The organism is Bordetella sp. (assembly GCF_057362025.1).
In genome coordinates this window covers 1-56350 of record NZ_JBMQQZ010000100.1, presented here as the reverse complement: position 1 = coordinate 56350, position 56350 = coordinate 1, and the positions used below count along the sequence as shown (strand labels likewise).

At 65.5% G+C, this 56350-nt stretch carries 54 protein-coding genes, 1 tRNA gene and 1 riboswitch (1 of these 56 cut by a window edge); of the genes, 33 read left to right on the top strand and 22 right to left on the bottom strand.

Annotation, left to right across the window (positions count from 1 at the left end; all coding sequences use genetic code 11):
• A protein-coding gene (locus tag ACO1P8_RS22545; protein ID WP_486298076.1) for an aminopeptidase P N-terminal domain-containing protein crosses the window boundary here: on the bottom strand, positions 1–191 show its start. It extends 1153 nt beyond the left edge of the window; only the first 191 of its 1344 coding nucleotides appear in the window; its start codon is at positions 189–191; the stop codon falls past the left edge of the window.
• Positions 192–279: 88 nt separating this feature from the next.
• A riboswitch (yybP-ykoY riboswitch) is annotated at positions 280–420 on the top strand.
• Positions 421–496: 76 nt separating this feature from the next.
• Between ACO1P8_RS22545 and ACO1P8_RS22540 the strand changes: the two genes are divergently transcribed.
• From ACO1P8_RS22540 to ACO1P8_RS22525, 4 genes are all read left to right on the top strand, one after another.
• A complete protein-coding gene (locus ACO1P8_RS22540) occupies positions 497–1507 on the top strand; it encodes a sodium:calcium antiporter (RefSeq protein ID WP_486298075.1) in 1011 nt (336 codons plus the stop codon).
• 533 nt (positions 1508–2040) lie between these two features.
• Positions 2041–2376, top strand: a complete 336-nt coding sequence (locus ACO1P8_RS22535; protein ID WP_486298074.1) for a hypothetical protein — start codon at positions 2041–2043, stop codon at positions 2374–2376.
• 43 nt (positions 2377–2419) lie between these two features.
• The gene (locus tag ACO1P8_RS22530) at positions 2420–3541 is read left to right on the top strand and encodes a porin (RefSeq protein WP_486298073.1); all 1122 of its coding nucleotides are present in this window, start codon (positions 2420–2422) and stop codon (positions 3539–3541) included.
• A 101-nt stretch (positions 3542–3642) separates the two neighbouring features.
• Positions 3643–4503 (top strand): cytochrome c oxidase assembly protein, encoded by an 861-nt coding sequence (locus ACO1P8_RS22525; RefSeq protein ID WP_486298072.1) that lies wholly within the window; start codon positions 3643–3645, stop codon positions 4501–4503.
• 31 nt (positions 4504–4534) lie between these two features.
• On the opposite strand, the gene galU is transcribed toward ACO1P8_RS22525, so the two are convergent.
• Positions 4535–5380, bottom strand: coding sequence for a UTP--glucose-1-phosphate uridylyltransferase GalU (gene galU, locus ACO1P8_RS22520; RefSeq protein WP_094840394.1), 846 nt, complete (start codon positions 5378–5380; stop codon positions 4535–4537).
• Positions 5381–5451: 71 nt separating this feature from the next.
• Here galU and ACO1P8_RS22515 point away from each other — a divergent pair, with 71 nt between their 5' ends.
• Positions 5452–6966 carry a M48 family metalloprotease gene (locus ACO1P8_RS22515; RefSeq protein WP_486298071.1) on the top strand — a complete coding sequence of 505 codons (1515 nt, stop codon included), beginning with the start codon at positions 5452–5454 and terminating at the stop codon, positions 6964–6966.
• Positions 6967–7015: 49 nt separating this feature from the next.
• Here ACO1P8_RS22515 and ACO1P8_RS22510 read toward each other — a convergent pair whose 3' ends face one another.
• From ACO1P8_RS22510 to ACO1P8_RS22495, 4 genes are all read right to left on the bottom strand, one after another.
• Entirely contained in the window at positions 7016–8113 is a 1098-nt protein-coding gene (locus ACO1P8_RS22510; RefSeq protein ID WP_486298070.1) for a YheT family hydrolase, read from the bottom strand.
• Between the two features lie 14 nt (positions 8114–8127).
• The gene (locus ACO1P8_RS22505; RefSeq protein ID WP_486298069.1) at positions 8128–8550 is read right to left on the bottom strand and encodes a nuclear transport factor 2 family protein; all 423 of its coding nucleotides are present in this window, start codon (positions 8548–8550) and stop codon (positions 8128–8130) included.
• A 56-nt stretch (positions 8551–8606) separates the two neighbouring features.
• Positions 8607–8819, bottom strand: coding sequence for a zinc-finger domain-containing protein (locus ACO1P8_RS22500; RefSeq protein ID WP_486298068.1), 213 nt, complete (start codon positions 8817–8819; stop codon positions 8607–8609).
• 122 nt (positions 8820–8941) lie between these two features.
• A complete protein-coding gene (locus ACO1P8_RS22495; protein WP_486298067.1) occupies positions 8942–9862 on the bottom strand; it encodes a branched-chain amino acid transaminase in 921 nt (306 codons plus the stop codon).
• A 137-nt stretch (positions 9863–9999) separates the two neighbouring features.
• On the opposite strand from ACO1P8_RS22495, the gene ACO1P8_RS22490 reads away from it, so the two are divergent.
• The 3 genes from ACO1P8_RS22490 to ACO1P8_RS22480 all read left to right on the top strand — a co-directional run bounded on the left by ACO1P8_RS22490 (position 10000) and on the right by ACO1P8_RS22480 (position 12774).
• Positions 10000–10746 (top strand): AzlC family ABC transporter permease, encoded by a 747-nt coding sequence (locus ACO1P8_RS22490; RefSeq protein WP_486298066.1) that lies wholly within the window; start codon positions 10000–10002, stop codon positions 10744–10746.
• Positions 10747–10754: 8 nt separating this feature from the next.
• Positions 10755–11084 carry an AzlD domain-containing protein gene (locus ACO1P8_RS22485; RefSeq protein WP_486298153.1) on the top strand — a complete coding sequence of 110 codons (330 nt, stop codon included), beginning with the start codon at positions 10755–10757 and terminating at the stop codon, positions 11082–11084.
• Between the two features lie 232 nt (positions 11085–11316).
• Positions 11317–12774: a DEAD/DEAH box helicase gene (locus ACO1P8_RS22480; RefSeq protein WP_486298065.1), complete on the top strand. Its 1458-nt coding sequence runs from the start codon at positions 11317–11319 to the stop codon at positions 12772–12774.
• A gap of 22 nt (positions 12775–12796) precedes the next feature.
• Here ACO1P8_RS22480 and ACO1P8_RS22475 read toward each other — a convergent pair whose 3' ends face one another.
• Positions 12797–13177, bottom strand: coding sequence for a thioredoxin family protein (locus ACO1P8_RS22475; protein ID WP_486298064.1), 381 nt, complete (start codon positions 13175–13177; stop codon positions 12797–12799).
• Positions 13178–13236: 59 nt separating this feature from the next.
• On the opposite strand from ACO1P8_RS22475, the gene ACO1P8_RS22470 reads away from it, so the two are divergent.
• The 3 genes from ACO1P8_RS22470 (at position 13237) to ACO1P8_RS22460 (ending at position 15989) form a co-directional block, all read left to right on the top strand.
• Positions 13237–14037: an EI24 domain-containing protein gene (locus ACO1P8_RS22470; protein WP_486298063.1), complete on the top strand. Its 801-nt coding sequence runs from the start codon at positions 13237–13239 to the stop codon at positions 14035–14037.
• A 21-nt stretch (positions 14038–14058) separates the two neighbouring features.
• Positions 14059–14868, top strand: coding sequence for a competence/damage-inducible protein A (locus ACO1P8_RS22465; RefSeq protein ID WP_486298062.1), 810 nt, complete (start codon positions 14059–14061; stop codon positions 14866–14868).
• Positions 14869–15107: 239 nt separating this feature from the next.
• The gene (locus tag ACO1P8_RS22460) at positions 15108–15989 is read left to right on the top strand and encodes an IclR family transcriptional regulator (RefSeq protein WP_486298061.1); all 882 of its coding nucleotides are present in this window, start codon (positions 15108–15110) and stop codon (positions 15987–15989) included.
• 149 nt (positions 15990–16138) lie between these two features.
• Here the strand turns inward: ACO1P8_RS22460 and ACO1P8_RS22455 are convergent, their stop codons facing one another.
• Positions 16139–17116: a tripartite tricarboxylate transporter substrate binding protein BugD gene (locus tag ACO1P8_RS22455; protein WP_486298060.1), complete on the bottom strand. Its 978-nt coding sequence runs from the start codon at positions 17114–17116 to the stop codon at positions 16139–16141.
• Positions 17117–17580: 464 nt separating this feature from the next.
• Between ACO1P8_RS22455 and phaP the strand changes: the two genes are divergently transcribed.
• Positions 17581–18165, top strand: coding sequence for a TIGR01841 family phasin (phaP, locus tag ACO1P8_RS22450; protein ID WP_094840405.1), 585 nt, complete (start codon positions 17581–17583; stop codon positions 18163–18165).
• Positions 18166–18285: 120 nt separating this feature from the next.
• Here the strand turns inward: phaP and ACO1P8_RS22445 are convergent, their stop codons facing one another.
• From ACO1P8_RS22445 to ACO1P8_RS22420, 6 genes are all read right to left on the bottom strand, one after another.
• A complete protein-coding gene (locus ACO1P8_RS22445; RefSeq protein ID WP_486298059.1) occupies positions 18286–19335 on the bottom strand; it encodes a quinone-dependent dihydroorotate dehydrogenase in 1050 nt (349 codons plus the stop codon).
• 116 nt (positions 19336–19451) lie between these two features.
• Entirely contained in the window at positions 19452–20195 is a 744-nt protein-coding gene (locus ACO1P8_RS22440; RefSeq protein ID WP_486298058.1) for an arginyltransferase, read from the bottom strand.
• Between the two features lie 60 nt (positions 20196–20255).
• Positions 20256–21011, bottom strand: a complete 756-nt coding sequence (aat, locus tag ACO1P8_RS22435) for a leucyl/phenylalanyl-tRNA--protein transferase (RefSeq protein ID WP_486298057.1) — start codon at positions 21009–21011, stop codon at positions 20256–20258.
• Entirely contained in the window at positions 21008–21583 is a 576-nt protein-coding gene (locus ACO1P8_RS22430) for an NUDIX hydrolase (RefSeq protein ID WP_486298056.1), read from the bottom strand. Before ACO1P8_RS22430 ends, aat begins: the two co-directional genes overlap by 4 nt.
• Positions 21584–21593: 10 nt before the next feature.
• Positions 21594–22208, bottom strand: a complete 615-nt coding sequence (locus ACO1P8_RS22425) for a DUF2946 family protein (RefSeq protein ID WP_486298055.1) — start codon at positions 22206–22208, stop codon at positions 21594–21596.
• A gap of 86 nt (positions 22209–22294) precedes the next feature.
• Complete coding sequence (locus ACO1P8_RS22420) at positions 22295–23230, bottom strand: aldose 1-epimerase (RefSeq protein ID WP_486298054.1); 936 nt, start codon at positions 23228–23230, stop codon at positions 22295–22297.
• A 149-nt stretch (positions 23231–23379) separates the two neighbouring features.
• Between ACO1P8_RS22420 and ACO1P8_RS22415 the strand changes: the two genes are divergently transcribed.
• The gene (locus ACO1P8_RS22415; RefSeq protein WP_486298053.1) at positions 23380–23790 is read left to right on the top strand and encodes a hypothetical protein; all 411 of its coding nucleotides are present in this window, start codon (positions 23380–23382) and stop codon (positions 23788–23790) included.
• Here ACO1P8_RS22415 and ACO1P8_RS22410 read toward each other — a convergent pair.
• The gene (locus ACO1P8_RS22410; protein ID WP_486298152.1) at positions 23778–24692 is read right to left on the bottom strand and encodes a 2OG-Fe(II) oxygenase; all 915 of its coding nucleotides are present in this window, start codon (positions 24690–24692) and stop codon (positions 23778–23780) included. The genes ACO1P8_RS22415 and ACO1P8_RS22410 overlap by 13 nt on opposite strands.
• Positions 24693–24989: 297 nt before the next feature.
• On the opposite strand from ACO1P8_RS22410, the gene ACO1P8_RS22405 reads away from it, so the two are divergent.
• From ACO1P8_RS22405 to ACO1P8_RS22365, 9 genes are all read left to right on the top strand, one after another.
• On the top strand, positions 24990–27008 hold the full coding sequence (locus ACO1P8_RS22405) for an alkaline phosphatase D family protein (protein ID WP_486298052.1): 2019 nt from the start codon (positions 24990–24992) through the stop codon (positions 27006–27008).
• Between the two features lie 43 nt (positions 27009–27051).
• Positions 27052–29331, top strand: coding sequence for an alkaline phosphatase family protein (locus tag ACO1P8_RS22400; protein WP_486298051.1), 2280 nt, complete (start codon positions 27052–27054; stop codon positions 29329–29331).
• A 26-nt stretch (positions 29332–29357) separates the two neighbouring features.
• Positions 29358–30800, top strand: coding sequence for a cytochrome-c peroxidase (locus ACO1P8_RS22395; RefSeq protein ID WP_486298050.1), 1443 nt, complete (start codon positions 29358–29360; stop codon positions 30798–30800).
• Between the two features lie 226 nt (positions 30801–31026).
• Positions 31027–31761 (top strand): gluconate 2-dehydrogenase subunit 3 family protein, encoded by a 735-nt coding sequence (locus ACO1P8_RS22390; protein WP_486298049.1) that lies wholly within the window; start codon positions 31027–31029, stop codon positions 31759–31761.
• Between the two features lie 3 nt (positions 31762–31764).
• Entirely contained in the window at positions 31765–33540 is a 1776-nt protein-coding gene (locus ACO1P8_RS22385) for a GMC family oxidoreductase (protein WP_486298048.1), read from the top strand.
• Positions 33541–33552: 12 nt separating this feature from the next.
• A complete protein-coding gene (locus ACO1P8_RS22380; protein WP_486298047.1) occupies positions 33553–34875 on the top strand; it encodes a c-type cytochrome in 1323 nt (440 codons plus the stop codon).
• Positions 34876–34938: 63 nt separating this feature from the next.
• Positions 34939–35208, top strand: a complete 270-nt coding sequence (locus ACO1P8_RS22375; protein WP_486298046.1) for a hypothetical protein — start codon at positions 34939–34941, stop codon at positions 35206–35208.
• Between the two features lie 113 nt (positions 35209–35321).
• Positions 35322–35705 carry a type II toxin-antitoxin system RelE/ParE family toxin gene (locus ACO1P8_RS22370; protein WP_486298045.1) on the top strand — a complete coding sequence of 128 codons (384 nt, stop codon included), beginning with the start codon at positions 35322–35324 and terminating at the stop codon, positions 35703–35705.
• On the top strand, positions 35695–36018 hold the full coding sequence (locus ACO1P8_RS22365) for a helix-turn-helix domain-containing protein (protein ID WP_486298044.1): 324 nt from the start codon (positions 35695–35697) through the stop codon (positions 36016–36018). Before ACO1P8_RS22370 ends, ACO1P8_RS22365 begins: the two co-directional genes overlap by 11 nt.
• A 258-nt stretch (positions 36019–36276) precedes the next feature.
• Here ACO1P8_RS22365 and ACO1P8_RS22360 read toward each other — a convergent pair.
• Positions 36277–36350: transfer RNA gene (locus ACO1P8_RS22360), tRNA-Cys, on the bottom strand.
• A 258-nt stretch (positions 36351–36608) separates the two neighbouring features.
• On the opposite strand from ACO1P8_RS22360, the gene ACO1P8_RS22355 reads away from it, so the two are divergent.
• Positions 36609–38009: an amidase gene (locus ACO1P8_RS22355; RefSeq protein ID WP_486298043.1), complete on the top strand. Its 1401-nt coding sequence runs from the start codon at positions 36609–36611 to the stop codon at positions 38007–38009.
• Positions 38010–38103: 94 nt separating this feature from the next.
• On the top strand, positions 38104–39069 hold the full coding sequence (locus ACO1P8_RS22350; protein WP_486298042.1) for a LysR family transcriptional regulator: 966 nt from the start codon (positions 38104–38106) through the stop codon (positions 39067–39069).
• Between the two features lie 16 nt (positions 39070–39085).
• On the opposite strand, the gene ACO1P8_RS22345 is transcribed toward ACO1P8_RS22350, so the two are convergent.
• Positions 39086–39943, bottom strand: a complete 858-nt coding sequence (locus tag ACO1P8_RS22345; RefSeq protein ID WP_486298041.1) for an oxidoreductase — start codon at positions 39941–39943, stop codon at positions 39086–39088.
• A 301-nt stretch (positions 39944–40244) separates the two neighbouring features.
• Here ACO1P8_RS22345 and ACO1P8_RS22340 point away from each other — a divergent pair, with 301 nt between their 5' ends.
• From ACO1P8_RS22340 to ACO1P8_RS22320, 5 genes are all read left to right on the top strand, one after another.
• Positions 40245–40916, top strand: coding sequence for an RraA family protein (locus ACO1P8_RS22340; RefSeq protein WP_486298040.1), 672 nt, complete (start codon positions 40245–40247; stop codon positions 40914–40916).
• Positions 40917–41573: 657 nt separating this feature from the next.
• Positions 41574–43022: an aldehyde dehydrogenase family protein gene (locus ACO1P8_RS22335; RefSeq protein ID WP_486298039.1), complete on the top strand. Its 1449-nt coding sequence runs from the start codon at positions 41574–41576 to the stop codon at positions 43020–43022.
• A 123-nt stretch (positions 43023–43145) separates the two neighbouring features.
• On the top strand, positions 43146–44900 hold the full coding sequence (locus tag ACO1P8_RS22330; protein WP_486298038.1) for a thiamine pyrophosphate-requiring protein: 1755 nt from the start codon (positions 43146–43148) through the stop codon (positions 44898–44900).
• Between the two features lie 10 nt (positions 44901–44910).
• Entirely contained in the window at positions 44911–45870 is a 960-nt protein-coding gene (locus ACO1P8_RS22325; RefSeq protein WP_486298037.1) for a ketopantoate reductase family protein, read from the top strand.
• A 67-nt stretch (positions 45871–45937) separates the two neighbouring features.
• Positions 45938–46921 carry a Bug family tripartite tricarboxylate transporter substrate binding protein gene (locus ACO1P8_RS22320; protein ID WP_486298036.1) on the top strand — a complete coding sequence of 328 codons (984 nt, stop codon included), beginning with the start codon at positions 45938–45940 and terminating at the stop codon, positions 46919–46921.
• Positions 46922–46951: 30 nt separating this feature from the next.
• On the opposite strand, the gene ACO1P8_RS22315 is transcribed toward ACO1P8_RS22320, so the two are convergent.
• Positions 46952–48040, bottom strand: coding sequence for a calcium:cation antiporter (locus ACO1P8_RS22315; protein ID WP_486298151.1), 1089 nt, complete (start codon positions 48038–48040; stop codon positions 46952–46954).
• 329 nt (positions 48041–48369) lie between these two features.
• Here ACO1P8_RS22315 and ACO1P8_RS22310 point away from each other — a divergent pair, with 329 nt between their 5' ends.
• Positions 48370–49434: an alpha/beta fold hydrolase gene (locus tag ACO1P8_RS22310; protein ID WP_486298035.1), complete on the top strand. Its 1065-nt coding sequence runs from the start codon at positions 48370–48372 to the stop codon at positions 49432–49434.
• Positions 49435–49456: 22 nt separating this feature from the next.
• On the opposite strand, the gene ACO1P8_RS22305 is transcribed toward ACO1P8_RS22310, so the two are convergent.
• Positions 49457–50806: an MFS transporter gene (locus tag ACO1P8_RS22305; protein WP_486298150.1), complete on the bottom strand. Its 1350-nt coding sequence runs from the start codon at positions 50804–50806 to the stop codon at positions 49457–49459.
• A gap of 327 nt (positions 50807–51133) precedes the next feature.
• Between ACO1P8_RS22305 and ACO1P8_RS22300 the strand changes: the two genes are divergently transcribed.
• Positions 51134–51895: a YdcF family protein gene (locus ACO1P8_RS22300; protein ID WP_486298034.1), complete on the top strand. Its 762-nt coding sequence runs from the start codon at positions 51134–51136 to the stop codon at positions 51893–51895.
• Between the two features lies 1 nt (position 51896).
• On the opposite strand, the gene ACO1P8_RS22295 is transcribed toward ACO1P8_RS22300, so the two are convergent.
• Positions 51897–52739: a DUF899 domain-containing protein gene (locus ACO1P8_RS22295; RefSeq protein ID WP_486298033.1), complete on the bottom strand. Its 843-nt coding sequence runs from the start codon at positions 52737–52739 to the stop codon at positions 51897–51899.
• Between the two features lie 159 nt (positions 52740–52898).
• Positions 52899–53180 (bottom strand): cupin domain-containing protein, encoded by a 282-nt coding sequence (locus ACO1P8_RS22290; RefSeq protein WP_486298032.1) that lies wholly within the window; start codon positions 53178–53180, stop codon positions 52899–52901.
• A gap of 145 nt (positions 53181–53325) precedes the next feature.
• On the opposite strand from ACO1P8_RS22290, the gene ACO1P8_RS22285 reads away from it, so the two are divergent.
• On the top strand, positions 53326–54498 hold the full coding sequence (locus ACO1P8_RS22285; protein WP_486298031.1) for a GGDEF domain-containing protein: 1173 nt from the start codon (positions 53326–53328) through the stop codon (positions 54496–54498).
• A gap of 51 nt (positions 54499–54549) precedes the next feature.
• On the opposite strand, the gene ACO1P8_RS22280 is transcribed toward ACO1P8_RS22285, so the two are convergent.
• Positions 54550–56007: a short-chain fatty acyl-CoA regulator family protein gene (locus ACO1P8_RS22280; RefSeq protein WP_486298030.1), complete on the bottom strand. Its 1458-nt coding sequence runs from the start codon at positions 56005–56007 to the stop codon at positions 54550–54552.
• A 178-nt stretch (positions 56008–56185) separates the two neighbouring features.
• Here ACO1P8_RS22280 and ACO1P8_RS22275 point away from each other — a divergent pair.
• A partial coding sequence (locus tag ACO1P8_RS22275; protein ID WP_486298149.1) for a citrate/2-methylcitrate synthase occupies positions 56186–56350 on the top strand: 165 nt, incomplete at its 3' end.

Below are 56350 nucleotides of genomic sequence, written 5' to 3'. Positions count from 1 at the left end.
TCCGGTTCCGGGAAGCCGGTCAGGTACAGGAAGTCGCTGTCCTGCCGATAGGGGTATTCCGCGTCGCGGTTGCGCACCGCGGTCCGCGCGGCGGGCAGCAGGGCAATGCCGCCTCCGGCCGCTCGCATCAGCGCCTGTAGGTGGCGACGGCGGGCCATCTGGGGAGCGAGGTCGTCGGGAGGCAGGCTCATGGCATATCCGGCTGTGTCCGAGCGGCTACTTTACCGCGCGCCACGCGAATTTCGCGATACAGGCGCGTTAACGTGCTGCTACAATCCGCCCGTTGTCATTGGGGAGTAGCCATCCTTGCCCCAAGGAGTTTGCGTCAACACACTTGGCGGCCCCTGGCCCCATGGCGCAAACGGCTTTTGCCACGTGCGCGCACGCCGCGCACCGCGCAAACCCGCCAGGCGAGACCTTTGGCCACGACACGCTAACCCAGCCGGGCGAGCCGTGTCGTCGCGCCATCGGTATCCGCTCGTCCGGCTGTGTCATCATGATTTCCACGTTCGTTTTGTTTTTCGCCTCGGCAGTCGCGATCTATCTCGCCTGCGAATACTTCGTCAATGGCGTCGAATGGGTGGGGCACCGGCTCGAGCTGGGTGCGACGGCGGTAGGCACCGTGCTGGCCGCGTTCGGCACCGCTTTGCCGGAAAGCGCCGTTACATTCATGGCCGTGGTGTTCGGCACCACGCCGGACCAGAAAGATATCGGGGTGGGGGCCGCCATGGGCGGGCCGCTGGTCTTGTCCACGCTTGCCTACGCGGTGGTGGGTCTGGCGTTGATGCGCCTGCGCAAGCGGCAGCCCGCGAGCGTCGGCGATCCCTGTATCAAGGCGGACCAGCAGCGGCTGGCACGCGACCAGGCGTGGTTCATGGGCATCTTTGTCTTCAAAGTGGCCCTGGGGCTGCTGGCCTTCGCCTGGAAGCCGTGGCTGGGCATACTCTTTCTGCTCGCCTATGCGCTGTACGTCAAGCGGGCGCTGGCCGCGGAGGATACCTGTATCGAGGCCGACGTGCTGGAACCCTTGAAGTTCAGGCCGCGCGATGCGGAGCCGACCATGGGCTGGGCCTGTCTGCAGACCGTACTGGCGCTGGCCGTCATCGCTGTCGCCTCGCGCATCTTCGTGGTGCAGATCGAAGCCCTGGGCGAGTTCATGGGCGCCAGCCCGCATGTGGCGGCCCTGCTGCTGGCGCCCGTCGCCACCGAACTGCCGGAAATCATGAACGCCATCATCTGGGTCAGGCAGGGCAAGGAGCGCCTCGCGCTGGCCAATATTTCCGGCGCCATGATGATCCAGGCCACCATCCCCAGTGCCCTGGGCATCTTCCTTACCCCCTGGTTGCTGGACGGCACCCTGATCGCCGCCGGCCTGTTCACCATGCTCTCCATCGGCGTGCTCTGGCTGCGTTTTCGCCAGGAAGCCATGAGCCTGCGCACGCTCTCCGCGGTGGGCGGGCTGTATGCGTTGTTCGCCGGTTACATCGGCTGGCATTTCTATGCCTGAAAAGCAGGCCAAGCCATTGAGCATGGGGGTAAACCCGATTACAATAGCGGCTTCGAATCCCCAGGAGTTGCTACGTGAATACAGATTCCGGCGACAGTAATAGTCGACCTAGTGTCGGCGTCGCTGCCTGATAGGGTTCACGCAGATCAACTCTGCCGCGCCCTGTCCCGCAGGGTGCGGTTGTCCAGCAAGCTCTATCGTTCCGTCCGCGTTGCGGCCGGAACGCCCGAAGAAGACCCAGGCCCGATGCCTTCGTGCCGATCGCTTTCTTCGGATCCCGCATAGCGCTTGCCACCGTACTTCCCCGTCTCGCTTTCCTGGCATGCCCGTCGGTATGCCGATCCAGGCTGGTGCGCCGTCGAGCGCCTTCCCGGCCAGGATGCAGCGCGAGCACGGGCTGCCGTTACGCAGCGAAGTCGTTCGAATCGTCAGCCGTCATCGTCCGCAATCGTTCCGTGCCATGCCTGGCATGGGCATTGCAGGCGGTGGCGCGACGCGTATCCACGCGGCACCCGCTTCGCAAGGAGGCCACTATGCGTGTTTTCGACTTGTTCCTGCGCCGTGCCGGCGTGGACCGTGCCGCCATGCCCGATCGCCGCGATGCCAGTTCGCGGCTGACCGTCGTTTGTCCGCGCGATGCGTTGAGCGCGGTGCGCAAGCACATCTTCTCCGACTTCAAGGCCGCGGGCCTGACGGTATCGAGGATGCAGGTCGACCAGGGTGGCGACAGGCAGCTCGCTTCGGCGTGCATCACCGTTAAATGTCCGGCTGAAATGAGATCGATACTTATGTCGCAAGCGCGCCAATTGCAGGCGCATCCGAACATCGCGCACGTACACTTCGGCGACCGCCGCGGTGTCGCAATTTGAAGGGTAGACTTGCACGCGGCGTTGATCTCTGGGGCTGCATGCAATGAAGCGATTTGTTCTATTCGCCGCGCTTACCAGCGCGGCGTTGTTTTATCCCACTATCGCCAGCGCGGATGATGGCGATCCTCCGGGCACCCACGTCACGCTGTACGGATTGATCGATCTTGCCGTTGCCAGCCAGCACACTTCCGGCCAAGGTACGAGCAACGGGCTGCTCACTGGCGGGCAGACGGATTCGCTATGGGGCATGCGCGGCAAAGAAGATCTGGGTGCCGGCTGGCATGCTTCCTTCCAGCTGGAAACCGGTTTCAATGCCGCGGACGGGCTGGTGGAAGACGATAGCGGGCGCCTGTTCAACTACAACGCCTGGGTGGGATTGGGAAGGGACACCTTGGGCGAAGTCCGCCTGGGACGACAGTCCACCATCGGCCGCCAGTTCGGCGGCGAGCTCGAACAGGCCGGCTGGAAGGACATGGGCCTGGGCTCGACATTCAAGGCATCGGACAACTTCCAGTTCGATAATACGGTCAACTATTTTTCTCCCACGGTCGGCGGACTGAAGGTCGGCTTCGGCTATTCCTTCAATGCGGACGACGGCAGTGCATCCGGATTCCGCACGGCCAACAACAACCGGGCGTACAGCATCGGACTGCACTACGAGCAGGGTCCCCTGCTGGCAATCGCTACCTGGGACGAGATGCGCCTGGGAGCGCCCGTCGCAATGGGCGCCCGTCCGCGTGCCTTGCAGTTGGGCGTGGCCTACGATTTCGATGTCGTCAAGATCGCGGTGGCCTGGTCGCGCCAGCAAGACGGCTATGTCGGGCTGGACGGCGGCGATCCGGATGGGCTGGGCCTGGGCCTGGGACCCAGCGCCTTCGTCCATGGCGGACGGGTGGACGCCTGGTATATCGGCGCGACGGTGCCGCTGGGCCCGGGCAGCCTGGTGGCGCAGTGGTCTCCTGCCAAACCCTCCTGGTCCTGGCAGGACGGCAAGGCGGCGCGCACCGCCCAGGTGGCGACGCTGGGTTATATCTATCCGCTTTCACCGCGCACGAGCCTGTATACCTTCGCCGGTTATGCGCGCAATTACACCCTGGACAATCAGTTCGATCCCGCCAATTCGCACACGACGCGGGTGGCGGTGGGCATCACCCACCAGTTCTAGCATCCGCGGCCGGGGTGCCGGCGCCGCCGTCCCGGCCGGCGACTACAATGGACTATCCCGCGCATCGCCCTCCCGGTGGTGCGCGCTTCAGGATCGTCTCCGTGCTCCTGCTCGATTGGCTTACCCCCTGGGAGTTTTCGCCGACGCTGGTGGCCCTGTTCGCCGCCGGTGGAATCCTGTTCGTCCGTGGCGGACGCGTGCATCGCGTCTCGGGCGCGCGCAAGGCGCTGTTCTGGAGCGGGATGGTGCTGCTCTACCTGTCGCTGCATACGCGCCTGGACTACTACGCGGAACGGATGTTCTTCATTCACCGCATTCAGCATCTGGTCCTGCATCATCTTGGGCCGCTGGTCATCATGGCGGCCTACCCGGGGTCGGTCATGCGCGCCGGCCTGCCACCCGTCGCCCGGCAGTGGCTGCATCACATGCGCGCCACGGCCGCGGGACGCTGCGTGGAAGCCGTCCTGACCCACCGCATCCTGGTGCCGGTTCTCTTTGTTTTCCTGGTCGTCGTGTGGCTACTGCCGACGATACAGTTCTATTCCATGCTGGACTGGCGCCTGTACCGCCTGATGAACTGGTCCGTCGTGATCACGGGCTTCCTGTACTGGAACCTGATCCTGGACCGGCGCCCCAGTCCGCCAGCCGCCATGTCGCCGGGCGGGCGGGTTCTGTCGCCGATCTTCACCATGGCACCGCAAATGGTGGCCGGCGCCTATATCGCGCTGACGCAGCGCGATCTCTATCCCTTGTTCGAGCTATGCGGCCGGGCGATTGCCATGCCGGCGCTGATGGACCAGAGCATAGGCGGCTTGACGATGTGGATTCCCGCCGCGCTGGTGGAACTGATCGGCCTGCTGGTTGCGCTGGGAACCCTGATGCGCTTGTCCGGCAAAGGGCGGCTGCCCACGCGCAAGCGGCGCGGGCGTGTCGGGATGACGGCGCCGCCCGCTATCCGCTAGCGCGTCAACCCGACTGCCGGTTGGTCCGGCCTTATTCCTGATCCGGCTCCAGGCCGTGGTACTTGCGTCCCAGCGCGACGGTAGCCTGGAACATCCCGTGCTTGTTGCCGCAGTCGTAGCGCGTGCCTTCATAGCGGTGCGCGAAGACTGCGCGTTCGCGCATCAGCGATGCGATACCGTCGGTCAGCTGGATTTCGTTGCCGGCACCCATCTTGGTGGCGCGCAGGTGTTCGAAGATTTCCGGCTCCAGCACGTACCGGCCGACGACGGCCAGCGTGGAGGGCGCATCGTCCGGCTCGGGCTTTTCCACGATATGCGTGACGCGCTCCGTGCGCTCGTCAACCTTGCGCGCGGCCACGATCCCGTACTTCTTCGTTTCGGAGCGCGGTACATCCTGTACGCCGAGTACGCTGCCGTCATACTTGATGGCGGTATTCACCAATTGCTTGAGCACAGGCGTGTCGGCATCGATAAGGTCGTCGGCCAGCACGACGACGAAGGGCTCGTTGCCGACGGCGGGCTCGGCCGTCAATACCGCATGGCCCAGCCCCAGGGGCGCCGACTGCCGGATATAAATGCAGTTGACGCCGGCCGGCAGAATGCCCCGCACCATGTTAAGCAGTTCGAACTTGCCTTTCTTTTCGAGGTCAGACTCCAATTCCGGCGCGGAGTCGAAGTGATCTTCAATGGCGCGCTTGTTGCGGCCGGTGACAAATACGAGGTCTGTGATGCCCGCGGCCACGGCCTCTTCCACGGCGTACTGGATGAGGGGCTTGTCCACGACTGGAAGCATTTCCTTGGGCATGGCCTTGGTGGCCGGCAGAAAGCGGGTGCCCATGCCCGCAACGGGAAATACAGCTTTTCTTATGGGTCGCATCGGAGCCTCAATATGATGAAATATCGCTATAGCTAGGGAAAGAATACTTTGTGCCTGGGTATGATACTCGCATGAAACACGGGACTTCGCGGCAGTCGGCCTACGTAAATAAGCCGCTCATGCTGTTGCTTTGTGCTTCATTATTAAGTGGAGCGCCATCGTCCGCATGGACTCAGCCGGTGGGCCTACCCTCGATGGGTGCCGCGTCGGCGGACCAGTTGTCGCCCTACGCGGAACGGCAGCTGGGCGACGTCATCATGGCCGAAGGCCGCCGTGACCCGACGTATATCGCTGACCCGGAAATCAACCAATACCTGACTGCGATGGGACGCAAGCTGGCGTCGTTTTCTCCCGGGGCCGTGCCCACGGTGGACATGTTCGGTGTGCGGGATCCCGAGATCAACGCGTTCGCCTTGCCGGGGGGATATATCGGCGTGAATAGCGGCCTGGTCGTGGCGACGAAGAGCGAGTCCGAGCTGGCCGCGGTGCTGGCGCACGAAATCGGCCACGTGGTGCAGCGGCACATCGCGCGCGGGATGACGCAGGGCAACCAGACCAATGCCATCATGCTGGCCTCCGTCGCGGGCGCTCTGCTCGCCGCGCTGGCCGGTGGCGGCGGCAACCTGGCGGCTGGCGTGGCCGCCTTCGGCCAGGCAGCCGCGATCGATCGGCAGCTCGGTTTTTCGCGCGATGCCGAACGCGAAGCCGATCGGGCCGGCTTCCAGATGCTGACGAGCGCGGGGTACAACCCCAGCGGCATGTCGCATATGTTCGAGCGCTTGATGAGCGCATCGCGCCTGAACGAGGGGACCGGTGGAGGTGCCTGGGCGTCCACCCACCCCTTGTCCATCGACCGTATGTCCGATATCGAGAACCGCGTGCGCAACCTGCCGCCGGGGCATCACGTGGACAGCACCGACTACTGGTACGTGCGCGCCAAGATGCGCGTGATCCAGGGGCAGGATACGGCGGGACTGCGCACCACCACCCAGCTGTTCCAGGACGAGACGCGGACGCTGACGGGTGTGCGGCAATCGGCCGCATATTATGGCCTTGCGCTGAGTGCCATGCGGCGCGAGGATCTGCCCGCGGCGGATAACTTCCTGAAACTGGCCACCGCCGATGGCCGGTCCGCGCCGGAGCTGGACAGATTGGCCATCGATCTGGCCAATGCGCAGAAGGACCATGTCCGCGCCTTATCGCTGGCCGAGACCGCGTGGAAAGCCTGGCCCGGCCGTTACGCCATTGCCATCGCCTATGTGCAGGCCCTGCAGCAGTCCGGGCGGGATGCCCAGGCCCAGGCCTTCCTGCGCGACCGCGTCAAGCAATGGGGCGAGGACGAGCCCGTGTTCTACCAGTTGCTCGCGCAAAGCGAAGAAAGGACCGGCGACCGCGTGCAGGCCCGGCGCGACATGGCGACCTACTACACGGCGATCGGTGCCTTGCCGGCGGCGGAAGCGCAACTGCGGCAGGCGCGCGACATATCGCGCGACTTCTATGTGTCGTCGCAGATCGACGTGCAGATCAAGGAAGTCAGGGACAAGCTGGACGAGCAGCGTCAGCTGTTGCAACGCTTCAAAAGCTGATCGGGTCTCGCTGAAAATGCAAACCGGGCAGGCCCGCGCGGGCCGGACCTCAGCTGCCGGTTTCGAAGAACCGGCCCAGGCGTTGCGGCAGCCATCCCAGATGGGCCGGAAAGGCGCCGGTGGGAAAGCCCGCGTGGCCGCCATTCGCGGGCTGATGCAGGAGTACCTTGGCGGAGCAGTCCGCCGGGCCGGGCAGCGCGGGCTCCGGGAAGAACGGGTCGTTGCGTGCGTTGAGCACCAGCGTGGGGACCGCGATGGCGGCCAGCCACGGCTTGCTGGACGCGCGTGTCCAGTAATCCAGCGCGTTGCGGAATCCATGCATCGGTGCCGTATAGGCGTCGTCGAAGTCGCGCAGATTGCGCGCGTGGGCGATGCGCATGACATCGATGGCGCCGGGAAAGCGGCGCGCCTTTTCCAGCACTTTATGCTTCATGGTGCGCAGGAAATAGGCGGTGTAGACATGGCGATTGATGAACCCGCGGCACAGGCTGTTGCCCCCCGCGACGAGGTCCAGCGGGACTGAAATGCCGGCGCAGGCCGCCAGCCAGTCCACCGTCTGTTGCTGTTCGCCGATGTACTTCAGCAGCGCGTTCCCGCCCAGCGAGACGCCGACCGCATGCCAGCGCGCATGGGGCACACGCGCGCGAACGCTGTCGAGCATGAAGCCCACTTCGTCAGAATCGCCGGAATAGTAGGCGCGCGCCAGGCGGTTGGGCGTGCCGGAGCACCCGCGGAAATGCGCGATGGCAACGATCCACCCGCGGGCACGGAAATGCTGGGCGATGGCTTGCGCATAGCGGCTCAGGCTGCCGCCTTCCAGCCCGTGAAAAAGCACCAGTGCCGGCGTGCCCGGCAACTGGGGCAGCGATGCCCAATCGGCTTCCGTGATCCAACGTGCCGCCGCGGACTTGGCCGTCACTACCGGAGGTGCCGTCGCCGGCTGGCCATCTGCGGATTTATGCGGGAACAAGCCCGGGCCGGTCCAGTCGATGTCGATGAAATCGCCGTCCGGCGTATCGACGCGTTCGCGCACGAAGGCGATGCGGTGATAGCGGGCCAGGGTGGCGGCGTACAAAGTCTGGCTATGCCCATCGGGCAACCAGCGCGGTACGGGGCAGGGAGTGGTATCCAGGCGAGCGGTGGCCAAAAGCTGTTACCCGCCTAATGCAGCATGCCGGGAACGTCGCTCAGGTCCAGCAGTCCGGCTTCCGCCGGCGCCGCCGATGCGTGGTGCATGACCAGGCGCCAACCCGTCGCTCCCTTGTGATAGATGTTCGTGGCGTAGCAACTGACATAGCCGTCATGCGGGCCGCGTGCGGTTTCGACGTGCTCGACCAGAATGTGCACCGCGCTGGCGATGCTTTGCATCACCACGGGTTGCATCGGCCGGATGTGCAGTGGACCGGCGGCAAGGATCGCCTGCCAGGATTCTTCTACCGCCTTGAGGCCGACCACGCGCAGTCCGCCCGGGTGGATGCATACGACTTCCTCATCATCCGCCCAGACCTGCATCAGGCGGGTCAGGTCGGCATGTTCCAGTGCCTCGTAGAAGGCGTCTTCGGTTTCTTGCGGCGTGGCGAACATGGGCGGCTTGGCGAGCGGAAAACGAAGTGGACGAAAGGGGGGGCAGGCGTGGGCTTTCAGTGCCCGTGGCTGCCGACAGCGGTGCCGGGCTTCAGCCGGTATTCGGCACCGCAATAGGGACAGCGCGCGGAACCCGTGTGAGCCACATCCAGAAAGACGCGGGGGTGCATGCTCCAGAGCGGTGCCTTGGGGCCGGGGCAGTAAACGGGCAGGTCTTCGGCGCCGACCTCGATGGTTTCGTGCTTGGAGGCGGTGGCGGCAGAGGTCATGGTGTTTCCTGAAAACGGTGGGTGCGGTGAATAGCGCAACGATAGCGGAGGAATCGATATCCGGGTAAGTAGGTGCGTCCCGCAGTCCTTGACCGACGGGGGCGCGGCCCATCCCGCCCGGGTCAAACCTTGGTCAGCCAGTGCTGGTATTTGGCATTGCGGCCTTGGACAAGATCGAAGAACGCTTGCTGAAGGCGCTGCGTGACGGGGCCGCGCCGGCCGGTACCGATGCGGCGGTTGTCCACTTCGCGGATCGGGGTGACTTCGGCCGCCGTGCCGGTGAAGAAGGCTTCGTCGGCAATATAGACGTCGTCGCGGGTCAGGCGGCGGGTAAGAACGGGGATTCCGAGGTCCGCCGCCAGGGCATGGATGGTGGAGCGGGTAATGCCGGTCAGCGCCGAGGCGATTTCGGGTTCCACGACCACGCCGTCCTTGACGATGAAGATGTTTTCGCCGGCGCCTTCGGCGACGAAGCCTTCCGTATCCAGCAGCAGCGCTTCGTCATAGCCGTCCTGCAGCGCTTCCGCGTTGGCGATGATGGAATTGGCATAGGTGGTGGCCACCTTGGCGCGCGGCATGGTCACGTTTACGTGCTGGCGCGCAAAGGACGAGACCTTGACGCGTATCCCTTCGGCCAGGGCTTCCTCGCCCAGGTAGGCTCCCCAGGGCCAGGCGGCGATGGCCACATGGACCTTGGCGCCCTTGGGCGACACGCCCATCTTTTCCGAGCCGTAGAACACCAGCGGACGCAGATAGCAGGATTCCAGCTGGTTGGCGCGCACCACTTCGCATTGCGCCGCTTCCAGGGTTTCGGCGTCGTAAGGGATGATGATCTGGTAGATGTGCGCGGAATTGAAGAGGCGCTTGGTGTGATCCTTGAGCCGGAAGATGGCGGTGCCGCCGTCCGTCTTGTAGGCACGGACGCCTTCGAACACGGACAGGCCGTAATGCAGCGAATGGGTGAGGACGTGCGTCGTGGCATCCCGCCAGGGAACCAGTTTGCCGTCATACCAGATGAATCCGTCGCGGTCGGCCATCGACATGTTCGTTCTCCTTGATTGGGCCGTATTGTATCAAGCAGCCGGCTACAATACGCCCCATTCCGGTGCGCCGCGGGCTCGTCCGCGGTGCATTTTTTGTCCGGCCGCGCCGCCGGTTTCCTTCCAGCTCAGGTCAGTCCTTGTCGTCCGAACCGGCAGTTTCCGATTCCGAAGGCCTTGCGGTCCGCCAGGCGCGCTGGACCGCCGCAAGGGAAGGCCTGCGTGCCGTCGCGCCTACCATGGTCGCCACCGGCGCTTGGGGGCTGGTAACCGGGATCGCCATGGTCAAGTCGGGACTGTCCGAAAACATGGCGCTGCTGATGTCGCTGGCGCTGTATGCCGGATCCGCGCAGTTGACGTCGCTGCCGCTGATCGCTTCGGGCGCGCCGCTGTGGCTGATCTTCGCCGCCGGTTTCGTCGTGAATCTGCGTTTCCTGATTTTCGGCGCGGCGCTGCATCCGTTTTTCCGCCACTTGTCGTGGCCGCGCCGCCTGGCACTGGGCTACTTCACCACCGATATGGGTTTCGTGCTGTTCATCCCGCGCTACGGCGATGCGCGCGTGCGCGGCACGCGCGAACAGCTTTGGTTCTTTATCGGGACGATCGCGCCCAGCTGGTTCGTCTGGCAGGGGACGTCGATCGCCGGCATCTACCTGGGTTCGCTGGTACCGGCCGCCTGGTCGCTGGACTTCGCCGCCGTGCTGGCCCTGCTTGCGATCGTAGTACCCCTGGCGACGACCCGGCCCATGCTGGCGGCGATGGCGGCCGCGGCGGCGACGGCGTGGTACGGCCAGGTCTTTCCCTTGCGGCTCGGGCTGGCGGCCGCGGTGTTTGCCGGCGTGGCGGCCGGCATGCTGGTGGAACGCCGCGTGCGGAGCCGCGCATGAACCTGGATATGGCATCCGAGGACGCATACGTCTATGCCGCCATCGCGCTGTTGGCCCTCTGCAGTCTGATCACCCGCGCCGGTTATCAGGTGTTCGGGGATTACCTGCCCTTGTCCGACAGCGTGCGGCGCGCCCTGCGCTATGCCCCGGCGGCGGCCCTGACGGCCATCATCGTTCCGGACCTGCTGCCCTGGCGGGCAGGCGTCGGGCCGTTGCTGGATATGAAGCTGCTGGCCGGCATCGTCGGCGTGCTGGTTTTCCTGCGCACGCGCAGCGCGGTACTCGTCATCGTCAGCGGCATGCTCGTGCTGTGGGGGTTGCGCTGGCTGGCGCCTTAGCGGCGGGGGCGCATGGCGGCTGCGCAGGGGACGTCCGCGCCGCCGCTCGGGCGGCGAGCGCACCGCCGGCGGTTGCCTGACCGGCAACGCCGGCCGGTGTTCCGTCCCGAATAAATTCGCTACAGAACTGGCGTGGAGTCCTACCTGCGCTAAAATGAACTTATCCACAGCAATCCGGGCCTGATTCCTTCTGTTTTCGTGCTTGCACGTGGCACCGGTATCTGCCTACCCCATGACTGAAACCAATCCTTCCGCAGCACCTTCAACGGATGCGCCGACACTCGCGTTTTCGGACTTCGATCTGCATCCACTGCTGCTCGCCTCGATTACGGAAACTGGCTACACCGTTCCCACCCCCATCCAGGCGCAGGCCATCCCCGTGGTGATCGCCGGGCGCGACGTCATGGGTGCGGCGCAAACCGGTACCGGCAAGACGGCCGCGTTCACGGTACCCATCCTGCACCGGCTGATGCCGATGGCCAATAGCAGCGCCTCGCCGGCGCGCCACCCCGTGCGGGCCTTGATCCTTACCCCCACGCGCGAGCTGGCCGACCAGGTCGCCGAAAGCGTCAAGCGCTACAGCAAGCGCACGCCGCTGCGTTCGGCCGTGGTGTTCGGCGGCGTGGACATCGGGCCGCAGAAGGAAAGCCTGCGCAACGGCTGCGAGATCCTCGTCGCCACCCCTGGCCGGCTGTTGGACCATGTCGAGCAGAAGAACGTCAATCTGGGCCAGGTCGGCATCCTGGTATTGGACGAAGCGGACCGCATGCTGGACATGGGCTTTCTGCCCGACCTGGAACGCATCATCAGGCTGTTGCCCGGGCAGCGCCAGAATCTGCTGTTCTCCGCGACGTTCAGCAACGAGATCCGTAAGCTGGCGCGTTCGTATCTCAGCCACCCGGTCGAACTCGAAGTCGCGGCGCGCAATGCCACGGCGGACACGGTGACGCAGATCGCCTACGAAATGAGCAGCGAGGCAAAGCGCGCCGCTGTCGTTCATCTGGTCAAGTCGCGCAATTTGAACCAGGTTATCGTTTTTTCGAATACCAAGATCGGCACCGCCAGGCTCGCGCGCGAACTGGAGCGCGACGGCATCAAGGCTGAATCCATCCACGGCGATAAAAGCCAGGCCGATCGCATGAAGGCGCTGGATGCCTTCAAGGCGGGACAACTCGAAGTGCTGGTGGCCACGGATGTCGCGGCGCGCGGGCTGGACGTGGCCGGCGTGCCCTGCGTGATCAATTACGACCTGCCGTACAACGCCGAAGATTACGTGCACCGAATCGGCCGCACGGGCCGCGCCGGCGCCTCCGGCGAAGCCATCGCGCTGTTTACCCCCAGCGAAGAGCGCCTGTTGCTGGACATCGAAAAACTGATCAAGCGGCCGGTGCCGCGCGGCGAGCTCGACGTGCCGGTCGAGCTGCTTTCGCGCAGCCGTGGCCACGGTCATGGCGATGAAGCGCGCGGTGCCCGCGACCGCCGCGAGCCACGCGGGCGTTCGTCCGGCGAACGGCGCTATGGCGAATCGGGCGCACGGCAGGCACCCGTGGACGACTTCTTCTTCAAGCCTTACGTGCCCAGCAACCCCGCGCCGGAATCCAATCCCGAGGGCGAAGCGCCGGCCGACCGGGCCGCCGCATCCAAACGCAAGGTGGCCGTGCTGCTGGGCGGCACCCGCAAGCCGTCCTGAACCCTTGAACCGTTTGCCCGGACTATTCCGCCAGTAGCGCGCGGATATCGGGCAGCTGGGTCGGCAGCGCGGCGCTGTCCGGTCCCAAGGACGCGATAAGGCGTTCCAGATGCCCGATGTGCGGCAGCATGGGGCCGAAAAAAACCGTCTTGCCCGCGCGTTGCACCAGCAGCGTCGGGAAGTTTTCCACTTCCTCCTCCCCCAGCAGTTCGGGATGGTCTTCGATGTCTATCCAGACGAAGACCGCCGCATCGGCCTGCGCGGCGAGCTGCTCCAGCTTGGGCCGGTATTCGCGGCAGGTGTCGCACCAAGCGGCGCAGAAGCAGGCGACCAGGTCGATGTCGGGACGTTGAAGCAGGCCACGCAGGGCGGCACGATCTTTACCGGGTTCTAGGACTGACATATCGGCAGCGGCGGAAGTATTTAACTATCATACCTGCGATGCACAACCGGACGACCCTCATGCCCGCCTCTCCCTATTCCCCGACGAATCCGCCGCCCGCGTCAGCCGGCCTGGCCGGCGTCTGGCAGGCCTTCAGGCGGGCGGCGGTATCGCAATGCCATCCCGCCATGCTGTTCGCGGTGCTGCTGCCTTTCCTTATCGCGCTGGTCGGCGCGATCCTGCTGCTGTGGTTCTGCTGGACGCCCCTGACCGACTGGCTGCGCGACGAGGCGTCGCGATGGAGCGTCGTCAACAGCGTCGACGAATGGCTGGTTGCGGTCGGATTGTTTTCGCTGAAGGTATACCTGGTGCCCGTGGTGGCGGCGGCCATCCTGCTGCCGGTCTCGGGCATCCTGGGCCTGGCCATCGCGGCGATTTTCGTTATGCCGCTGGTCTTGCGCCACGTCGGCGAACGGGAATACGCGGCCGTCGGCAAACAGGGCAAGTTCGGCACCGCGGTCAGTGTCTGGAACGCCGTATGGGTCAGCCTGGCATTCGCGTTGGGGTGGCTGCTGACCCTGCCGCTATGGCTGGTACCCCCCATGGCGGTACTGCTGTCCATCTTCTGGTGGGCCTTCGCGTTTTCGCGCATGATGCGCATCGATGCCATCGTCGAACACGCCAGCCCGGAGGAAAGGCGCATCCTGATGCGCCGGCACAATACGGGCTTCTGGATCATCGGGCTGGTGTGCTCGCTGATCAATCTGCTGCCGCCCGCCTGGGTATTCCTGCCGGTGTTTTCGGCGCTGGTCTTCGCGCATTACGGCCTGGATGCCCTGCAGCGCTTGCGCCAGGAAAAAGTCATCGAGATGGGCCGCTGACCTTATTTGATGGAATCCGAAATGTCTCTCGATCCCGCGACGCCCCGCGTCGGCCTTATCATCGTCGGCGATGAAATCCTGTCCGGTCGTCGGCAGGACAAGCATTTTTCCAAGGTCGTGGAACTGCTATCCGCGCGTGGATTGCGACTGGCCTGGGCCGAAATCCTGCCGGATGACCGGGACACCCTGATCGCCGCCTACCGGCGCAGCTTCGCAGGAGGCGATATCGTTTTTTCCTGCGGCGGTATCGGCGCCACGCCGGATGACCACACCCGCCAGGCGGCCGCCGCGGCCCTGGATCTGCCGCTGGCGCTGCATCCCGATGCCGAACGCGAGATCACGCTGCGTTGCGCCGAAATGGCCGCGAACGGACAGGGCAGTGCGGATATGAGTACCCCGGAGAACCAGCGCCGCCTGGAAATGGGCCGCTTTCCCCAGGGCTCCGAGATCGTTCCCAATCCGTTCAACCGGATCCCGGGGTTTTTCATTCGGGAACATACCTTCGTGCCCGGCTTTCCCGTCATGGCCTGGCCCATGCTGGAGCGGACGCTCGATACGCGATACCGCCATCTGCATCATCAAACGGCGCATGCCGAGCATGCCTTCCTGGTCTACGGCCTGCCCGAATCCCGCATCGCGCCCGTCATGGACGAAATCCAGGCGCGCTGGCCCGGGGTGAAGGCGTTCAGCCTGCCCAGCGTCGGCGAAGACGGCAAATCGCCCCACATCGACCTCGGGGTCAAGGGAGAACCGGGCGCGGCGGCGGAAGCGATGAATTACCTTCGCGCCGAAGTAGAGCGCCTGGGCGGCCGTTTGACGCCGTCCGCCTGACCTGTCTGCTTCACCCGGGCGCGCGACGGCAGCCGTCCCCAGCCTGGCCCTCTGCCTATCCGCGTGGCCTCTTCCGTCTGGCCAGGCCACGCCGGTGGCCTGGGCCCGGCAGCTTCCGGGCGGCCGTTCAGGTTGCCAAAGCGCGCGACGTATTTCACAATACGGGAAATAACGAAATATTGCGCCGCCGCATTGCCGTGCTTCCCGCGCGGACCACGCGGGACCGGCGCGCAGAGCTTATGACCCGCCCCTCATCCCAAGCAAGCAGCGCCCATCAGCCAGGCGATGGCCACGCGACCATCGCGATCCAGGTCATCGAGCGTGCCATGCGGCTGCTCGATGCGCTGGCGGCCCAGCCCGAACCGGTCACCTTGAAAGAGCTCGCGGCAACGACGGGCCTGCACGCGTCCACGGCGCACCGCATCCTGAACGATCTGGTCGTGGGCCGCTACGTCGAACGGGTGGACAATGGCGTGTACCAGCTCGGTATGCGCCTGCTGGAACTCGGGTCCCTGGTCAAAGGGCGCCTGAACGTGCGCGACGCGGCGAAGGGGCCTATGCAGGATCTGCACGAGCTGACCGGCCAGACGGTCAATCTCTCGGTGCAGCAAGGCGACGAGATCGTCTATATCGACCGGGCCTGGAGCGAACGTTCCGGGATGCAGGTGGTGCGCGCCATCGGCGGGCGCGCGCCGCTGCACCTTACCTCGACCGGCAAGCTCTTCCTTTCCATGGCCGAACCCAGGCAGGTTCGCGCCTACGCCTTGCGCACCGGGCTGAAAGGCCATACCGACAACAGCCTGACGCGGCTGGACCTGCTGGAGCGAGAGCTATCCAAAGTGCGCAGCCACGGCTACGCGCGCGATAACGAAGAGCTGGAAGTCGGTGTGCGCTGCATCGCCGCCGGCATCCATGACGATAGCGGCAAGCTCGTCGCGGGGCTGTCGATTTCGGCGCCCGCCGAACGCATGCAGGACGAATGGATCGCGCGCCTGATGGATACGGCCGCGCGGATTTCCTCATCGCTGGGCTATGACGTCCGCGTCGCGGAAACGGCATTCGGCCAGGCAGGGGTGGAGGGTGGAGTGGCCGGCCGGCAGGATGGCGCCCAGGCCGCCTGAACCCGTTGTCCCCGAGCGGATGGCACCCGCGGGGGCTGGCGATATCGCGAAAAAAAGCCCGGACGGTGCAAGCACGGGCCGGGCTTTCGACGAACCCCGGCGGACCGGGGTTCTCGCGCTATCCCGCTACGCGGGTCGCGCGGCGGATGTTATTGTTTTTGGATATTGGCTTTCTTGAACAGCTCGGCCCATTGCGGCACCTGCTGCTTGACCTTGGCATCCAGGGCCTGCGGGTTGGCGTCGTCCACCAGCACCGCGGCGCCCAGCGTCCGCATGCGCTCCTGGAACTTGGGGTCCTTCAGGCCGGCCTGCAGGGCCTTGACCAGCTTGTCGACCACCGGCTTGGGCGTGCCTTTGGCCACCCACATGCCGTGCCAGATGCCGACCTGGAACCCCTTGTAGCCCGATTCGTCCATCGTCGGCAGATCGGGGAGGGTGGCAACCCGCTTCAGGCTGGTGACCGCATACGCCTTTACCTTCTTCGCGTTGATCTGCTGCGTGGTGTTCGTCGTCTGGTCGCACAGCATGTCCACCTGCTTGCCGAGCAGGTCGTTCATGGCAGGGGCCGTCCCCTTGTAGGGCACTGTCAGCAGTTGCACGCCGAAGGCCTCGTTCAGCATGACGCTGCACAGATGGCTGGCGGCGCCGATGCCCGCGTTGGCCAGCGTGATCTTGTCGGCGTTCTTCTTGACGTACTCGGCCAATTCCTTGATGTTGTTCGGCGGGAAGTTGTCACGCGCCAGGATGGTCATCGGCACGTCCACCACCAGGCCGATCGGTTCGAAGCTCTTGAACGGGTCGTAGCCGGGGTCCTTGTACAGCGAGGGCGCTGTCGAAAAACCCACGTGCATCAGCAGGACCGTATAGCCGTCCGCCGGTGCCCGCGCGGCGAAGGTCGTGCCTATCGTGCCGCCGGCGCCACCCTTGTTCTCGACAATGATCGATTGCCCGAGCGACGGGCGCATGGCTTCGGCGAGCGATCGCGCGACGTTGTCGGTAGGCCCGCCGGCGGCGAACGGGACCACCATATTGACGACGTGGTCCGGGTACTCTGCTTGGGCGGCACCGGCCGCGGATAGCGCGACAGCCGCAAGAACGGCAGCCAGCCGACGGAAAGGGAAAGGCATGTTGTCTCCTCAATTTGCGGGTGCATACCCGCATACGGGTGCAAGTGCAATTGCTGCGAGGGCCTCTACGGGCCTACTCTGCATGCCAGTCTAGGCAATAAGCAGGGACGCGTCACCCTAGTTGTTTCCCCATGTTGCGCCGTTTTCACGGTCTCTCTATCTTTTGCCGGTAGATGCGCTGTCATGATGCGCCGTCATACTGAAGCGACAGGCTGCCCGGGAAGCGATAGTCCGGCGGTGCGGGAACGTGATACCCCGCCGAATTGTGTGGGTTTGTTGCGACGCACCAAAAGTGCTTGACATCGCGTCGGCGATGCCTAAAATGTGAATTGTGCAGTGCACAACGGCTCGGGAATTGTGGTAGCCGCGAGCCTGGGGTGTTTCGGCAGTATGGAACCCTCGCATCTTCTTCCGCATCCCGCCATTTGCGCCCCCTGCGAAGGGGCAACTCGAGGAGATTCCCTATGAGCGCTATTCCGCAACAAGTCTTCGCCCGCCAAAAGGCCGGTATCAACACCCTGATCGCCACGCAGTCCGCGCTTTTCGCGGGCTTCGAGAAACTCGTGGACCTGAACCTGAAGGTTATCAAGGCCTCCATCGATGAAGTCGCGCTGCGTTCGCAGCAAGCTGCCGACGTCAAGGACCCGCAGGAAGCCCTGGCCTTCTCCACCGGCCTGGTGCAACCCAGCGCGGAAAAGGCGCTGGCCTACGGCAAGCATGTGTATGACATCGTCGCCGGAGTGCAGGGTGAACTGGTCAAGCTGGGCGAAGAGCATATCGCCGACAACCAGGCGCAGCTGTCCGAAGCCATCGATCAGTTGGCCAAGAACGCCCCGACCGGCACGGAAGGTGCCGTCGCGCTGATCAAGTCTTCGCTGGCGACCGCCACCAGCGCGTACGATTCGATGAGCAAGGCCGCCAAGCAGGCCGCCGAAGTCGCCGAATCCAATCTGAATGCCGCCGCCAACGCGACCTTCAAGGCTGCTTCGGATGCCGCCGACGCCGCCAACAAGGTTGCATCGCCCCGTAGCCGCCGCGCCGCCGCCTGAGTTCTTCGGGCCGGTACCGGCGCCCCGCTGTCGCGGGTGCTATCGTGGTAGACCAGTTTGAGCAGAGCTGGAGCTGGGCCGCCTGAATGGGCGGCCCTTTTTTTTGGGCGCGCCGGGGCGCTACCGTGCCCGTACCGCGGTGGCGTCCACGCATTCGCGGACCAGGGCCGGCCCGCGATAGATCAGCCCGGTGTACAACTGCACCGCATCCGCGCCCGCGGCCATCTTTTCGGCGGCCTGGCGCCCACTATGGATGCCGCCCACGCCGATAATGGACAAGGCAGATCCCAGCCGTTGTTTCAGCCGCGAGATGACCGCCAGGCTGAGTTCATGCACCGGCGGACCGGACAAGCCGCCGGCCTCTTCGGCATGCGGCAGGCCGGCCACGGCCGCCCGCGACAGCGTGGTATTGGTCGCGATGACGCCGTTCACGCCATAGCGCGGCAGGATATCGGCAATCGCGTCGACCTGCTCCGGCTCCAGGTCGGGGGCGATCTTGACTGCCAGCGGCACATCCCGGCCATGGGTATCGGCAAGCTGCTGGCGCGTCTCGCGCAGGCGCTCCAGCAGGTGGTTCAGCTCGTCGCCGCCCTGCAGGGAGCGCAGGTTCTGCGTATTGGGCGACGAAATGTTGACCGTCACATAGTCCGCGTGCGGGAAAACGCCGCGCAGGCCCTTCAGATAATCGTCCGCGGCCTGGGCGATTGGCGTGTCGGCGTTCTTGCCGATATTCAGGCCCAGAATGCCGCCGCGCGCGCGCCACTGGCTGCGCTGCACATTGGCGATAAAAGCGTCCAGGCCCAGGTTGTTGAATCCCAGCCGGTTGATCAGCGCATTGGCGCGGGGCAGGCGGAACAGCCTCGGCTTGGGGTTGCCAGGCTGCGGACGCGGCGTAACCGTGCCGACTTCCACGAAGCCGAAGCCCAGGTTGCCTAGCGCATCGATATGCGCGCCATTCTTGTCCAGACCCGCGGCGAGCCCGACGGCGTTCGGCACGCGCAGCCCCATCAGGGTGATGGGCGCGAGCGGCGCGGCATGCATCAACGAACGGGTCGCGCCGCAATCGTAGGCGCGCTGCAGCGTTTTCAGCGTGACTTCGTGGGCGGTTTCCGCATCCATGGCGAACAGCGCCCGGCGCGCGAGGGGATAGGCTTGGAACAGGATAGACATGGGGCGGCATTGTAGAGCGATCCGCCTGCGGATGGCGCGTTCGAGCGGGTTTCAGCGCGTGCGGGTGCGAGCCGGGGAAGGGCCGGAAGAAATCCGGGGACGCCGCGCGACACGCCTCAGGACGCCGTATCGTCCTCGGCGGGCGGGTCGCGCCAGTTACCGTCGATCAGCAGTTGGGCGGGGCGGAAACCCGCCTTGTAGGCCATTTTGCGGCTGGCCGCGATCCAGTAGCCCAGGTATAGCCAGGGCAGATCCAGGGCGCGGCACTGCTCGATTTGCCACAGGATGCTGTAGGTTCCCAGGCTGCCGGGCAGGTCCGGGTCATAGAAGGTGTAGACGGAGGACAGCCCCTCGTCCAGCACATCGATGATCGAGACCATCGCGAGCGTGCCGTCGGGCGCGCGGAACTCCACCAGGCGCGTGTTGACCCGGCTGGTCAGCAAAAACTGCGCATACTGCGTCCGGCTATCCTCATCCATCCCACCGCCCGGGTGGCGACCCTGCTGATAGCGGGTGTAGAGCTCGTAGTGTTCGGGCGACCAGGCCAGCTCGGCCACGAAGGAGCGCAGATCGCCATGCCGCTTCCATGCGCGCCGCTGGCTGCGGCTGGCCGCAAAGTGCTCGGTATCCACGCGCACCGGGATGCATGCCTGGCAACTGTCGCAGTGCGGCCGGTAGGTGAAGAGGCCGCTGCGCCGGAAACCCTGTTCCACCAGTTGCGAATACGTGCCGGCGTGGATCAGGTGCCCGGGCGCGGCAACTTGTGAGCGTGCCTGGCGCCCAGGCAGGTAGCTGCAAGGGTAGGGGGCCGTGGCATAGAACTGTAGGGTGGAAAAAGGAAGTTCTTTTAGCTGGCTCATGCGCGCTCGCCAGCAGGTGTGAGGCCCTGTGGCGCTGCGGACATGATAACGCCTAAGGCGCTAGGGCGTCGTCTCGCCTAAAGGCAGCAGGCGTCCACGCGTATCGAGCCTGCCACACTGCCAGGGCGGCGCCGGCAACGTTACCAGTTCCGCCACGCGGGCCACAAAGCGCGCGCGGGGGACGGGGCGCGCGCCCAGGCTGGCCAGATGACGGGTCTGTTGCTGGCAGTCTATCCATGGAACCCCGTGGTTTTGCAAAAATCGCACCAGGTGCGCCAGCGCGATCTTCGAACCATCGGAGACATGGGTGAACATGGATTCGCCATAGAACATGCCGCCCAGGCTGATGCCGTACAGGCCCGCGCTCAGTTCGCCGTCCACCCAGGTTTCGACGCTGTGCGCCGCGCCCGCACGGTGCCAGGCGGCGTAGGCGTCGCGCATGTCTTCGGTGATCCATGTGCCGGACAACCGATCGCGCGGCGCGGCGCAGGCCGTCAGCACCCGCTCGAACGCGGTGTCCACGCGCACCTGCACGCGCGGATGGGGCTGCTGTTCCTCGCGGGCCAGCCGGCGCAGCAGCTTGGCCATCGAATGCGAGACGACGAAGTCCTCGCAGGCCAGCACCATGCGCGGATCGGGCGACCACCACAGGACCGGCTCGCCCTCCGAATACCAGGGAAATATGCCGCGCGAATAGGCCTCCGTGAGCCGCTGCACCGACAGATCGGCGCCGGCCGCCAGCAGGCCGTCGGGGTCGCTCATCGCGCACTCGACCGGCGGCAGAGGCGTATCGGGATCAACCCAGGGCAGCTTCAATGATGTTCTAGCGAATAGCGATGGGCACCGAAGACGCCGCGGCGGCGGTCTTCCAGGAAGTGCCGCAGCGTGGTGACCACCGTGCGAAACGACAGCTCATCCCAGGGAATTTCGGCTTCGTCGTAATAACGCGCATCCAGGCTTTCCGGCCCGGGGTCGAGGTCCGGGCTGAGCGCGCGGGCAAGATAGTAAATATGCACCTGATCCACCTGGGGCACGTCGATGACGGTGAACAGCTGGCCCAGTTCCACCCGGGCGCCGGATTCCTCCAGCGTTTCGCGCGCCGCGCCCTGGGCCGTGGTTTCGCCCAGTTCCATGAAGCCGGCCGGCAGGGTCCAGGTATCGTAGCGGGGCTCGATCGCGCGACGGCACAGCAGGATACGGTTTTCCCAGACCGGCAGGGTACCCACCACGACACGGGGATTCTGGTAATGGATGGCGCCGCAGTGATCGCAGATATCGCGTTCGCGGTTATCGCCGTCCGGCACACGCCGGTCGACGGGGGAACCGCACTGGCTGCAAAAGCTGGCACGGCGGGGCGCCGGGAAATAGTGGGTGGGCTTTTCGCTCATGATGCCGATTCTAACGGCTAGCCCGGTCGGCAGGGGAAGGGAGCGGATTGGCGACGAAACCCAGTTCCTGTTCCAGGGCGTCGCGGTGCACGCGGCGCAGCGGCACGGCGCTGCCGGATGCCGGATGGCGCACCTGCAGGGCGCCGGTATCGTCCAGCCGGGCTGCCGCTTCCAGCGCATCGGTTCCGTCTTCCAGCCGCATGGCGTCCATCAGGGCCGGCACATCGCGTCCTGCGACCATCCCGGGGCCGGCGTCGGTCCGTGCATACAGCCGGTGCGATTCGTCCAGGTACCAGGCGGTTACCTCATGCACGGGCAGGCCGGTGTGGGTCTCCAGGGTGGACGCATCGGCGCCGGTGCGCAGAATATAGGGCGCCGCATCCAGCCGGACATAGACCCGCTGCGGACCGTTCTGGAAAAACCAGCGTCCCTGGTCGTCGTGATCGTAGTTGCGCGCCATGTAGGCCAGGATCGCGGGGTTGCCGATGGAGACGCCCGCTCCGCCGCGCGCCGCGTCGCCTTCCGGATGCAGCCGCCACTGGCCCGCGGCATTCAGCGATAGCCAGCCCGCCACGGCGGGTACGTTGGGCCAGCGGGCGATGGCGTCGAGTACGGAGGCGTCCATGATGGTCTCCTGGGTCAGTGTTCATCGTGCGCGGTGTCGCGCGCGACCGAGCGTATCGATATGCCGCGATCGCGGCGTCCGGCGGGTCAGGCGATGCCGGCATCGCGCAGCGTCGAGGGGCATAGCGACATGCCGCCCGTCAGCATTGCGCCTGGTTCCAGCACCGTGGTGCCGGTGTCCGCGTCATGTCCGGGATTGCCCGTGCCACCGGCGGCCGTATAGCGATTGAACGCGTCCGTCATGTGCGAAACGGGTTCGACCGCCAGATACGGTTTGCCGGGCGGCGTGAAAATGACCAGATGACTGAATGTCGCGTCGGCTCGCAGCGTGACGGCGGTATCGCGTTCCGGCCAGGCGATGGCTGCGCGGCCGCCGAAGCCGCGGAAGACATTGTCGTAGCTGGCGCCTTCGGCCAGCATGCCGGATGCCAGCGCAGCCGGAGCCGGCTGCAGGCGCCGCGGCAGGTTGGCATCATCGTTGATCCACATGTCGCCGACATCGGCCCACACCCGCGTTTGCGGCGTACGCGGAAAATACGGGTGCCAACCCAGGCCGGCCGGCTGCGGTTCCGCGCCGGTATTGCGGATCGAAAGTGTCATGTGCAGGCCGTCGTCGTCCAGCCGGAAAACCTGCCGGGCCGTGTACGGGAACGGCCATCCGGGTTCCGTGCCGCGGGGCGTGTACGCCTGCGCCAGGTCCGCGCTCGCGCGGGTCCTGGCCTGCACGTGCCATGGAAGCTGCCAGGCCAGTCCGTGCATGGGCAGGGGTGCGTAGTCGACGGTGCGCGGAATGGCATAAACCCTGCCGCCGAACGCGAGCCGGCCACCCGCGAGGCGATTCGAAAAGGGCAGCAGCGGATAGCAGGCCGTCAGGCGGGCGATTTCGGGCACGCCGTCGCTGGGCCGCAGGATGGGCACGCCGCGCCATGTGTAGCGCAGCAGGGTGCCGCCCAGGCGGGGGCAGATATCGACGCTGGCATCGCCGTGTTCCAGACGCAGTATCGTGTGGTTGTCCTCGTTCATACGGGCGCGGGATCGTTGCGGTTCATCGACCGATTATAGGTATGCCCATTCGAAGCGGCGGGAACACGCTTTGCGGCGCGCCTTTCGCGCCGCGTGGGGCGCATGGTTCCGCGGCGGCTGCCTCCGGTCCCCACACATGGAGCCTCATCATGAAAAAGGCGAAAAAACATCCGCCGGCGCGCGTCCTGCTCTGCATCGCCGCCGCCATCGCGTTGACGATGGCGCCGTGGGCGGTATCCGGCGTACAGGCCGCGGACCAGCGATCGTCGTCGGGAAGCTCACGGCCCCTCATGCCGGGCAATCAACCCGCCGGGACGGGCCTGAACCAGCCCGTGCCCGGGTCGGACATGGGGCCGAACGCGCAGCGGCCCCGTACGCCGGCCGTAACGCCGGGCACCGCGACGCCACCCACGTCCGTATCGCCGCCGGGCGGCCCCTCGTCCGGCCTGCCGGCCCAGGGCACCGTCAAGGGCAGCCAGGGTGCGCCGGGCTCGGTCGGCGACCCGGCAGGCGGCACGGCCGGAAGCCGTGGCGCCAAGGACAATCGCTACGGGCACTGAGCGCCGCGCGGCACGAAGCGGCGGCTGCGCACCCATTTCGTCGCGATCCATTTTTCGCCGGCCAACACCGGCGCGCCGGCATGCAACGAGGCCGGGTCGGTTTGCCCGGCCGCGTTGCCGTATTCGAAGTACACCGCGTGGCCCTGGCGCGGCGACACCGACCAGCCCGACTCCGGAAACGTCGTTTCACCGCCGGCGGGAACGTCGTTGAGATACATGATCAGCGTGCATACCCGCTGGCCGCTGCGTGCCACGGACTCGCGGTTGGCCTCGTTGGCGGGCATCAGGTAATCGACGTGCGGGGCGCTTTCCGCGCCGGCCGGATAGTGCAGGATCTGCAGCCCCTCGCCATTTTCCACCGGGCGGTCGATCAGGCAGGCGATGCGCCGCTCGATTTTCTCGATCAATGCCGTTTCGCCCAGGCGAAAAAACATGCCGAGGCTGCTGCGGTGGTCCTTCGCCACATCCAGGCCCGTTATGGGATCCACCACTAGCGATCGGCGCAGCCGCGGCCGCGCCGCGGCGATCAGCTGCGCGCATTCGTCCGTATCCAACACGTCGGCCAGGATCGCGGTACTGGGCCGGATCATGCGCGCGAGCACGCGCACATCGCGGTCGGGAGTGCGGATCAGCGGCCCGGCCGCCAGCCGCATGGCGTCCGGCCGATAAGCGGAAGGCGCGGCCTTCCCGTCCACGGTCGCATCGAGCACCAGTTTTCCCTCCGGCAGTGGCGTGCCGTGCGCCAGCGCGTGCGCGACGGCGCCCACCATTGCGGCGGCCAGGTCGGGTGCCGTGCGGTGCGCGATCAATTCGGAAACGATGTCCCGCGCGGCGACGCCGCGATGGAGGTTGTGCGCGATCCAGTCGCGCACCTGATCGGAGAATCTGACAGTGATGGCCATGGGGACGATGGTATGTCCCGCATGTTGCAGGCCATCGTTGCCCCGCTTCCGAAGCACGGCGGCGGGAAGCCTCGACGATGACGACGCTTCGCGGCGATGCGAGCGATATGACGACTTGGCGATGAACTGCTTGCGAATGGCTGAACGCATTGTGGCAGTGTCATGCACAAGCGCGATTTTGTGTAACCGCTGCGCAATGTGCGTATGGGGTAATGCCGCACTTCCAATCCGGTCGGCGGTCCTTGCGTTAGCGCATACCAACGGTTCGACGATCGACAACCCCATACATCCGTGAACATGGACCGTCGAAATTTCATCAAGTGGAGCAGCTTCCTGACTGTCTCGGTCGCCATGACCGGCACGCTTACCGCGTGCGGAGGCGACAATAACGACAGCGGCAATGACAGCAGCGGCGAGACGGCCCCGGCCGGCCCCGGCAATCCCGCGCCGGTGTCTTTCGCGCAGGGCGTCGCATCGGGGGATCCCCGGCCCGACAGCATCATCCTCTGGACCCGTGTGGAAGGCGCCAACGGCACGGACCCGGTGAAGGTAATCGTCCAGGTCGCCACGGACGATACGTTCTCGGCCTTGCTGGTCAACGAGACGATCGAGGCCGATCCGTCGTGGGACTACACGGTGCGTCACAAGGTCGTCGGCCTGGAGCCCACGACCCCGTATTTCTATCGCTTCGTCGCGGGCACGGTCACCAGCACGGCAGGCCGCACTAAAACCGCGCCCGCGGACGGCGCGGGCGTCGCGCAATTGAAGTTCGCCTTCATCTCCTGCCAGGACTGGAACGCCAACCATTGGGCGGCATTCGGCGAAATGCTGAATGAAGACCTGGACTTCGTCGTCCATCTGGGCGACTACATCTACGAAAGCCTGCCCGCCCGCGTGCTGACCGGCCAGACCGAGAAGACGCATGCGCCATTGGCCCTGCCCAACGGAACCAAGTTGGACGACGGGTCGGTTTACGCCACCACGGTGGCGGATTACCGCGCCCTGTACAAGAGCTATCGCTCGGATCCTCGGCTGCAGGCCCTGCACGCGCGCTTTCCGATGATCGCGATCTGGGACGACCATGAGTTCTCCGACGATGCCTGGCAGGATCACCAGACCTACACGGCCACGGACGACGAGACCGAACAGCTCGCCCGCCGCCGCAGCGCCAGCCAGGCGTGGTTCGAGTTCATGCCCGCGGACGTCACGCTGGACCTGAACAATCCGTCCTTCGAGAACATCCGGATCTATCGTTCCTTCACCTTCGGCTCGCTGGCCACGCTGGTGATGACCGACGAACGGCTGTACCGCGACGACCATGTCATTCCGGAATCGGCGACCGGCGGATTCCTCGGCAGCCGTTACCTGGTCGGGCGGGACACGCTGGCCGCCGCCGAGCAGGCCAAGATCGCCGCGGGCGGTACGCAGTCCATGCTGGGCAGCACGCAGCTGGCCTGGTGGAAGGACCAGATGCTGGCAAGCAAGCCCAAGACCGCCTGGCGCCTGTGGGGCAACGAGGTGTCGTTGCTGCGCATGCAGGTCGATGGCCAGGAGGCCGTGGTGCAACTGGTCACCGATGCCATCGTGGCGACGGACCCGGGCGACCTGGCGCCTTTGCGCAACACGGCCATTCTGCCGGCCGTTCGCCAGGACATCCAGGCGATCAAGACCTCGGGCACGCTGCCTGGCGCCTTTACCGCCATACATGCGCTGTTCGACACGGCATTCGGCGTGGACGCCGTCAACGCCTCCGTCGCGGCGATCAACGCGATGCTGCCGCCGGTGTCGTTCCTGAACGTCATCCTGTTCGACGCGGACCAGTGGGACGGCTACAACGCCGAGCGCAAGGACATGATGGCCTTCCTGAAGAACAACACCATTCCGAACGTGGTGGCGTTGACAGGCGACATCCATGCGTTCTTCTCCGGCCCGGTCATGGACGATTTCGACGCCAGTTCGCCGACGCCGGTGATGGTGGACCTGGTGACGGCCGGTGTATCCAGTACTTCGCTGTTCAGGTTCTACGTGGACGAAGTCCATGCGCAGCCCTCGCTGGCGGGCTTGCAGCCGCTGGTCTACCAGAACGTGACCAATAAGCTCAACGGCACGATGTCCACCTTCAACACGTGGCTGAAGTACGTCGATACCGACGCCCAGGGCTATGCCGTGGTGACGCTGACCGCGGACCGGCTGACCTGCGATTTCCGCAAGATGAAGCCGCTGGTCAATGGCGAGCTGCCCGCCGCGCCGGCGGTGGCCGGCACCACGACCGTGACGGTCGACACGGGCGTGCCTGCCGTCAACCTGGCCGTCTGAACCCGTCCATTCCGTACACCTCATTCCGTAGAGGGAAAGGTCCATGATCGTATCCAAGCACTCTCGTGACTCGCGGCGCGCGCCGCTTTACGCCTCGCTGACGGCCATCGCCGCGGCCCTGGCCCTGGCCGGTTGCAACGGTGGCGATGACAGTTCGTCCAGTCCCACCGCCAGCAATGACACGTCTGCCACCGTCACCATGCAGGGCGTGGTGACCGGCTCGAATTACCAGCCGGGCAGCACGACGAATCCCAACATCGATGCCGCTTATTTCCAGAACGCCAGGGTCTGTATCGATGCCAACACCAATGGCAAATGCGACCCGGAAGAGAACCCGGTCACCACCGACGGCAACGGTGCCTTCTCCTTGCAGGCCCCGGCTGTGGCGGCGCTGCTGGCCGATGTCGGCACCGACGCGGTCAATAGCGCCAGCGGAATGAAAGTCGCCAGGCGCATGGCGCTGCGTGTCTCGGCCGAAGAGATCCAGGACCAGGGTGCAGGCAAGATCGTCATCAGCCCGATGTCCAGCGAAATCCAGCGCATGGTCGAGGACGACAACAGCAGCTATGCCGCGGAGAAGGCCAACCTGGCCGCCCGCCTGAACGTGCAGGCCGCCGACGTCATCGTCGACGTGCACGCCACGCAGGGAGCCACCCGTACGTCGCTGCTGTTCGAAGCCAACCAGCTGGGCAACCGCTACACCTACGCCACGACCAAGCTCGATCGCGGGGACCTGTATCCCGATGCGCTGGCCGTGCCCGGCGGCGATCCGGAATTGACCAATAAGATCAACGTCACGCCCGAGACCGCGACCACGCCGGAGACCCGCAAGCCGATCACCTTCCTGCAGGCGCAACAGGCGGCCTTCAATGTGGAGGGCATCCCGCGCTACGACCATCTATTCGTTCTATTCCTGGAAAACAAGGGCTCGAATACGATTCTCAACCAGCCTTACGCACCCAAGATCGCCAAGTACCTGAAAGAGAACAACCAGCTGACGAATTATTTTTCGACCGGCCAGCCCAGCGAGCCCAACTACACCGCGGTCGGCGGCGGCGACGACTTCGGTATTACCGATGATTCGCAGTGGAATTGCAGCGCCACCGGCGCCAATGCGCCCAAGGACCCCTTGCCCACCCATGACAAGCCGGGCCTGGTGTCCTCGCCCTTCAGCGCGACGGCCAATTGCAACGGCACCAACCACAACATTACGGCGCCCAACCTGTTCACGGCGCTGGAGAACGCCGGCATGAACTGGCGCGTCTACGGCGAAACGATGAATCCCGGGCAGGACCCCCGCACGGACAGTGTCGCCGACGCCGCCATCACCGGTGTGGATACCGCATATCCGAACGGCATAGGCAACGATCCCACCCCCATCCCGTCGGGCGGCACGGTACCCCTGGCCAGCAATATGTACCGGACGAAGCACCATCCGGCAATGCCCTACCAGGACGCGCGCCTGTTGCCGGACTTCTTCTTCAGCAATCGCACCCTGGGTGGCGGACAGTTCGACGCCAACATGCAGAACGGCACCAAGTATGTGGTTCCCGCCAACTATGAGGTAGACCAGTTCGGCAAGGACCTGGACAGCGGCGACGTCGGCGCGCTGAACTTCCTGATCCCGGACCAGTGCGACGACATGCACGGCACGACGGTGAAAACCACGGGCGGCGCGCTTATCACCGACTGCGGCAGCCCCGCGATAATCACCCGTGGCGACAACTACGTCGACTACATCATCAAGAAAATCCAGGCGTCGCGGGTATGGAAGAACACCCAACAGCGTTCGGCGATCGTGATCATGTTCGACGAAGCCACGGCCAGCAGCGGCTTCAATTCCTGCTGCGGCTGGAACGTCAGCAACAGCACGGTGTCGCAGCCGCTTAAGGAGAACCCCGACGGCAGCTTCACGCCGGATCCCACGGTGGTCAACTATACGGAAGGCAACCACGGCCACGGCAATTCGATCTTCCTGGTCGTGACCAACCAGCCCAAGGCGCCCAAGGGCGTGGTGGACAGCGACGCATACAGCCATTTCTCCTTCGTTCGCACCATGCAGGACATGTTCCAGCTGGCCGACCCGGCCATCGACGGCTCGTACATGAATCGCGCCAAGTACACCGAGAAGTTCATCGCCGAGCACCTGCAGATCCTGCCGGAGTATGCGAACAGCGGCGACACGCACTTCGACTCGGTTCGTCCGATGAATCACGCCTACGTGATTCCAGCCGACTACCGCCAGAAGCAGTCGACCGACGCGGCCATGCCGCCGCAGATCGGCCCGGACAAGACGCAGGTCAGCGTCTGGGCGGTGAAGTGAAACTTCCGCAATCCAAAGGTTTTTTCATGCGCAAGCGTGTTCCGGTGGCGATCGCGCTGCTGGCGATGGCGGCCGTGGCGGGTGTGGCCGCGGGCGGGAGCGGCGGGCAGGGCACGGTCGCGTCCCCGCCGGGGCAGGCCGCGCAGGAAGCCCCCTGGCACAACCCCGTGATCCGGCAGCAGCCGCTCAGCCTGGCGGCCCAGGTGGGGCAGAGGCTGTTCTTCGACCACAACATGTCCGGTTCGCGCAGGATGTCCTGCGCCACCTGCCATGATCCGAAGTTCGCCTACGGTCCGCCCAACGACCTGGCCGCGCAACCGGGTGGCGCCGCCATGGCCGAGCGCGGCGTGCGCGCCGTGCCTTCGCTGCGCTACAAGGACAAGACGCCGCCGTATTCCGATTTGCTGGACAATCCCGACGCGATCAGCGTGCCCGGGCCCGGCGGCGGCTTCGACTGGGACGGCCGCGCCGCGGATCACGCCGGGCAGGCCGAGGGACCGTTGCTCGATCCGGTGGAGATGGCCAACACATCGGCCGCCGCCGTGGTGGCCAAGGTCAAGGCGGCCGACTATGCGCCGTTGTTCCGCCAGGCTTTCGGCGATCATGCCTTCGACGATACCGCCGCCGCCTTCCACGACATTACTGCGGCGCTACAGGCCTTCCAGCTGGAAGATGTCAGTTTCCGGCCGTACAACAGCAAGTTCGACCTGTACACCTCCAACAAGAAAGGCGGCGAGCTGACCGTGGCCGAGTTGCGCGGCATGAAGGTCTTCACGGATCCGGGCACGGGCAATTGCGCCTCGTGCCATTATCAGGGTGCGGGTTTTCGCGGCAGCAGCGCCCTGTTCACGGACTTCTCGTACGAGGCCATCGGCGTGCCGCGCAACGACATCCACGCGACGCGACCGCAGGCCAACCGCAACGATATCCCGGCCAACGACAAGGACGCCAAGCGTTTCGACATGGGCCTGTGCGGCCCGCAGCGGCCGGATCATGCCTTGACGGAGGACGGCAAGCCCAGCAGGTTCTGCGGCATGTTCAAGGCCCCGACGCTGCGCAACGTCGCGCTGCGCCGCTCGTTCTTCCACAACGGCGTCATTCATTCGCTGGAACAGGCGATCCGCTTCTACAACACGCGCGATACCAATCCGCAGCTGTGGTATCCGACCGTCGGCGGCAAGGTGCTCAAGCCAGGCGATCCCGGTTACGACAAGGACTATCCGACCTACGGGCTGATCACCGTGCAATATGCGAAAGGGACGGGCAAAGTGCAGAAGTACAACGACCTGCCCGCGCGATACTGGGGCAATATCGATACCCAGATGCCTTTGGACGGCCGCGCGGCCGGCTCCAAGCCCCCGATGTCGGAGCAGGACGTGCACGACCTGATCTGCTTCCTGAATACGCTGACCGACGACTACCGGCCCGACGCGCCGCCCACCGAGGCCCAGAAGGATTGCGTGAGCTGAGAGGATGCGGTGCGGGGTGTAAATGCAAAAAAACGATCCTTATCGAGGGGCGTTCTGAGGCGGTAGCGCTGGCGCCGGGCGGGACGATCCTGGCGCCGGCGGCCGATGCGCGTTAACACCCTGTAAGGCGGTATCTGATATAAGTGCCGGGTCCGGCTCCGGCGAAGTACAGCCCGAAGAATGGTGGAAGAGGCTGTTTCGCTGCCGGTTTCCACGGAGAAGCTTCATGACGCAAGAGCGAGAGCCGCGCAGGCGTTTCCTGCAGCAGGTATTGGCCATCGTGCCCGCCTCGACACTGGCCGCGGGTGCAGCGGTGAGCCAAACGGGGTGTACCGGCCAGCCGGCGCAGACCACCGCGGCGGCAAACGCGAATCCCCCCAAGCCCTACACTCCCACGTACTTCACCGAGGCGGAATGGAAGTTCGTCGCTGCCGCGGTGGATCACCTGATCCCGGCCGACCAGTACGGTGCCGGCGCCATCGAGGCCGGGGTTCCGGAGTTCATCGACCGGCAGATGGAAACGCCCTGGGGCCACGGCCAGCTGTGGTATATGCAAGGTCCGTTTCATCCCGATGTGGTGCCGGAGCTGGGTTACCAGATCAACCAGACGCCGCGCGATGTCTATCGCCACGGCATCGCCGCATGCGATGCATGGTGCAAGCAGCAGCACGGCAAGGTATTCGTCGACCTGGACAAGCCGCTGCAGGAGCAGGTCCTCAAGGATCTGGACACCGGCAAGATCGCCTTCGACAACGTGCCGTCGCGCACTTTCTTCAACTTCCTGCTTTCCAACACAAAGGAAGGCTATTTCGCCGATCCCATTTATGGGGGAAACAAACAGATGGCGGGGTGGAAGATGGTGGGCTTTCCGGGGGCCCGCGCGGACTTCGCGGACTGGACCGACCAGCCCAACGTCAAGTACCCGTACGGACCCGTGTCCATTTCCGGAGAAAAGGGCTGAGCGATGGCGATCAAGCGAGAGAAAGTCGACGTGGTGCTGGTCGGATTCGGCTGGACCGGCGCGATCATGGGTCAGGAGTTGACCGAAGCGGGCCTCAATGTGCTGGCGCTGGAGCGCGGCCCCATGCGGGATACGCCGACCGATGCGCAATATCCGAAGGTCATCGACGAACTGGCGTACTCGATACGCGGCAAGCTTTACCAGGAACTGGCCAAGGAAACTGTGACCATCCGCCACGGGGTGAACGATCTTGCGGTGCCCTACCGGCAAAACGGTTCCTTTCTGCTGGGCAACGGCGTGGGCGGCGCGGGCTTCCATTGGAACGGCATGCACTACCGGGTACTGCCCGAGGAATTGCAGCTGCGCACGCGCTACGAGGAACGCTACGGCAAGAAGTTCATCCCGGAGGACATGACGATCCAGGATTTCGGCGTGACCTACGAGGAACTGGAACCCTATTTCACCCAGTTCGAGTATGTATGCGGCACGTCGGGCAAGGCGGGCAACCTCCAGGGCAAGATCGTCCCCGGCGGCAATCCGCTGGAAGGCGCGCGCAGCAAGGATTATCCGGTGCCGCCGCTGCCCAATACCCTGGGCGCGCAGCTGTTCGAGAAAGCCGCGCGCGAGGTCGGCTTCCACCCCTATCCGGCGCCAGCTGCCAACGCATCCGAGCCGTACACCAACCCCTACGGCGTGCGCCTGGGGCCCTGTAACTTCTGCGGCTTTTGCGAGAACTACGGCTGCTATATGTACGCCAAGGCTTCGCCGCAGACCACCATCCTGCCGGTTCTGCTGAAGAAGCCGAATTTCGAACTGCGCACGCATTCGCACGTGCTCAAGGTCAATCTGGATTCGTCGGGCAAGAAGGCGACGGGCGTCACCTACATCGACGCGCAGGGGCGGGAGGTCGAACAGCCGGCCGATCTGGTGATCCTGACCGCGTACCAGATGCATAACGTACGCCTGCTGCTGCTTTCCGGCATTGGCAAGCCCTACGATCCGGCCACCAACGAAGGAACGGTGGGCAAGAACTACGCCTACCAAATGAACGGCGCGGTCAATGTCCTGCTGCCCAAAGGCACGCAGCTCAATCCCTTCGTCGGCACGGGTGCGGGCGGCGTATCGATGGACGATCTGAATGGCGACCAGTTCGATCACGGGCCGCTGGGTTTCATCGGCGGCGCTTCGATCCGGCATATCCGCTATGGCGGCCGGCCCATCGCGCAAACGCCCACCATGCCGGGCGCGCCGCGCTGGGGCAGCGGGTGGAAGGCAGCCGTGCAGGATACCTACCAGCGTTATATGAGCATCGGCATCTCGGGATCGGTCATGTCCTACCGCGACGCGTATCTCTCGCTCGATCCGACCTACAAGGACGCCTTTGGCCAACCGCTGCTGCGCATGACCTTCGACTGGCACGATAACGAGTTCGACATGATCGGGCACCTCGGCACGCGCATGGACGAGGTCGCCAAGGCCATGAACCCCGAGAAGCACTTCGTCGCTGTGCGCAAGAAGGGCTCGCACTACGACACCCGCGTCTACCAGAGCACGCACAACACCGGCGGCGCGATCATGGGCACGAATCCCAAGGAAAGCGTCGTCAACCGGTATCTTCAGAGCTGGGACGTTTCCAATGTCTTTGTGATGGGCGCCTGCCTGTTCCCGCAGAACATGGGATACAACCCGACGGGGCTGGTCGGGGGGCTGGCCTACTGGGCCGCGCATCATATCCGCGAGCAATATCTGAAGAATCCCGGCCCGCTGGTGCAGGCATAAGGAGGCGTCAACATGATGAAGCCACATCTCATCGCCGCCGCCTTCACGCTGGCGGCTACCCAGGCCTGGGCGCAGGCGCCCGCGGCGGGCAATGCCGATGCGCAAATGATTAAGCAAGGCGAATACCTGTCGCGCGCGGCCGATTGCGTGGCCTGCCACACCGTGCCGGGCGGCAAGCCCTACGCCGGCGGCCTGCCCTTCGAGACACCGATAGGTACGGTGTACTCCAGCAACATCACGCCGGACAAGGGCACCGGCATCGGCGGCTACAGCTACGAGGACTTCGACCGCGCCGTGCGCCATGGCGTGGGCAAGGGCACCGGCAACCTGTACCCGGCCATGCCCTATACCTCGTACGCCCATATCCGGCCCGACGACGTCAAAGCGCTGTACGCATACTTCATGCACGGTGTGGCGCCGGTCAGCCAGCAAAACAAGGACGCGGATATTCCGTGGCCGCTATCGATGCGCTGGCCCCTGGGCATCTGGCGGGCGCTGTTCGCGCCGGACGTTGCCGCCGAGGCGGCCCCCGGTGCCGGCGAACCGGCGGCGGCTGCCGGCGGCGCCGAGGTGCTGCGCGGACGCTATCTGGTCGAGGGCCTGGGCCATTGCAGCGCCTGCCATACGCCGCGCGGCTTCGCGCTGCAGGAAAAGGCGTCCACCGACGCCGGCGGTCCGGAGTTCCTGTCCGGCGCCGTCGTGGAAAACTGGCTGGCGAAGGACCTGCGCGGCGACGTCAATAGCGGACTGGGCGGGTGGAGCAAGGAAGACATCGTCGCGTTCCTGAAGAGCGGCCGCAACGCGCATTCCGCCGCCTTCGGCGGCATGGCGCAGGTGGTACAGGACAGCACGCAATACATGAGCGACGCCGACTTGAACGCCATCGCGGCCTACCTGAAGACGCTGAAGCCCGCCGATAAGGAGGGTGCGCCCAAGCTCGCCTACAACGATGCGACGGGCCAGGCCTTGCGCACGGGCGGCGACAAGAGCGACGGCGCCATCACCTTCCTGAACAACTGCGCGGCCTGCCACCGCAGCAGCGGCAAGGGATATACGGAAACCTTCCCGCAGTTGGCGCAAAGCTCGACGGTATTGAGCAAGGATCCCGCCTCGTTGATTCATCTGGTGCTGAAGGGCGCGCAGATGCCGGGTACCCGCTCGGCACCCACGGCATACGCGATGCCGGGCTTCGACTATCGCCTGACCGATGCCGAGGTCGCCGCGGTCGTGACCTTCGTGCGCAATAGTTGGGGCAACCAGGCCCCCGCCGTGAGCGCGGACCAGGTCGCCAAGGTGCGGAAGGAGGTGGGGGCGGAGCCCGCCCCGGTGCGATAACGCCGGACCGGGCCGGCGCCCTTTGTGGAGTACCATCGAAGGCTTACCCACCGGGAGATAGCCATGCAGCGAGTCATTACCGAAAACCAGATTCCAACGGGCGATTTCCGGAAAGTGAAGTACGTCGGGGCCATCAAGGATCGCGTCGACGACGGCAATAGCACCCCCGTCTGGACTATCGACGCAAAATCGCCGTACGCCCAGCAGGGCGGCACAGGGCCGATCGACACCTGGACCGAAGTCATGATCGACGTGGAGGATCCCACCTCGGCCGAAACCCTGGCCCGGCTGAAGCGTGCCGTCGAGGCGCGGCTGATGCAGCAACTGGGGTAAGTAGGGAAAACGAAAAGGCCCGCATCGAGCGATGCGGGCCTTGATGTGTCTGGAGGCGCAAGCCGGAACCGATTTTAGAAATATAGCACCCAGTGCTATATTTGCAAATCCAGATGGCAGATTCAATGCGCAAAAAACAACCCCGTTTTTTCAAGACCAGGGCATTTGCCAAGCTTGCTGCCAAGGCACAGATTCTCGATGAAGAGCTGCTGCGCGCCGGCAAGGATCTGGCCGAGGGCAAAGGCGACAACCTGGGCGGTAATGTCTGGAAGAAGCGTCTCCACAAGAACATGCATCGCAGTATTGTCGTTGAGAAGGTGGGGGACCACTGGTTTTTCGTGTACCTGTACGCAAAGAATGATCGTGAGAACATCGACCAGGCTGAAGAGGCTGCGTTCAAACGGTTGGCTACGCTGTTCGCGGCCATGAGCAGTGCGCAGCTCGATGACCAGCTCAAGATCAAGGAACTCAGGGAGATTGTCAGTAATGGCGACTAAATCTCGATTCAAAAGTGATGCGTTCGAGGCTATTCATAGCGCGGCCGCCGGCCTTCAGCGTTCTGGTGCGGTGAGCAAACAAACGATGCGAGAGTTCGATGAGATGTGTCTCGCTGAGGCCCCACACTTCGACGCAAAGGCCATCGTGAAGATTCGCAGGGCAGCAAAAGTCAGCCAGCCCGTGTTCGCCAAGTACCTCAACACGAGCACTTCCACCGTGCAGAAGTGGGAAAGCGGCGCGAAGCAGCCGAGCGGTATCGCGGCGCGGTTGCTGCAGGTCGTAAAGAAACACGGGCTTGATGTGCTGGCTTGATTCGGCAGCTTGATGGGCACCCGATCGAACGCTATACGTATTTGATCTGCCATGGGTGGTGATTTGGAAATCATCGCCAAATTGCCTGACGGTGCAGGTGGCTGCCTTAAGTGGCTTCCTTAAGTGGCTTCCTTAAGTGGCCGCTGGCCAGTCGCCAGTCTCAACAAAATCGGGATGGGTCTTCTGCTGGCTTGCCCCTGGCAGCCGTACAGGCAAAACGAAAAGGCCCGCATCGAGCGATGCGGGCCTTGATGTGTCTGGAGGCGCAAGCCGGAATCGAACCGACGTACACGGATTTGCAATCCGCTGCATAACCACTCTGCCATTGCGCCTTTATTTTTTCCTGGCGATCGCCCACAGGGGCGCCGGAAGGAAGCCAAAGATTCTAACATCATCCGGCGACAGCTGCACGGCCGCCCGGTTCGGGCCGTTTGAGGCGGCCTCCGGGGGGATGGGGCGCGGTGCCGCGGGCTATCAAACCAGTCTTCGCTATCCCGTTGGGCGAGACCGTCCGCAAGACCGTCCTACGGGCCCCGTGCGGAGGTACGATGTCGCGTCACATCGCCCGCTCCCCCAGCCTGGAGGAACCCATGAGTTCCGTTGATGCCTTTGCTTCCCTTGAACAGATCGGCCGCGAACTGGACAGCGGCGCGTTGACCAGCCAGGCGCTGGTGCGCACGCGGCTGGACCGGATCGAGCGGCTGGATCCCGCGCTCCACGCCTACATGGACGTCTACGCCGACGCGGCGATGTCCGCGGCGCGGGCCGCGGACCAGTTGCGCGAGGCGGGCATCGTGCTGGGGCCGCTGCATGGCGTCACGGTGGCGATCAAGGATCTGTTCGATATCGCCGGCCGGCCGGTGACGTACGGCTCGAAGTCGCTGCCGGCACGCATCTCCGACCATACGGCGACCGTGGTCCGCAGGCTGCAAGGCGCGGGCGCGATCGTGCTGGGAAAGACGCAGACGGTGGAGTTTGCCTTTGGCGGGTGGGGTACCAATTCGTCCTTCGGAACGCCCCGCAACCCCTGGGACATGCGCACGCACCGGGTGCCGGGCGGATCGAGCAGCGGATCGGGCGTGGCCGTGGCCGGCGGGCTGGCTTGCGCGGCGATCGGCACGGATACGGGCGGTTCGGTGCGCATTCCGGCGTCGATGTGCGGACTGGTGGGCTTGAAGACGACGGTCGGGCTGGTCAGCCGGGACGGCTTGATGCCCCTTAGCGCGACCCTGGATACCGTGGGGCCGATGACGCACACCGTCGCGGACGCTGCCTTGATGCTGGATGCGATCGCCGGTCCGGATCCGCTCGATCCGGCTTCGCGCCATGCGCCGGTACGGTCCGTGCTGCCGGGCCTGCGCGTTGGCGCCGATGGCATGCGGGTCTGGGCCATGCCGGACGAGGAACGCGAAGGCGTCGACGAGGCCGTGCTGGCAGCCTACGACCAGGCGCTGGACACGCTGCAGTCGCTGGGCTTGTGCGTGGTGCGGCGGCGCTTGCCGAAAGGGTCCGTGGAAGCCATGAACATGGCGGGCGGGATCATGAGCGCCGAAGGCTATGCCAATCTGGGTGCCATCGCCGAACGCGACGACCTGGTGGTGGATCCATATGTGCGGCGGCGGGTGCTGTCGGGACGGGCCATCGGCGCGGCGGAGTACCTGAATCTGCTCAAGGCGCGCGAGCGGGCCAAGTCCGAAATGATGACGGCGATGGATGGCGCGGATTTCCTGCTGCTGCCGACGACGCCGCTGCCCGCGATTCCGGTGGACCAGGTGGACCAAACCACGTCGACACTGGCGCGCCTGAATCGCATGGGCAATCTGCTGGATATGTGCTCGATCGCGGTGCCGTCGGGATTTTCTCCGGCGGGGTTGCCGTTGTCGGTGCAATTCGTCGGGCGCGGGTTCGATGAACCTGTGATCCTGCGTGCCGCATATGCATACGAGCAGGTGACGCGCTGGCACGAGCGGCGGCCGGAAGGGCTGGATTGATGGCGGAAACGATGGAAATTCGCATCATTCCGCGCTGACAAGCGAGCTGCCGCTTCATGCGGCATCCTTGTCTAGCGGCAGAGTAAGGAATCCAGTGAACGAAATCCGCGCCATTTCGCTGTTCGTCAGGACGGCCACGCTGGGCAGCCTGCGCAAGGCCGCCATCGAGCAAGGTGTGACGCCGCAGGCCGCCAGCCTGGCTGTCACGCAGCTGGAAAAGCACCTGGGCATACGCCTGTTCCACCGCACCACGCGGCAGATCAGTCTGACCGACGAGGGGCGGCGCTTCCTGGAGTCGGTCCAATCGCCGCTGGAGGCGCTGAACGACGCCATGGCCAGCGCCCGTCACGCGGATCTGGCCAGCGGCCCCTTGCGTGTCACGGCGCCGCGCAGCGTGGGCAGTACCGTGTTGTGGCCGTTGTTCGAGGCATTCGCGCAGGCATACCCGGACGTGCAGCTGGACATCCAGTTGGAGGATCGTTTCCAGGACTGGGTGGCCGAACGCATCGATGTCGGCTTTCGGGCGGGCCAGCAGCCGGACGGAAGAATCATCGCGCGGCGGGTGCTGCCCATCCAGCTGATCGTCTGCGCCTCGCCGGACTATCTGGTGCGGCATGGCGCTCCCGCGACCATCGATGACCTGGTTTCGCACCGCTGCACCGGCTATTTGCAGCCCAATACCGGCAAGGTGGCACCTTGGGAATTCCAGGTGGGAGAAGAAATCGTCTATCGCGATATCCCGCCGTCCTTCTGCATCAATGATCCCGAACTGGAAACCCGCGCGGTGCTAGGGGGGCTGGGGATAGGGCAGTTGGGCAGTTTCACCGCGGTGCCGTCGATCCGGGCTGGGCAGTTGGTGCCGTTGCTGCTGCCGCACACGGTGCAGCGGATCGCGATGTATCTGTGCTACGCCCGGCGCACGCAGATGCCGGCACGCGTGCGGCTGTTCATCGACTTCATGACGGAGCGGCTTCTGGCCAGCACGGAATGGCACTTGAACCAAGAGGAACTGGGCGTCGGCAAGCCGGCGCCCAGGCGAAGGACTCGGCTCAAGGTGTGATGCTGGCGGCTATCTCTTACTTCGGGAAATCCGTCGAGGCGGCAAGTTCGCGCCAAGCCGCGGTTTCCTCGGCGACATACGCATTCTTGCCGGCGATGGCGGCCAGGGTGTCGGTGCCAAAGGGCATGCGTAGCGGCGGACGTTCGGCGTCGATCAGCTTGATCATGGCCGTTGCCAGGCGCTTGGGATCGCCCGGCTGCTGGTGGCTGATCCGCGCGGCATGCTCTCGCACCTTGCCGGCTGTTTCGGCGTAATCCGCGATGACGGCCGGCGACTTGACCAGGGACGATGCATCCAGGAAGTCGGTGCGGAAATAGCCCGGCTCGACCACGGTGGCGTGGATTCCGAGCGGCGCCAGTTCGTCGTGCAGGGCTTCGGTCAGGCCTTCTACCGCGAACTTGGTGGAGCAGTACACGCCGAAGCCGGCAGCGGCGCGGTAGCCGCCAATAGACGAGATATTCACGATATGGCCGGTCTTCCGTTCGCGCATATGGGGCAGGACGGCGCGCGTCACGTTCAGCAGGCCAAAGACATTGGTGTCGTACATCCGGCGCACGTCGGCGTCGTCGGCTTCTTCCACCGCGCCCAGCAGGCCGAAGCCGGCATTATTGACCACGACGTCGATGCGGCCGAAACGCGCGACCGCGGCACTGGCGGCGGCCTGTGCCTGAGTCGCGTCGGTCACGTTCAGCTGGACGGGCAGGACGTTGGGCGAATCGCCGAAGCGTTCCGCCAGGGCGGCGACGTTGCGGCCGGTAACGACGACGGCGTTGCCGTCGGCCAGCGCGGCGTCGGCGATCAGGGCACCGAGGCCGCGCGCGGCGCCGGTGATGAACCAGACACGCTTGATGGAGGAAGAGGATGAGGTCGTCATGGCGGTACTCCCGTAGGTTTCGAGATCAGTGGGGCGCGGCGTGTTTGCTTGAAGTCTGGTGCCGCGTTGGATGCCACTTTAGGGATCCGGAGCCGGTCGGCCTAGCCACGGAATACTGACTTGATTGACAACAAAAACTTGTCAATACCGGTTTTCAGCCACGGTCGGCGGCGGCGGGCAGCCGACTGCCAGCGCGTCGCCAGCTTCGGTCGATTACGATGTGGGCGCTGCCCTGCCGCCGCTGGGCGCTTGACGGCAGCCCGAATCTGTTACCGCACGAGCCACACACGGAGAATCTCTCATGATCGGTTTTGCAATCCACCCCCGCCAACGCGCCGTCTCCGCCGACGTCGCCGCCAAGTTCGTCGGCATGCCGGTGGCCAATCTTAGCGACTGCATGTCGCGCATGACGGCCGGCGGGCCGCGCCTGCGGCCCATGCATGACGGCACGTACATGGCCGGCCCGGCGCTGACCGTGCGGTCGCGGCCCGGCGACAACCTGATGGTGCACAAGGCGCTCGATGTCGCGGCGCCCGGCGACGTCATCGTGGTCGATGCCGGCGGCGACCTGACCAATGCCATCATCGGCGAGATCATGGCGACCTACGCCAAGAGCCGGAAGCTGGGCGGCATCGTGATCAACGGATCCATACGCGATGCCGGCGCGCTGCGCCGCAGCGATTTTCCGGTCTACGCCGCGGGTGTCACGCACCGCGGTCCGTACAAGGATGGCCCGGGCGAAATCAACTGCACGATCGCGCTGGATGGCATGACGATCGAACCCGGCGATCTGATCCTGGGCGACGAGGATGGCTTGCTGTGCATTCCTTATGCCGATGTCGAAGCCGTTTACGAAGCGGGCAAGGCCAAGAACGCGGCGGAGGAAAAGACCTTCGCGAATATCGCGGCCGGCACGCATGACACCAGCTGGGTCGACGCGCGCCTGAAGGCGCTGGGATGCCTGAAAGGCTGATCCCGCGCGGCGCCGCTACCCTCCTGTCGCTACGCGACCCCTCCCCACGGGAGGGCGGCGCTGTCGCCCACCAACGCCCGGCGAGGTATATCCCGGGCGTTATGGTTGATAATTTAAATTCATTTCGGAATGCATGGCTCCGACAGGATAATTTCCGTCGAAGACGATAGACAAAGAGGACGGACGATCGCGGCGGCACAGGCCGGCACGATGAATCCGCCAAGAGCCCGGGGTGACTGATGTCGCCGGACATGGGCATAGCGGCCGCGCGGTGCGGCCAGCTATATGGAGACTGTCATGGCCATGTGTAGCAGCGCCGGCATCCGCCGTGCCCTCGTACATTCTGTTTTACTTCGCAGCCCTGCGTCGATGTCCTCGCTGGCATGCCGCCGCGTGCCCGGTCGGGTGCCGGATTTCTCCCACAAGCTTGCGCCCGGTCTGGCGCAAGGCCGGTCTTCATAGCGCAATCTGTCATGCGGCCAAGGCGCGCCATAGCGCCATGCCCCCGCGACGCCATACCGACTACCCAAGCAGAACGTGCCGGCCGCCACGCCGGGACAGCGGGCGACCGAGCGCGATGGATACGCACGCCTTCGCGGCGCCGCGACGTTGTCCCTGGCGCGCCACATTTGCACCGAGTACAGGAGGACTACACGCATGCAGCTTGCCAAGCACTATATCGACGGCGCCTGGATCGAATCCGTGGCGGGACAAGGCCGGCAGGGCCTGTCGCAAAATCCCGCGACATCCGAGCCCGCGGCGCATTTCGCCGACGGCGGCATCGACGAAGCGCTGGCCGCCATCGATGCCGCGCGCCGCGCCTTCGAGCAGCCCAGCTGGCGTCGGTCGCCGCGCCTGCGCGCCGAAGTGCTGTGGGATTTCGCCGTGCGCCTGGAAGCCCGCAAGGAAGAGATCGCCGACTGGCTGGTCACGCTGAACGGCAAGCTGCGGCGCGAGGCGCTGGGTGAAATCCTGGCCGGCGTATCCGAACTGAAGTACTACGCCGGTCTGGCGCGCAATCTGTTCGGCCGGGTCATCGAGGTCGAGCCAGGCTGCCATGCATCGCTGCGGCGCGAAGCGGCCGGCGTGGCGGCCATCATCCTGCCGTGGAACGCGCCCATTACCCTGCTGGTGCGTTCGTTGGCCCCGGCGTTGGCCGCGGGCTGCGCGACGGTGATCAAGCCCGCTTTCCAGACAGCGCTGGCGCATAACCTGGCCCTGGAGTGCCTGACGGCCGATCCGCGCCTGCCCGCCGGCATTGTCAATTCCGTCATCGAAAGCGGTTCCGCCGTGTCCCAGGCGCTGTGCGAGTCGCCCGATGTGGATGTGGTCAGCTTCACGGGATCGACGGCGGTGGGCAAGAAGATCGCCGCCGCCGCCGCGGGCACGCTCAAGCGCCTGTCGCTGGAACTGGGGGGCAAGGCGCCCGCGCTGGTTTTCGCCGACGGCGCGTCGGATGCCACCGTCAAGGGCATCACGGCAGGCAGCCTGATCATGGCCGGGCAGCAATGCACCGCCATCGCTCGCGTCCTGGTGCAGGACAGCGTCTACGCCGACTTCACTCGGCGCCTGGCGGACGCTTTCCGCGCGGTTCGAGTCGGAGTGGGCAGCGATCCGCAATCGCAGATGGGCAGCCTGATCGATATCGCCAGCCGCGACCGTATCGCCGGTCTCGTCGCGCGCGCCGCGGATGCCGGCGAGGTGCTGGTGCGCGGCGAAACGCCGGGCGGCGCGCTTGGAAAGGGTGCTTTCCTGACGCCCAGCCTGGTGGCCATCGAGGACCTGAATTCCGACTATGTGCAGCACGAGTTGTTCGGCCCGCTGCTGATCGTTGAACGCTTCAAGGATGAAGAGGACGCGATCCGCCGCGCCAACGCCACGCGCTACAGCCTGGCATCCAGCGTGTGGACGGGCGACGGCGTGCGCGGCGAACGCGTGGGCGCCAGGCTGCGTTTCGGGACGGTCTGGGCGAATACCCACAACCGCCTGTTCGCGGAGGCCGAAACCGGCGGGCATGGCGACAGCGGCTACGGCCGCCTGCACGGCGCGGAAGGCTTGAACGACTTCCTGGAAACCAAGCACTACTACTTCGAAACAGGTCTTTGAACCGGTCCGCGCGAATGACGGCCGGTGCGCACCAACGGTGGCGACGATCGCAAGCGGCCGCCACCGGCTCGCAGGCAGGGAAGGAACGATGACGCCATGACGGCGCCACACAACGGAGACGATATGGACAAGCAGCACCTGGCGCCCGACGCGCAGGCCACTCGCACAACCGCGCATTATTTCCTGGAGGGGCTGGCCGATACCGGAATCGAGTACATCTTCTCGAACCTGGGCACCGATCACGTGACCCTGATCGAGGAGTTGGCCCGGTGGCAGCGCGAAGGCCGGCGCGCGCCCGCCACCGTGCTTTGTCCGCACGAAAACGTGGCGATGCATATGGCGGCCGGCTACGCCGCGATGACGGGACGTGGGCAGGCGGTCATGGTGCACGTCGATGCCGGCACGGCGAATGCCGCGATGGGCATGCACAATATGTTCCGCAGCCGGCTGCCGGTGATGCTGATGGCGGGCAAGGCGCCCTATACATTGCGCGGCGAACTGCCCGCGTCGCGCGACAACTACGTGCACTTCGTCCAGGATCCCTTCGACATCGGCAGCCTGGTGCGTCCGTATGTGAAGTGGGAGTACACCCTGCCTTCCGGTGTCGTGGCCAAGGAAGCGCTGCGCCGGGCACACACGATGATGCAGAGCGATCCGCCCGGCCCGGTGTATATGACCCTGCCACGCGAAACGCTGGCCGAGCAATGTCCGGCACCGAAGATACCGGCCTATCCGGCCGAGCGTTTCGGTGCCGTTGCGGCGGGCGGCATCGATCCCGAACACGTCGAGGCCATCGCCCGCGATCTCATCGCGGCGCGCTCGCCCATCGCCGTGACGGCGTACCTGGGCCGCAGTGCGCGCGCGGTTCACGCGCTGACACGGCTGGCGGACCGATGCGGCATGCGCGTCTACGAATTCATGCCCACCTACATGAACGTGCCGCGCGATGCCGCGTGCTTCGGCGGGTTCGACCCCAAGCCGGGCCTGGCCGGCGCGGACTTCGGCATGCTGCTGGACGTGGATGTGCCATGGCTGCCTGCCTTCGCCAGCGAAAATCCGCAGACCGCCTGGACGCACATCGATGTGGATGCGGTCAAGAAGGACTTCCCGATGTGGGGCTTCGCGACGCATCGGCGCCTGCAGGCGGATTGCGGCCGCGCCCTGGAGCAGATACTGGCGGCTGTCGAACGTTTGGCGACACCGGATTTCGACGCGCGCGCGCGCCAGCGCCGCGAGGCCTGGTCGGCGGACAACGAACAACGCAAGGCAAATCTGGCGCGTGCCGCCGCGCAGCCCGGGACGGCCGGGGCGCTGTCCGCGCAACATGTCTGCGCCGCAGTGGGCCGTGCCATTTCCAGCAACGACGTGGTGGTCAATGAGGCGATCCGCAATTCGCCGGCGGTGCTGGGACAGATCCCGCGCAGCCTGCCGCTGACCTTGCTGGGATGCTCCGGCGGCGGCCTGGGCTATAGCGGCGGCATGGCCCTGGGCGTCAAGCTGGCGCGTCCCGATGCGCGTGTGGTGCAGGTGGTGGGCGACGGCGGCTTCCACTTTTCCACGCCCACGTCCGTATATGCGGTCGCGCAGCAGTACCGGCTGCCCATCTTCACCGTGGTACTGGACAACGGCGGATGGCAGGCCGTGAAGGAAGCCGTGTTGCGCGTCTACCCGGATGGCGAGGCCGCCGGCGTGGACAACTTCCAGGCCCGCCTGGTCGGTGCCGGCGAGCGCCGCTTCGATCGCGTGGCGGCGGCGTTCGGCGCGCATGGCGAATACGTGGTCGAGCCGGGCGACCTGGAGGCCGCGATCGGGCGCTGCCTGGCCGCCGTCGATGCGGGGCAGGCCGCCGTCATGCACGTGCGCATTGCCTCGCTGTAAGGGGATGGCGATGCGGCACATTTTGATCGTCGGCTGCGGCGCGATGGGCGGGATTTTCGCTGCCCACCTGCAGGCGGTCGCGCAGGTGACCGTGCTGGACGTCAACGCGATCCATATCGAGGCGATCCGCCGCGAGGGCCTGCGCGTCGAAGGGGCCGAATCGCGCACGGTCGCGCTGCGTGCCGTGACGGGCGCCGGCGAGCTGGCCGGCGTGTTCTTCGACGCCGTCGTCTTCCTGACCAAGTCCGGCCAGACCGCCGCGGCGTGGGCCGCGCTGCGCGAGGTCCTGGAGGGCACGCCCTTGTTGCTGACTTTGCAGAACGGCATGGGCAACAGCGAGACCCTGCTGTCCGGCGGGAATGGCCCGGTCGCCCGTGGCGTCACGCTGGACGCGGGCCGCTTCCTGGGCCCGGGGCGCGTCGAACACCTGATCCGCGGCAACACCACCTGGATCGGGCCCGTGCGCGGTACGGTGGACGATTGCGCATGGCTGGCGACGCTATTGACCGAGGCGGGGCTGCCCGCGCAGGCCATCCCGGATCCGATGGACGCGGTGTGGTCGAAGTTCGTGTTCAATGCCGTGATGAACCCGGTGGGCGCCTTGTTGCTGGGCGTGAACCGCGCCCGCTACGACGTGCCCGAGGTGCGGGACCTGATCGACGACCTGGCACGCGAATGCGTCGCCGTCGTCACGGCACTGGGCGGCAGCCTGGCCTTCGACCCCATGGAACTGGTCAAGCAGACCCGCGCCGGGCAGCGGCCCATCACGCGGCATGCCGGCTCCATGGCGCTGGACCTGGCGCGAGGCGTGCCCACCGAAATCGATGAACTGACCGGCTATGTCGTGCGCGAGGGCGACCGCCTGGGCGTCGACGTCACGGCGTGCCGCACCGTTTTCAGGCTGGTGAAGGGGCTGGAGCTGGCCCGCGCCATCCAGTTGAAGGAGAGCCCGCCCGCCCACAGTTCCTGACCCCGATTCCGACCCGCGATGCGGCCGTAGAAGCCGATGCAAATAGCGATAACACCTGGAGACATCGATGACCCTGACGCGTTTCCCCACGCGCTGCCTGGGCGCGGTTGCCGTGACGGCCGCCGTGCTGGGCACCCCCGCCGTTCATGCCGAAGACGCCTATCCGTCCAAGCCGATTACCATCATCGTCGGCTATAGCACCGGCGGCGCCAACGACCTTCTGGCCCGCGTGGTGGGCGAGAAAATGTCCACGCTGCTCAAGCAGCCTGTCATCGTGGAGAACAAACCCGGTGCCGGCTCGATCATCGGCGCGAACTTCGTCGCCAAGGCCCGGCCGGACGGCTACACCTTGTTGATGGGCGCCAGCGGGCCGATCTCGTTCAATCCTTCCCTGTACAAGAAACTGCCTTACGATCCGCAAAAGGACCTGACGCCGATTTCGCTGGTCGGTACCTTTCCGCTGGTGCTGCTTACGCAGAAAGCCAATCCCGATACGGCGTCGTTGCCGGCCCTGGTCGCCTACGCCAAGGCGCATCCGGGCAAGTCCAATTACAGCGCCAGCTCTGCCTCGTTCCAGCTGATAACCGAGCTGTTCAAGCGCCGGACGCAGACGCAATTCGAGTACATCCCCTATAAGGGCAGCTATGAGTCGATGATGGCCGTCAGTACCGGCGATGTGACCATGACCCTGGTGGACTCCGGGCCCGCCATGCAAGGCATGTCCGGCGGCAGGGTGCGCGCGCTGGCCGTGACATCGCCGCAGCGCACCAGCTTCCTGCCGGATACGCCCACGCTGAAGGAGCTGGGCATCGATATGAACGTCGAACTGTGGAGCGGCCTGTTCGTGCCCGCCGGGACCCCGGCGCCCGTGGTCGCCAGGCTGGAACAGACGATCAAGACCATCATGGCCGACGAGGACGTGCGCAAACGGGTGGAAGGCATGTCCATCACGCCGGCCAGCAGTACATCCAAGGCCTTCGCCATTCGTATCGCCCAGGAAATCCCCTTCTGGAAGAAGATCGCCGGGGACGCGGGGATACAGCCCAACTGAAGGTGCCCCGGGCCGCGGGCGGGCAAGCCGTCAAGGCAGGAATGTCATGAAGATGAACGTTCCGAAGATCACCAGGTGCACGAATCCGTACAGCACGTTGGTCCGCCCGCTGCCCAGGGTCAGGATGCTGACTACCAGGGTCAGCGTCATCAGTACCGTTTCCCCCGGCTCCAAACCCAGCACCAGCGGTTTGTGCAGGGCGAGGCTGAGTACCGTCACGGCGGGGAAAGTCAGGCCTATCGTGGCCAGCGACGAGCCCAGGGCGAGGTTCAGCGACTTCTGCAGTTCGTTGCGCCGGGCCGCCTGATACGCCGAGATGCCCTCCGGCAGCAGCACCAGTATGGCGACCACCAGGCCCGTGACGGCGGGCGGGGCGCCGATGGCCTCGCGGCCGAACTCCACCACGTTGGCGAACTTCTTCGACAGCAGTACGACGGCGCCCAGGGCAATCAATAGCAGGACGATGCTGGTCGCCACCATGCGGCCGGAGATGGCATGGGTGTGGTCCGGGGTATCGTCGGACAGCGTGATGAAATATTCACGGTGCCTGACCGTCTGGATGTAGAGAAACGCGGCATACAGCACCAGGGTCATCACGGCGACGAAGACCAGCTGCATGTCGGAATAGGATGGGCCCTTGACCTCCTGGGTGTAATTGGGCAGGACCAGGGTCAGCGTCGACAGGACGATCAGCACCGTCAGATAGGCGGAGGCCCCGACGCTGCCGTAGCGCTGTTCGCGAAACCGCAGGCTGCCGCCCAGGATGCAGATGCCGGCCAGGCCCGTACAGACGATCATGACCACCGAGAACACCGTGTCCCGCGCCAGCGCCGGGCTGCCGCTTTCGTCGGAAATCATGATGGAGGCGATCAGCGCGACTTCGATCACCGTCACCGCGGCGGTCAGGACCAGGGTGCCATAGGGTTCGCCGGTGACGTGCGCGATGATCTCGGCATGGTAGACGGCCGCGAAAATGGTGCCGAACAGCACGACGGCCAGCAGGATAGCGATCGCCCCATTGCCCAGGGTGGGGAGGAAAGGCGTCGCGTATCCGTAGGCGGACGCCGCGAAATAGAAGACCACGGCGAGCAGGGGATAGATCCAGGCCGATTTCGGCATGGCGGCGGCGTGGCTTTCTGGCTGCATGTTCGCTCCGTGGTGGTGAACTACCGTCGCCCCATACGATGCAATGGCGCGGTCCGTATCTTAGCGAAAGCGGCGGATACCCGGACGCGGGCGGGCCTGCCCGCCGGAATGTATCGCACTGTATTCGGCGGTATGGGCGGCTACATGGCGATACGGGCGGGGCGCCTGCCGAGAAACGCCCGATACATCGGCCCGATGTAATGCGTGCAAGCCGGGACCGGGAGGGAGAACTGTCCGGATGCGGCCGGGCCGCCCGCTGTGGACAGTGCGGCACCCGTCAAATTGCACAGGGAGAATCAAGCATGTCGGACCAGATCAATAATCGCCGCCGCCGTTTCCTCGGTACCGCCGCCGCCGGTATCGGCGCCATGGAACTCGGCCTTGCCGGCCTGGCTCACGCGGATACCGCCGCCCCGGCCGGAAAGGCTGTCCCGCCGGAAGGCGGCAAAGCCGGCCGCGCCCGCGCCGCCGCGTTCGCCACCATCAAGCAGATCGATGCCGGCGCGCTGAACATCGGCTACGCGGAGGCGGGACCCGCCGACGGGCAGGTGGTCATCCTGCTGCACGGCTGGCCTTACGATATCCACAGCTATGTCGAAGTGGCCCCCATCCTGGCGGCCAAGGGATACCGGGTGATCGTGCCGCACCTGCGCGGCTACGGCACCACGCGCTTCCTGTCCGACGCCACCAGGCGCACTGCCCAGCAATCGGCGGTGGCCGCGGACGTCATCGCCTTGATGAATGCGCTGCAGATCCGCCGCGCGGTAATCGGCGGCTACGATTGGGGCGCGCGCACGGCCAATATCATCGCCGCCCTATGGCCCGAGCGCTGCAAGGCGATGGTGTCGGTCAGCGGCTACCTGATCGGCACCCAGGCAGCCAACGGCGAGCCGCTGCCGCCGGCGGCGGAACTGGCCTGGTGGTATCAGTTCTATTTCGCCACCGAGCGCGGCCGGCTGGGCTACGAAAAGAACTGGCATGACTTCGCCAAACTGATCTGGAAGACCGCCTCGCCGAAGTGGCGGTTCGACGATGCCACCTTCGAGCGTTCCGCCGCGTCCCTGGCCAATCCGGACCATGCGGCGATCACCATTCACAACTATCGCTGGCGCCTCGGCCTGGCCGAAGGCGAACCGCAGTATGACGCGCTGGAAAGGCGCCTGGCCGGCCTGCCCGCCATCGCCGTGCCGACCATCACCATGGAAGGCGCGGCCAACGGCGCCCCGCATCCATCGCCCGCGGCGTATGCGAAGAAGTTCACGGGCAAGTACAAGCACATCGATCTGCCCGGCGACATCGGGCACAACCTGCCGCAGGAAGCGCCGCGCGAGTTCGCCAACGCGGTCCTCGAAGTGGCGGGATGGTAGGCACGGGTGTCGCGCGCCGCGATCAGGCCACCTTGCGGGAGCGTCCCCGCGAAATGCCCGCTCCGGCTTCCGGGCTGAGCGCCGCATAGCCCGGCACGGCTGCCAGCACCACTGCCGCGATCGCGATGAACGACCAGGCGAAATCCCAATGGGCGGCATGGTCGCGGCCCGACAGCACCATTGACACCTGCATGATCCCGGCCGCCACCGCGACGCCCGCCGCGCGCGGCAGATGCTGCGCCGTACCGGAAAAGGACGTGGCGGCGGAAAGCTTCTGCGGCGGCACATCGGCGTAGGTCAGGGCGTTCATGCAGGCGAAGTTCAGCGAGCGGGCCAGGCCGCCGCATAGCAGCAGCGCGAAGATCGCGGTTTCCGGCCAGTCGGACGTCAGCGTCGCGCATGCCAGCAAGGTGACGGCGAAGGCGTAACAGCCGCCCAGCAGGATGGTGCGCACCCGAAAGCGCTGAAGGAAGAACTGCGCCATGGGACGCATGCAGAACGCGCCGACGGCGCTGGCCAGCGTGAGCATGCCGCTGCGCGATGCGGAGAGGCCGAAACCCAGCTGCAGCGTCAGGGGCACCATGAAGGGCAGGGCGCCCGCGCCGGCGCGGAACAGGCTGCCGGCGGCGGTGGCCGCTTTGAACGTGGGAATCGACAACAGCGAGAAATCGATGGCCGGATTCGGCACGCGCCTGCAATGCCTGACCGTCAGCCCGAAGAACAGCAGCCCGAGGGCAATGGCCAGCCATGGAAATTCCGGCGCCACGATACCCCGGCCGACGGTCTCCACCCCGATCATGAATACGCTGATGGCAAGGCCCATCAAGGTCATGCCCGGAATATCCAGCTTGGGCGGCCGTTCGGTCTGCGTATGCGGGATGAGCCGCCAGACCAGTACCAGGCCCAGGATGCCGATGGGCAGATTGATCCAGAAAATGCTGCGCCAGGAGAAGGTGTCCGTCAGGAATCCGCCGAGCGGTGGGCCGATCACCGGGCCGACCATCGCCGGCATCGAGAGCCAGGTGGTCGCCGAAAGCAGGTCTTCCCGGCGCACGCCGCGCAGCAGCACCAGCCGCCCCACCGGGACCATCATCGCGCCGCTGGCGCCTTGCACGATGCGCGCGAGGACCAATCCGCCAAGTCCGTTGGACAGGGCGCAGGCGCAGGACGCCGCGGTAAACAGGAAAATCGCGCACATGAAAATGCGCTTGGCGCCGAAGCGGTCCGCCACCCAGCCGCTGACGGGGATGAAGACCGTCATGGCCACCAGGTAGGACGTGATGGCGGCGCTCAGGTGCACCGCATTGACGTCCAGGTCCCGTGCCATTGCCGGCAGCGCTGTCGCGATGGCGGTGCTGTCGATGTTCTGCATGAACAGGGTCGTGGCGACCACCAGGGCGATGACGCGAAAGTTGCTGTGCGGGTTCACAGGATGCTGCGGTAGGGGAAGGAGGCGATCGCCACCGTTCCGGGAGGACGCGCCGGGCGCAGGGGCTCTGGGCGGGGACGGGGCTAGATTCTCGGGCAGACGCCCGCGCCTTGTCAAAACGGGGCGCGCGGCGAGTTCATGGGATTGTCAGAATCCGGCGCGGCGATACACCGTGTGCAGGCGGCGCGGTGGGAACGATCGCGTCCGCGATGGTACTTTGTGGTCCCGCGTCGCGAATCCCGCGATCCCCATGCATGCCGAAAGCACCGTATGACGTTAACCCTGTTGATCGCCATTCTCGCCATCGCCACGCTATCTATCGTGCTGCATCGGCGGCGGGTCGGCGCGGCGTTGTACCTGGCGGCACTCGTCCTGTTCCTGGCCGTGGGCTGCGGCCCGGTGCCGGCGTGGTTGCTGGGGGGGCTGCAATCCCCCTACCAGGGCAGGCCGGCCTTCGAGTGGGGGACGCGCAATGCCGTCGTCCTGCTGGGCGCCGGTACCGCGAGGATCCCGGGCACGGGCCAGTTCGAACCCGGCGTTTTCGCGTATCCGCGCCTGGTCGAAGCCGCCAGCCTTTACCTGGACTGCCGCAAAACGCGCACGGATTGCAAGATCGTGGCCAGCGGCGGCGACGCCCAGCGATACGGCAAACCCGAAGCGTCGGTCTACCGGGACGCCCTCGTCCGGTTGGGGATACCCGCCGTGGATATCCTGCTCGAACCGAACAGCCTGAACACATGGCAGAACGCGCAATTCACCAGTCCCATGCTGCGAAGCCATGGCGCGGATCGCGTCCTGCTGGTGTCTTCGGGCATACATATGCGGCGCAGCCTGATGTACTTCGCGCACTTCGGTATCGATGCCGTCGCGGCACGCGCCGACTATCTGACGGCCGTATCGTCCTGGCTGCCGCTGTCGTACAACTTCGCGGTGGCCGATTTCGCCTTGCACGAGTACATCGGGATCGCCCGCTACCACGTGTACAACGCCATGGGATGGAACGCGGCCCGGACCTTGCCGGGCCAGGCTTGATTCATTCGTCGCGGCAGTGCACGCATGCCGCCGGCGGGGCGGCATCCGGCTTGCCGCTTCTCGCCGCGCTTTCCTGGCGGAACGCCGCCTCGCCGGCATCCGATATCTCTACCCACTTCCGGTCCGGCTCGGCGTCCGCGACGTAGCTGTCGTGCCAGTTCCACCACTTGTAGGTCGGCGTCTGGGGGTAGCCTTCGGGCGAATGCTCCCAGGTTTCCTGTCGGCCCAGCGGCGTAATGTCCAGGTAGTTCCAGGTGCCGCCCATTTGTTCGTCGCCGCGATTGTTCAGGAAGTAGGTCCGATACACGCGGTCGCCGTCGCGATAGAACACGTTCGTGCCATGCCATTCATGAACGCCGAAGTCGGCATCGAAGCCATCGGTAATCGTGAACCAGGGGATCTGCCAGCCCATGCGCTGCTTCAGCCGCGCGATATCCGCCTGCGGCGCGCGGGACAGGAAAACCAGCGTCGTGTCGCGGGCGTTCAGGTGGGCCACGTGCGCGACCTGGTCGGCAACCATGGAACAGCCCCGGCAGGCGTGCTCCGGCCATCCGTACACGCCCGGCTCGAAGAAGGCACGGTAGACGATCAGCTGGCGGCGGCCGTCGAACAGGTCGGGCAGGCTGAGCTTGCCGGCGGGCCCCAGGAAGGTATAGGCGTTGTCCACGGCCATCCAGGGCATGCGCCGTCGCTCCGCGGCCAATGCATCGCGGGCGCGGGTGTGCGCCTTCTCCTGGATGAGCAGGCGTTGCCGGGCCGCCTCCCAATCCCGCGGCGATACGACGGGCGGCGTGCGCATAAGGGGTTGCTTGTCTTGAGGTGCGTTTCTGATCGAGGCGGTCATGGCCTTCTCCTGGTTGCGGTGCGATGTCACGGAACGCGCGAGGCACGCGCGACCCGCGGCCGTTCGCGCGTATCGCGCGGTGTGTGCGGTACGGGCATTCTGGCACCGCGGATCCCGGCGGTGGAGTGACAATCGTGTCGGGGTACGGAGCGTGGCCGGCTAGCCGGCCGGCATGTGCACGGCCAACCAAACCGTTGCCTCGGTGGGCGAGGTGTAGGTGACCCAGTGCGCCACGCCGGCCGGGATGAAGAGATGGTCGCCTGGACGAAGCGTGTGCTCCTGGCCTTCCATGAGCAGCCGCGCGGCACCGGATACGACCGTGACCCATTCGTCGCGTTCCTGGCGATAGGGGCGGTCCGCCGGCGTGACGTTGCCATGGGAGGTAATGCGCTCGATCAGGATGCCGCGGTGCGAGAGCAGGGGCTCGAAGGTTTCTTCCATCGCGATAGGGACCGTCCGGCTTGGGGGACATCCGTTGTACGCGGATTTCCCGGCGCCCGCAAAGGGGGGGCGGGAATCGCGCCGCGTTTCAACGTAAAATCGCCCAGCCGCCGGGACACATCGGCGCAGTGCCTTTATATCCAGGATGCACTTCGATCTCCTGACCCTTTATTTCCTTGCGATCGGAACGCTTTTCGCCAGTGGCGGCATGACGTTCTGGGAACATCGCTCCAATCCAAGGCGCGGCGCGACGTTGCGGATTCTGGCGGCGGGATATGCCACGCTGGGCATCGGCTGCGCGTCGGTATTCTTCCGCGGGGCTTTGCCGGCGCCCGCCGGTTTCGCCATCAGCAACCTCGTCATCCTGTCAGGGTATCTGCTCATCCTTGGCGGTGTCGGCTCGTTGAGCGGCCGGCGGTATCGCGGGGCGTCGATGGTTTTGCTGATGGCGGCCGCGCTGATGTGGGCGGCGGGCGGTGCCCGATGGCAGGACGTCGTTTGGAATTACCTCAGCGCGGCGCCCATCGCTATCGCGAGCGGGTTGACGGCCTGGGAGATGATGCGCTGCCAGGCGATGGCCGCGCTGCCGTCGCGGTACGTCGTCGTGGCGCTGGGCGGGCTGCATGCCCTGGTCTACGCCGTGCGCGTTGTCCTCCTTCCCGCTTTGGTGGCGGCGTATGGCGCGGCGACCCAGTCGATCGCCAGCCAGATCACCATGCTGGAGGGCGTCCTGTACGCGGTCGTATTGCCGATGGCCCTGCTCAAGCTTATCCGCGACGAGACCCACGGCCAGCTGTTGCGCGAATCGCAAACCGACTACCTGACCCGGCTGGGCAATCGCCGCTGGTTTTTCGAAGAGGGTGCCCGCATCATGGGCGACGGGGAGCGGTACGGGCCGGTGGCGGTCCTGGCTTTCGATCTGGATCAATTCAAGGCGATCAACGACCTGCATGGCCATCACATCGGCGACCGGGTGCTGAAGTCGTTCGCGGAAACCGCGCGCGCGGTTCTTGGGGCCGATGCGATTCTTGCCCGTATAGGCGGGGAAGAGTTCGCGGCGCTGTTGTCCGGCAAGGATGCTGCCGATGCCCGGGAACTGGGCGAAGCCGTGGCGAAGCGCTTCGCCGATGCGGCGGTGGATAAGGTCGACAGCCACGGGATCCCGGCAACGGTCAGCATTGGGCTGGCGTATTTCGACAGCGGCATCCCTCCGCTGTCCGACGCGCTCGCAGCCGCGGACCGCGCCTTGTACCGTGCGAAGTCGCTGGGCGGAAATCGCCTGGAATTGGCGCGTGCCGCCGGCGCCGCGGCCGAATGAATCCAGTTCGCCGGCGCGCTGAAGGCGAAGGGGCAGGGGCCGCGGGCGCCCTTACCTGGCCATCGGGTACGGGGTAAAGCTGCTGACGTTCTCGTTGACGTCGAGCTCGCGGCCGATATAGGGCACGGCCCGCTGCGGACAGTCCGGCCGCTCGCATACTTTGCAGCCCATGCCGATGGGCGTGGGAGCCTCGGCGTCGTGCAGGTCCAGGCCCTTGGCATACACCAGGCGGTGCGCATGTTCGACATCGCAGCCCAGCGCAACGGAAAAAACCTTGCCCGGCTGGCCGAAGCCGCCCGCGTGGCGCGATACCGTGCGGGCTACCCACAAATAGACGCGGCCGTCGGGCATGCGGGCCAATTGGCGCACGATGCGCCCCGGCTGGGAAAAGGCCTCGTACACATTCCAGAGGGGGCAGGTGCCGCCCACGCGCGAGAAATGAAAATGCGTGGCCGACTGCCGCTTGGAGATATTGCCCGCGCGGTCGACCCGAATGAAAAAGAAGGGCACGCCGTGCGCCTCCGGCCGCTGCATGGTGCTCAAGCGGTGGCAGACCGTTTCGAAGCTCACGCCAAAGCGCTGGCCCAGCAGGTCGATGTCGTAGCGCAGGGCCTCGGCCGATTCCAGGAAGCGGCCGTAGGGCAGGATCAGCGCGGCCGCGAAATAGTTGGCCAGGCCCATGCGTACCAGCCGCCTTGCCGCGGCGCCCGAAAAGCGCGGTGTGTCGGCCATGCGGCGCAGCACCCCGTCCGTTTCCAGGAAGGCCAGCTGAGTGGCCATCTGGAAGGCCTGCTGGCCGGGCTCCAGATGGGCGGGAAGGAGCAGGCGCCGCGCTTGCGGATCGTAGGCCCGCTGCAGGCCCATCGCCAGCCGCGGCGTTTCGATGGAAACGCCGTGCCGCTCGCGCAGGCGCCGGGCCAGCCGCTCCGCCAGGCCTGGCGGCGTGCAGTCCGCCAGGCCCCATGACTCGTGACAGCGCTCGGCGCGCAGGTCCAGTTCGGCGAAATGGTTGTGATGCGTAAAGAAAAAGTCGCGCACCTCTTCGTACGGGGGCGGCGGCATGACGGGCCTGCCGATGTCGGGCGGGCCTTCGTCCTGGCCCACCATTTCGGCGATGGCCTCGAGCCGGTCCACCGCCTCCCGGTGCCGGCGATGCAGCTGGATAAGCGCACGTCCCACGGCCGGCATGCTGGCTGCCACCTCTCGTATCTCGGCCAGCGAGATGCGGGCGTCATTGGGTCCGTCCCCATGCGTGGCCGGCAGGCCGGCGGCCACCTCGCGCAAGGCCGCCACCATCCGCCGTTCCCTGTCCTCCGAGAAAGCGTCCGCGCCTACGCCGAAGACTTCCTGCAAGCGCAGCAGCACGGGCATCGTCAGGGGCCGCTGGTTTTTTTCCATCTGGCTCAGATAGCTGGGCGAGACCCGCAGCAGCCCGGCCAGCGCGGCCTGCGTCAGCTTGCGTTCCTCGCGGAGGCGGCGCAGCCGCACCCCCATGAAAATCTTGCGCATCGTCGCTGAAACCCGGTTCGAACAGTTCGTGGGGTATCCATGATATTCGCAAACTTCGCAAATCGGCGCTGCGCGCTTTACCAAGCTTCACGTAGATGAACCTGACATAGCAGCCGCAGATGCGTAGACTGTAAATCCGGCCCTCACAGGGGCTTTTGTCACACCAGGAGGAGGCAAAGTGAACCAAGCAAGCGCTACAACGGGATTCAAGCCGAAGAAGTCGGTCGCGCTATCGGGCGTGGTTGCCGGCAATACGGCGTTGTGCACGGTGGGCCGCAGCGGCAACGACCTGCACTACCGGGGCTACGACATTCTGGACATTGCCGACAGCAGCGAGTTCGAG

Coding starts and splice junctions, on each gene's coding strand:
- ACO1P8_RS22540 (WP_486298075.1), top strand. CDS start 497: ATGATTTCCACGTTCGTTTTGTTTTTCGCCTCGGCAGTCGCGATCTAT.
- ACO1P8_RS22535 (WP_486298074.1), top strand. CDS start 2,041: ATGCGTGTTTTCGACTTGTTCCTGCGCCGTGCCGGCGTGGACCGTGCC.
- ACO1P8_RS22530 (WP_486298073.1), top strand. CDS start 2,420: ATGAAGCGATTTGTTCTATTCGCCGCGCTTACCAGCGCGGCGTTGTTT.
- galU (WP_094840394.1), bottom strand. CDS start 5,380: ATGCGACCCATAAGAAAAGCTGTATTTCCCGTTGCGGGCATGGGCACC.
- ACO1P8_RS22515 (WP_486298071.1), top strand. CDS start 5,452: ATGAAACACGGGACTTCGCGGCAGTCGGCCTACGTAAATAAGCCGCTC.
- ACO1P8_RS22505 (WP_486298069.1), bottom strand. CDS start 8,550: ATGTTCGCCACGCCGCAAGAAACCGAAGACGCCTTCTACGAGGCACTG.
- ACO1P8_RS22500 (WP_486298068.1), bottom strand. CDS start 8,819: ATGACCTCTGCCGCCACCGCCTCCAAGCACGAAACCATCGAGGTCGGC.
- ACO1P8_RS22495 (WP_486298067.1), bottom strand. CDS start 9,862: ATGTCGATGGCCGACCGCGACGGATTCATCTGGTATGACGGCAAACTG.
- ACO1P8_RS22485 (WP_486298153.1), top strand. CDS start 10,755: ATGGCATCCGAGGACGCATACGTCTATGCCGCCATCGCGCTGTTGGCC.
- ACO1P8_RS22480 (WP_486298065.1), top strand. CDS start 11,317: ATGACTGAAACCAATCCTTCCGCAGCACCTTCAACGGATGCGCCGACA.
- ACO1P8_RS22475 (WP_486298064.1), bottom strand. CDS start 13,177: ATGTCAGTCCTAGAACCCGGTAAAGATCGTGCCGCCCTGCGTGGCCTG.
- ACO1P8_RS22470 (WP_486298063.1), top strand. CDS start 13,237: ATGCCCGCCTCTCCCTATTCCCCGACGAATCCGCCGCCCGCGTCAGCC.
- ACO1P8_RS22465 (WP_486298062.1), top strand. CDS start 14,059: ATGTCTCTCGATCCCGCGACGCCCCGCGTCGGCCTTATCATCGTCGGC.
- ACO1P8_RS22460 (WP_486298061.1), top strand. CDS start 15,108: ATGACCCGCCCCTCATCCCAAGCAAGCAGCGCCCATCAGCCAGGCGAT.
- ACO1P8_RS22455 (WP_486298060.1), bottom strand. CDS start 17,116: ATGCCTTTCCCTTTCCGTCGGCTGGCTGCCGTTCTTGCGGCTGTCGCG.
- phaP (WP_094840405.1), top strand. CDS start 17,581: ATGAGCGCTATTCCGCAACAAGTCTTCGCCCGCCAAAAGGCCGGTATC.
- ACO1P8_RS22445 (WP_486298059.1), bottom strand. CDS start 19,335: ATGTCTATCCTGTTCCAAGCCTATCCCCTCGCGCGCCGGGCGCTGTTC.
- ACO1P8_RS22440 (WP_486298058.1), bottom strand. CDS start 20,195: ATGAGCCAGCTAAAAGAACTTCCTTTTTCCACCCTACAGTTCTATGCC.
- ACO1P8_RS22430 (WP_486298056.1), bottom strand. CDS start 21,583: ATGAGCGAAAAGCCCACCCACTATTTCCCGGCGCCCCGCCGTGCCAGC.
- ACO1P8_RS22425 (WP_486298055.1), bottom strand. CDS start 22,208: ATGGACGCCTCCGTACTCGACGCCATCGCCCGCTGGCCCAACGTACCC.
- ACO1P8_RS22420 (WP_486298054.1), bottom strand. CDS start 23,230: ATGAACGAGGACAACCACACGATACTGCGTCTGGAACACGGCGATGCC.
- ACO1P8_RS22415 (WP_486298053.1), top strand. CDS start 23,380: ATGAAAAAGGCGAAAAAACATCCGCCGGCGCGCGTCCTGCTCTGCATC.
- ACO1P8_RS22410 (WP_486298152.1), bottom strand. CDS start 24,692: ATGGCCATCACTGTCAGATTCTCCGATCAGGTGCGCGACTGGATCGCG.
- ACO1P8_RS22405 (WP_486298052.1), top strand. CDS start 24,990: ATGGACCGTCGAAATTTCATCAAGTGGAGCAGCTTCCTGACTGTCTCG.
- ACO1P8_RS22400 (WP_486298051.1), top strand. CDS start 27,052: ATGATCGTATCCAAGCACTCTCGTGACTCGCGGCGCGCGCCGCTTTAC.
- ACO1P8_RS22395 (WP_486298050.1), top strand. CDS start 29,358: ATGCGCAAGCGTGTTCCGGTGGCGATCGCGCTGCTGGCGATGGCGGCC.
- ACO1P8_RS22390 (WP_486298049.1), top strand. CDS start 31,027: ATGACGCAAGAGCGAGAGCCGCGCAGGCGTTTCCTGCAGCAGGTATTG.
- ACO1P8_RS22385 (WP_486298048.1), top strand. CDS start 31,765: ATGGCGATCAAGCGAGAGAAAGTCGACGTGGTGCTGGTCGGATTCGGC.
- ACO1P8_RS22380 (WP_486298047.1), top strand. CDS start 33,553: ATGATGAAGCCACATCTCATCGCCGCCGCCTTCACGCTGGCGGCTACC.
- ACO1P8_RS22375 (WP_486298046.1), top strand. CDS start 34,939: ATGCAGCGAGTCATTACCGAAAACCAGATTCCAACGGGCGATTTCCGG.
- ACO1P8_RS22370 (WP_486298045.1), top strand. CDS start 35,322: ATGGCAGATTCAATGCGCAAAAAACAACCCCGTTTTTTCAAGACCAGG.
- ACO1P8_RS22365 (WP_486298044.1), top strand. CDS start 35,695: ATGGCGACTAAATCTCGATTCAAAAGTGATGCGTTCGAGGCTATTCAT.
- ACO1P8_RS22355 (WP_486298043.1), top strand. CDS start 36,609: ATGAGTTCCGTTGATGCCTTTGCTTCCCTTGAACAGATCGGCCGCGAA.
- ACO1P8_RS22345 (WP_486298041.1), bottom strand. CDS start 39,943: ATGACGACCTCATCCTCTTCCTCCATCAAGCGTGTCTGGTTCATCACC.
- ACO1P8_RS22340 (WP_486298040.1), top strand. CDS start 40,245: ATGATCGGTTTTGCAATCCACCCCCGCCAACGCGCCGTCTCCGCCGAC.
- ACO1P8_RS22335 (WP_486298039.1), top strand. CDS start 41,574: ATGCAGCTTGCCAAGCACTATATCGACGGCGCCTGGATCGAATCCGTG.
- ACO1P8_RS22330 (WP_486298038.1), top strand. CDS start 43,146: ATGGACAAGCAGCACCTGGCGCCCGACGCGCAGGCCACTCGCACAACC.
- ACO1P8_RS22325 (WP_486298037.1), top strand. CDS start 44,911: ATGCGGCACATTTTGATCGTCGGCTGCGGCGCGATGGGCGGGATTTTC.
- ACO1P8_RS22320 (WP_486298036.1), top strand. CDS start 45,938: ATGACCCTGACGCGTTTCCCCACGCGCTGCCTGGGCGCGGTTGCCGTG.
- ACO1P8_RS22315 (WP_486298151.1), bottom strand. CDS start 48,040: ATGCCGAAATCGGCCTGGATCTATCCCCTGCTCGCCGTGGTCTTCTAT.
- ACO1P8_RS22310 (WP_486298035.1), top strand. CDS start 48,370: ATGTCGGACCAGATCAATAATCGCCGCCGCCGTTTCCTCGGTACCGCC.
- ACO1P8_RS22305 (WP_486298150.1), bottom strand. CDS start 50,806: ATGCAGAACATCGACAGCACCGCCATCGCGACAGCGCTGCCGGCAATG.
- ACO1P8_RS22300 (WP_486298034.1), top strand. CDS start 51,134: ATGACGTTAACCCTGTTGATCGCCATTCTCGCCATCGCCACGCTATCT.
- ACO1P8_RS22295 (WP_486298033.1), bottom strand. CDS start 52,739: ATGACCGCCTCGATCAGAAACGCACCTCAAGACAAGCAACCCCTTATG.
- ACO1P8_RS22290 (WP_486298032.1), bottom strand. CDS start 53,180: ATGGAAGAAACCTTCGAGCCCCTGCTCTCGCACCGCGGCATCCTGATC.
- ACO1P8_RS22285 (WP_486298031.1), top strand. CDS start 53,326: ATGCACTTCGATCTCCTGACCCTTTATTTCCTTGCGATCGGAACGCTT.
- ACO1P8_RS22280 (WP_486298030.1), bottom strand. CDS start 56,007: ATGCGCAAGATTTTCATGGGGGTGCGGCTGCGCCGCCTCCGCGAGGAA.